The organism is Vibrio sp. D3, assembly GCF_043995865.1.
Classification (GTDB): Bacteria; Pseudomonadota; Gammaproteobacteria; order Enterobacterales; family Vibrionaceae; genus Vibrio; species Vibrio diabolicus.
Window position 1 is genome coordinate 461,372 of sequence record NZ_CP171887.1, and the last position, 57,671, is coordinate 519,042.

Annotated in this window: 47 protein-coding genes and 1 other annotated feature (2 of these 48 running past the window's edge); of the genes, 29 read left to right on the top strand and 18 right to left on the bottom strand. The window is 44.7% G+C overall.

From position 1 onward, the window contains the following. From murG to lpxC, 6 genes are all read left to right on the top strand, one after another. On the top strand, positions 1-501 hold the 3' end of the coding sequence (gene murG, locus ACHFJ9_RS10205) for an undecaprenyldiphospho-muramoylpentapeptide beta-N-acetylglucosaminyltransferase (RefSeq protein ID WP_395356722.1). It extends 567 nt beyond the left edge of the window; the window shows 501 of its 1,068 coding nt (coding positions 568-1,068); the start codon falls outside the window, past its left edge; it ends in the stop codon at positions 499-501. Positions 502-523: 22 nt separating this feature from the next. Continuing rightward, positions 524-1,981, top strand: a complete 1,458-nt coding sequence (murC, locus tag ACHFJ9_RS10210; protein WP_005396442.1) for a UDP-N-acetylmuramate--L-alanine ligase — start codon at positions 524-526, stop codon at positions 1,979-1,981. Positions 1,982-2,173: 192 nt separating this feature from the next. Beyond that, complete coding sequence (locus ACHFJ9_RS10215; RefSeq protein ID WP_012842151.1) at positions 2,174-2,956, top strand: cell division protein FtsQ/DivIB; 783 nt, start codon at positions 2,174-2,176, stop codon at positions 2,954-2,956. Further along, on the top strand, positions 2,949-4,211 hold the full coding sequence (gene ftsA / locus ACHFJ9_RS10220; protein ID WP_012842150.1) for a cell division protein FtsA: 1,263 nt from the start codon (positions 2,949-2,951) through the stop codon (positions 4,209-4,211). Before ACHFJ9_RS10215 ends, ftsA begins: the two co-directional genes overlap by 8 nt. 30 nt (positions 4,212-4,241) lie before the next feature. Next, entirely contained in the window at positions 4,242-5,480 is a 1,239-nt protein-coding gene (gene ftsZ / locus ACHFJ9_RS10225; RefSeq protein ID WP_012842149.1) for a cell division protein FtsZ, read from the top strand. A gap of 101 nt (positions 5,481-5,581) precedes the next feature. Continuing rightward, on the top strand, positions 5,582-6,499 hold the full coding sequence (gene lpxC, locus ACHFJ9_RS10230; RefSeq protein ID WP_005381871.1) for a UDP-3-O-acyl-N-acetylglucosamine deacetylase: 918 nt from the start codon (positions 5,582-5,584) through the stop codon (positions 6,497-6,499). A 113-nt stretch (positions 6,500-6,612) separates the two neighbouring features. Here lpxC and ACHFJ9_RS10235 read toward each other — a convergent pair whose 3' ends face one another. Then, positions 6,613-7,071, bottom strand: a complete 459-nt coding sequence (locus ACHFJ9_RS10235) for a DUF721 domain-containing protein (RefSeq protein ID WP_012842148.1) — start codon at positions 7,069-7,071, stop codon at positions 6,613-6,615. Between the two features lie 408 nt (positions 7,072-7,479). On the opposite strand from ACHFJ9_RS10235, the gene secA reads away from it, so the two are divergent. The 5 genes from secA (at position 7,480) to carB (ending at position 16,564) form a co-directional block, all read left to right on the top strand. Next, positions 7,480-10,209 carry a preprotein translocase subunit SecA gene (gene secA, locus ACHFJ9_RS10240; protein WP_005396435.1) on the top strand — a complete coding sequence of 910 codons (2,730 nt, stop codon included), beginning with the start codon at positions 7,480-7,482 and terminating at the stop codon, positions 10,207-10,209. A gap of 166 nt (positions 10,210-10,375) precedes the next feature. Continuing rightward, a complete protein-coding gene (gene mutT, locus ACHFJ9_RS10245) occupies positions 10,376-10,774 on the top strand; it encodes an 8-oxo-dGTP diphosphatase MutT (protein WP_005396433.1) in 399 nt (132 codons plus the stop codon). Positions 10,775-10,883: 109 nt separating this feature from the next. After that, entirely contained in the window at positions 10,884-11,693 is an 810-nt protein-coding gene (dapB, locus tag ACHFJ9_RS10250) for a 4-hydroxy-tetrahydrodipicolinate reductase (protein WP_395356727.1), read from the top strand. A gap of 481 nt (positions 11,694-12,174) precedes the next feature. Next, complete coding sequence (gene carA, locus ACHFJ9_RS10255; protein ID WP_046873990.1) at positions 12,175-13,314, top strand: glutamine-hydrolyzing carbamoyl-phosphate synthase small subunit; 1,140 nt, start codon at positions 12,175-12,177, stop codon at positions 13,312-13,314. A 16-nt stretch (positions 13,315-13,330) separates the two neighbouring features. Further along, positions 13,331-16,564: a carbamoyl-phosphate synthase large subunit gene (gene carB / locus ACHFJ9_RS10260; protein ID WP_005381854.1), complete on the top strand. Its 3,234-nt coding sequence runs from the start codon at positions 13,331-13,333 to the stop codon at positions 16,562-16,564. Between the two features lie 323 nt (positions 16,565-16,887). On the opposite strand, the gene ACHFJ9_RS10265 is transcribed toward carB, so the two are convergent. From ACHFJ9_RS10265 to ACHFJ9_RS10275, 3 genes are all read right to left on the bottom strand, one after another. Next, positions 16,888-17,313, bottom strand: coding sequence for a hypothetical protein (locus ACHFJ9_RS10265; RefSeq protein WP_104974496.1), 426 nt, complete (start codon positions 17,311-17,313; stop codon positions 16,888-16,890). A 152-nt stretch (positions 17,314-17,465) separates the two neighbouring features. Then, positions 17,466-17,981, bottom strand: coding sequence for a hypothetical protein (locus ACHFJ9_RS10270; RefSeq protein ID WP_395356730.1), 516 nt, complete (start codon positions 17,979-17,981; stop codon positions 17,466-17,468). 5 nt (positions 17,982-17,986) lie between these two features. After that, the gene (locus ACHFJ9_RS10275; RefSeq protein WP_395356732.1) at positions 17,987-18,178 is read right to left on the bottom strand and encodes a hypothetical protein; all 192 of its coding nucleotides are present in this window, start codon (positions 18,176-18,178) and stop codon (positions 17,987-17,989) included. A gap of 307 nt (positions 18,179-18,485) precedes the next feature. Between ACHFJ9_RS10275 and ACHFJ9_RS10280 the strand changes: the two genes are divergently transcribed. From ACHFJ9_RS10280 to ACHFJ9_RS10290, 3 genes are all read left to right on the top strand, one after another. Continuing rightward, the gene (locus ACHFJ9_RS10280; protein ID WP_005396424.1) at positions 18,486-19,265 is read left to right on the top strand and encodes a TSUP family transporter; all 780 of its coding nucleotides are present in this window, start codon (positions 18,486-18,488) and stop codon (positions 19,263-19,265) included. Between the two features lie 136 nt (positions 19,266-19,401). After that, entirely contained in the window at positions 19,402-20,085 is a 684-nt protein-coding gene (locus ACHFJ9_RS10285; RefSeq protein WP_395356734.1) for a hypothetical protein, read from the top strand. Between the two features lie 57 nt (positions 20,086-20,142). After that, complete coding sequence (locus ACHFJ9_RS10290) at positions 20,143-20,562, top strand: hypothetical protein (protein ID WP_104969066.1); 420 nt, start codon at positions 20,143-20,145, stop codon at positions 20,560-20,562. Between the two features lie 62 nt (positions 20,563-20,624). Here the strand turns inward: ACHFJ9_RS10290 and ACHFJ9_RS10295 are convergent, their stop codons facing one another. The 10 genes from ACHFJ9_RS10295 to gltB (ACHFJ9_RS10340) form a co-directional block, all read right to left on the bottom strand. Beyond that, positions 20,625-21,479: a LysR family transcriptional regulator gene (locus ACHFJ9_RS10295; RefSeq protein ID WP_395356737.1), complete on the bottom strand. Its 855-nt coding sequence runs from the start codon at positions 21,477-21,479 to the stop codon at positions 20,625-20,627. Positions 21,480-21,607: 128 nt separating this feature from the next. Beyond that, the gene (locus ACHFJ9_RS10300; RefSeq protein ID WP_005387377.1) at positions 21,608-22,228 is read right to left on the bottom strand and encodes a TRIC cation channel family protein; all 621 of its coding nucleotides are present in this window, start codon (positions 22,226-22,228) and stop codon (positions 21,608-21,610) included. Between the two features lie 69 nt (positions 22,229-22,297). After that, a complete protein-coding gene (btuF, locus tag ACHFJ9_RS10305; RefSeq protein ID WP_395357423.1) occupies positions 22,298-23,122 on the bottom strand; it encodes a vitamin B12 ABC transporter substrate-binding protein BtuF in 825 nt (274 codons plus the stop codon). Next, entirely contained in the window at positions 23,122-24,075 is a 954-nt protein-coding gene (locus tag ACHFJ9_RS10310) for a cobalamin biosynthesis family protein (RefSeq protein ID WP_258623639.1), read from the bottom strand. Before ACHFJ9_RS10310 ends, btuF begins: the two co-directional genes overlap by 1 nt. An 11-nt stretch (positions 24,076-24,086) precedes the next feature. Beyond that, positions 24,087-24,782: a 5'-methylthioadenosine/S-adenosylhomocysteine nucleosidase gene (gene mtnN / locus ACHFJ9_RS10315; protein WP_395356740.1), complete on the bottom strand. Its 696-nt coding sequence runs from the start codon at positions 24,780-24,782 to the stop codon at positions 24,087-24,089. A gap of 63 nt (positions 24,783-24,845) precedes the next feature. Next, positions 24,846-25,274 carry a DUF1499 domain-containing protein gene (locus tag ACHFJ9_RS10320; RefSeq protein ID WP_031780533.1) on the bottom strand — a complete coding sequence of 143 codons (429 nt, stop codon included), beginning with the start codon at positions 25,272-25,274 and terminating at the stop codon, positions 24,846-24,848. 91 nt (positions 25,275-25,365) lie between these two features. Further along, positions 25,366-26,778: an FAD-dependent oxidoreductase gene (locus ACHFJ9_RS10325; RefSeq protein WP_395356742.1), complete on the bottom strand. Its 1,413-nt coding sequence runs from the start codon at positions 26,776-26,778 to the stop codon at positions 25,366-25,368. A gap of 20 nt (positions 26,779-26,798) precedes the next feature. Beyond that, the gene (gene gltB, locus ACHFJ9_RS10330; protein ID WP_395356744.1) at positions 26,799-31,262 is read right to left on the bottom strand and encodes a glutamate synthase large subunit; all 4,464 of its coding nucleotides are present in this window, start codon (positions 31,260-31,262) and stop codon (positions 26,799-26,801) included. A gap of 450 nt (positions 31,263-31,712) precedes the next feature. After that, positions 31,713-33,182: a glutamate synthase subunit beta gene (locus ACHFJ9_RS10335; protein ID WP_006742690.1), complete on the bottom strand. Its 1,470-nt coding sequence runs from the start codon at positions 33,180-33,182 to the stop codon at positions 31,713-31,715. Next, positions 33,182-37,732, bottom strand: a complete 4,551-nt coding sequence (gltB, locus tag ACHFJ9_RS10340) for a glutamate synthase large subunit (protein WP_395356747.1) — start codon at positions 37,730-37,732, stop codon at positions 33,182-33,184. The genes ACHFJ9_RS10335 and gltB (ACHFJ9_RS10340) overlap by 1 nt, the downstream gene beginning before the upstream one ends. Positions 37,733-38,284: 552 nt before the next feature. Between gltB (ACHFJ9_RS10340) and ACHFJ9_RS10345 the strand changes: the two genes are divergently transcribed. The 4 genes from ACHFJ9_RS10345 to ACHFJ9_RS10360 all read left to right on the top strand — a co-directional run bounded on the left by ACHFJ9_RS10345 (position 38,285) and on the right by ACHFJ9_RS10360 (position 44,075). Beyond that, positions 38,285-39,244 (top strand): TIGR01212 family radical SAM protein, encoded by a 960-nt coding sequence (locus tag ACHFJ9_RS10345; protein ID WP_317421970.1) that lies wholly within the window; start codon positions 38,285-38,287, stop codon positions 39,242-39,244. Positions 39,245-39,279: 35 nt separating this feature from the next. After that, positions 39,280-41,028: a sensor domain-containing diguanylate cyclase gene (locus tag ACHFJ9_RS10350; RefSeq protein WP_085343974.1), complete on the top strand. Its 1,749-nt coding sequence runs from the start codon at positions 39,280-39,282 to the stop codon at positions 41,026-41,028. A gap of 241 nt (positions 41,029-41,269) precedes the next feature. After that, the gene (arcB, locus tag ACHFJ9_RS10355; protein WP_005396314.1) at positions 41,270-43,624 is read left to right on the top strand and encodes an aerobic respiration two-component sensor histidine kinase ArcB; all 2,355 of its coding nucleotides are present in this window, start codon (positions 41,270-41,272) and stop codon (positions 43,622-43,624) included. Between the two features lies 1 nt (position 43,625). Beyond that, complete coding sequence (locus tag ACHFJ9_RS10360; protein WP_006742686.1) at positions 43,626-44,075, top strand: hypothetical protein; 450 nt, start codon at positions 43,626-43,628, stop codon at positions 44,073-44,075. A gap of 83 nt (positions 44,076-44,158) precedes the next feature. Here ACHFJ9_RS10360 and arcA read toward each other — a convergent pair whose 3' ends face one another. Beyond that, positions 44,159-44,875 carry a two-component system response regulator ArcA gene (arcA, locus tag ACHFJ9_RS10365; RefSeq protein WP_005381824.1) on the bottom strand — a complete coding sequence of 239 codons (717 nt, stop codon included), beginning with the start codon at positions 44,873-44,875 and terminating at the stop codon, positions 44,159-44,161. Between the two features lie 361 nt (positions 44,876-45,236). Here arcA and ACHFJ9_RS10370 point away from each other — a divergent pair, with 361 nt between their 5' ends. Both ACHFJ9_RS10370 and ACHFJ9_RS10375 read left to right on the top strand, forming a co-directional pair. Further along, positions 45,237-45,644, top strand: coding sequence for a DUF3293 domain-containing protein (locus ACHFJ9_RS10370; protein ID WP_031780532.1), 408 nt, complete (start codon positions 45,237-45,239; stop codon positions 45,642-45,644). 55 nt (positions 45,645-45,699) lie between these two features. Beyond that, complete coding sequence (locus tag ACHFJ9_RS10375) at positions 45,700-46,182, top strand: putative 4-hydroxy-4-methyl-2-oxoglutarate aldolase (RefSeq protein ID WP_005396309.1); 483 nt, start codon at positions 45,700-45,702, stop codon at positions 46,180-46,182. Here ACHFJ9_RS10375 and ACHFJ9_RS10380 read toward each other — a convergent pair. Continuing rightward, a complete protein-coding gene (locus ACHFJ9_RS10380) occupies positions 46,179-46,649 on the bottom strand; it encodes a ribonuclease regulator (protein ID WP_395356751.1) in 471 nt (156 codons plus the stop codon). The genes ACHFJ9_RS10375 and ACHFJ9_RS10380 overlap by 4 nt on opposite strands. Positions 46,650-47,087: 438 nt before the next feature. Further along, positions 47,088-47,207, top strand: a sequence feature (Thr leader region). On the opposite strand from ACHFJ9_RS10380, the gene ACHFJ9_RS10385 reads away from it, so the two are divergent. The 5 genes from ACHFJ9_RS10385 (at position 47,099) to ACHFJ9_RS10405 (ending at position 52,756) form a co-directional block, all read left to right on the top strand. After that, a complete protein-coding gene (locus tag ACHFJ9_RS10385) occupies positions 47,099-47,152 on the top strand; it encodes a hypothetical protein (RefSeq protein WP_229601119.1) in 54 nt (17 codons plus the stop codon). (Overlaps the previous feature by 54 nt.) A gap of 53 nt (positions 47,208-47,260) precedes the next feature. Then, positions 47,261-49,720 carry a bifunctional aspartate kinase/homoserine dehydrogenase I gene (gene thrA, locus ACHFJ9_RS10390; protein WP_258670638.1) on the top strand — a complete coding sequence of 820 codons (2,460 nt, stop codon included), beginning with the start codon at positions 47,261-47,263 and terminating at the stop codon, positions 49,718-49,720. Between the two features lie 20 nt (positions 49,721-49,740). Next, positions 49,741-50,697: a homoserine kinase gene (gene thrB / locus ACHFJ9_RS10395; protein WP_395357425.1), complete on the top strand. Its 957-nt coding sequence runs from the start codon at positions 49,741-49,743 to the stop codon at positions 50,695-50,697. Further along, the gene (thrC, locus tag ACHFJ9_RS10400) at positions 50,694-51,974 is read left to right on the top strand and encodes a threonine synthase (RefSeq protein WP_047009100.1); all 1,281 of its coding nucleotides are present in this window, start codon (positions 50,694-50,696) and stop codon (positions 51,972-51,974) included. The genes thrB and thrC overlap by 4 nt, the downstream gene beginning before the upstream one ends. A gap of 122 nt (positions 51,975-52,096) precedes the next feature. Further along, positions 52,097-52,756: an NADPH-dependent FMN reductase gene (locus tag ACHFJ9_RS10405; protein WP_046873970.1), complete on the top strand. Its 660-nt coding sequence runs from the start codon at positions 52,097-52,099 to the stop codon at positions 52,754-52,756. Between the two features lie 92 nt (positions 52,757-52,848). Here the strand turns inward: ACHFJ9_RS10405 and grcA are convergent, their stop codons facing one another. Then, complete coding sequence (gene grcA, locus ACHFJ9_RS10410; RefSeq protein WP_005381814.1) at positions 52,849-53,226, bottom strand: autonomous glycyl radical cofactor GrcA; 378 nt, start codon at positions 53,224-53,226, stop codon at positions 52,849-52,851. Between the two features lie 326 nt (positions 53,227-53,552). On the opposite strand from grcA, the gene nfo reads away from it, so the two are divergent. The 3 genes from nfo to ACHFJ9_RS10425 all read left to right on the top strand — a co-directional run bounded on the left by nfo (position 53,553) and on the right by ACHFJ9_RS10425 (position 56,068). Next, positions 53,553-54,440, top strand: a complete 888-nt coding sequence (gene nfo / locus ACHFJ9_RS10415) for a deoxyribonuclease IV (RefSeq protein WP_109168794.1) — start codon at positions 53,553-53,555, stop codon at positions 54,438-54,440. A gap of 283 nt (positions 54,441-54,723) precedes the next feature. Beyond that, a complete protein-coding gene (gene ung, locus ACHFJ9_RS10420; protein WP_005396298.1) occupies positions 54,724-55,404 on the top strand; it encodes a uracil-DNA glycosylase in 681 nt (226 codons plus the stop codon). A 112-nt stretch (positions 55,405-55,516) separates the two neighbouring features. Next, on the top strand, positions 55,517-56,068 hold the full coding sequence (locus ACHFJ9_RS10425) for a hemerythrin domain-containing protein (RefSeq protein ID WP_005396296.1): 552 nt from the start codon (positions 55,517-55,519) through the stop codon (positions 56,066-56,068). A 234-nt stretch (positions 56,069-56,302) separates the two neighbouring features. On the opposite strand, the gene ACHFJ9_RS10430 is transcribed toward ACHFJ9_RS10425, so the two are convergent. Next, positions 56,303-56,488 carry a DUF3545 family protein gene (locus ACHFJ9_RS10430; protein ID WP_005396294.1) on the bottom strand — a complete coding sequence of 62 codons (186 nt, stop codon included), beginning with the start codon at positions 56,486-56,488 and terminating at the stop codon, positions 56,303-56,305. A 721-nt stretch (positions 56,489-57,209) separates the two neighbouring features. Here ACHFJ9_RS10430 and ACHFJ9_RS10435 point away from each other — a divergent pair. Continuing rightward, positions 57,210-57,671, top strand: partial view of an alanine/glycine:cation symporter family protein gene (locus tag ACHFJ9_RS10435; protein ID WP_395356756.1) — the start only. The gene runs 972 nt beyond the window's last position; 462 of the gene's 1,434 nt are visible here — the first part of the coding sequence; it begins with the start codon at positions 57,210-57,212; its stop codon lies beyond the right edge, outside the window.

Genomic DNA, 57,671 nt, shown 5'->3' on the forward strand with positions numbered 1-57,671 from the left:
AGCCAAGGTGCACGCATTCTTAACCAAACTCTGCCAGAAGTGATGGCAAAGCTGGGCGGTAATTACCGTATTCGTCATCAAGCGGGCAAAGGTTCCGCCGAAGAAGTGAACGCAGCATACCAAGCTAATGGTGTGGTAAATGCAGAGGTCACAGAGTTCATTGACGACGTAGCAGAAGCTTATGCATGGGCTGACCTTTTAGTTTGTCGTTCAGGGGCGTTAACCGTTTCTGAAGTTTCTGCTGCTGGCGTTGGTGCGATCTTTATTCCCTTTATGCATAAAGATCGCCAACAAGCACTGAATGCCGATCATCTAGTAGAATGCGGCGCAGCGAAAATGATTGAACAACCAGATTTAACCGTTGAGTCTTTGACTCAGCAGATCCAACAATTGGATCGCCAAGCTTTACTTACGATGGCTGAGCAAGCGCGTGGCGCTGCTAAATTGAATGCCGACCGAGTTGTCGCACAAGCCATTGTCGCTTTGACCGAAAAGCGTTAACGAATTATTGAGAATAGAATTGATGACAATCCAACATACACAAGACTTAGCTCAGATTCGCGCCATGGTGCCAGAGATGCGCCGCGTGAAATCCATCCACTTCATCGGTATTGGTGGTGCGGGCATGAGCGGCATTGCAGAAGTGCTGTTGAATGAAGGCTATCAAATCACGGGTTCTGACCTATCAGAAAACCCAGTGACAGAGCGTTTGGTATCAAAAGGTGCAACCGTATTTATCGGCCATCAAGCGAGCAATGTAGAAAAAGCCAGTGTGGTTGTTGTGTCAACGGCGATCAACGAAGAAAACCCAGAAGTGATGGCGGCACGTGAGTTACGTATCCCAATCGTACGCCGCGCAGAGATGTTGGCTGAATTGATGCGATTCCGTCACGGTATTGCTGTCGCAGGTACACACGGCAAAACCACGACGACCGCTCTTGTCACTCAAATTTATTCTGAAGCCGGCCTTGATCCAACGTTTGTAAACGGCGGCTTGGTGAAAAGCGCAGGTACAAATGCTCGTTTAGGTTCGAGTCGTATTCTAATTGCTGAGGCGGATGAGAGCGACGCGTCATTCCTGCACCTGCAACCAATGGTAAGTATCGTCACTAATATTGAAGCCGATCATATGGATACTTATGGTGGTGACTTTGAAACGTTAAAGCAAACCTTCATTGATTTTCTACACAATCTACCGTTCTACGGCCAAGCTATTGTTTGTATTGATGATCCTGTGGTTCGAGAGTTAATCCCACGTATTAGTCGTCAAGTGATTACTTACGGTTTCTCCGCAGATGCTGACGTACGCATTGAAAACTATCGTCAAGAAGGTCAGCAAGGCAAATTTACGGTAGTACGTAAAGGGCGTGCCAACCTAGATATCACTCTGAACATTCCAGGTCGTCACAATGCACTTAATGCGTCGGCTGCGATTGCAGTGGCTACCGAAGATGACATTGAAGACGATGCAATTCTAAAAGCAATGGCCGGAACGCAAGGCACGGGACGACGTTTTGATCACCTTGGCGAGTTTGATACCGGTAATGGTCATGCCATGTTAGTGGATGATTACGGACACCACCCAACAGAAGTTGATGTGACCATTAATGCTGCGAGAAGCGGTTGGCAAGATAAACGTCTCGTTATGATTTTCCAACCACACCGTTATAGCCGTACTCGTGATCTGTACGATGACTTTGCGAATGTGCTAGAGCAAGTTGATGTATTAATCATGTTGGATGTTTATGCCGCAGGTGAAAAGCCAATTGCAGGAGCTGATGGGCGTTCATTGTGTCGCACAATTCGCAGCCGAGGTAAGGTAGATCCGATTTTTGTTCCAGAAATCGAGCAATTACCTTCAGTTTTAGCTAACGTTATACAAGACGGCGACCTAATCTTAACGCAAGGTGCGGGTGATGTTGGTAAAGTGGCGAAGCAACTGGCAGGTCTTGAATTAAATATAAACAAGATGCTTGGTTAACACAGATTGTTGGTGCGAAGGACAGATAAAGACTCAGATCTCGATTTTGCGTCAATATCATTGTGATTTATTGCTATCAGTGTTTGATAGTTTACAAGAGCTCAGTATAATCCCAAGGTTAAAGTCAAGACTTTTACCTCTGCGTAATTATGTGGGTAAAAAGTACACGACAAAAGTCAGGAAACGAAGACGTTGTTGAATATTGCACTGAATGACGAGCGACCAAACACGGATAATAACCGTGGTCGCCAAGAGAAAATCTTGGGTGCGTTATTTTTCGTTGTGGTTGTGACCTTAATTAGTTCTGTTTTGTACTCGGCGATCAGTTGGATGTGGGATGACCAAAGGTTACCTCTCTCCAAAATAGTACTTCAGGGAAAACTGGAGTATGTCCAAGCTGACGATGTGCAGGCTGCATTTAGTCGAATAGATCACATCGGTACATTTATGTCTCAGGATATTGATGTATTACAGCAAAGTGTCGAAGCTCTGCCATGGGTGGCGCATGCCGCAATCCGAAAGCAGTGGCCGGATACAGTAAAAGTTTTTTTGACAGAGCATCAACCTGAAGCCATTTGGAATGGCAACGAACTGTTAGATAAAAATGGGTTTGTTTTTGATGGCGATGTGGCTCTGTTACAAGAAGAAAAAGTGAAACTGTACGGACCCAAAGACAGCGGACCAGAAGTCTTACAGACTTACCGTGATTTGAGTCCTAAGTTTCAGCAATTGGGTTTAGCGATATCGTCTCTGGTATTAAACGAGCGACGAGCTTGGCAAATCATCCTTGATAACGGTATTCGATTAGAGCTCGGTAAAGAGTCTCTTCTTGAGCGTATAGAGCGATTTTTTAAGCTCTATAACAAGCTTGGCAGTGACACGCAAAGAATCAGTTATATCGATCTTAGGTACGATACAGGAGCCGCAGTTGGTTGGTTTCCTGAACAAGAGTTAGAAGAGAGTACAGATGACTAAGGCCGCTGATGACAACATTATTGTTGGTCTTGATATAGGCACTGCAACCGTATCGGCTCTAGTGGGTGAGGTTCTACCAGACGGTCAAATTAATATTATTGGCGCAGGTAGTAGCCCTTCACGTGGCATGGATAAAGGTGGCGTGAATGACTTGGAGTCGGTTGTAAAATCAGTACAACGTGCAATTGATCAAGCTGAATTGATGGCCGAGTGCCAAATCAGCCGAGTCTTCATTTCGTTGTCTGGTAAGCATATCGCAAGCCGAATTGAAAAAGGTATGGGCACGATTTCAGATGAAGAAGTGTCTCAAGAAGACATGGATCGCGCTATCCATACCGCAAAATCGATTAAAATCGGTGATGAACAGCGAATCCTTCATGTGATTCCGCAAGAGTTCACCATTGATTACCAAGAGGGAATCAAAAATCCGCTTGGTTTATCTGGGGTAAGAATGGAAGTAAGTGTCCACCTTATCTCATGCCATAATGACATGGCGCGCAATATTATAAAGGCGGTAGAACGATGCGGCCTTAAAGTAGAGCAACTCGTATTTTCTGGGCTTGCTGCAAGTAATGCAGTAATCACCGAGGATGAAAGAGAGCTTGGAGTTTGTGTGGTGGATATTGGCGCCGGCACGATGGATGTGGCCATCTGGACTGGCGGTGCGTTACGTCACACAGAAGTATTTTCGTACGCAGGAAATGCTGTAACCAGCGATATTGCTTTTGCTTTTGGTACGCCAGTGAGCGATGCTGAAGAAATAAAAGTCAAATATGGCTGTGCTTTGAGTGAACTGGTCAGTAAGGATGACACGGTTAATGTACCAAGCGTAGGTGGGCGACCATCACGTAGTCTGCAACGTCAAACGTTGTCAGAAGTGATTGAGCCACGCTACTCTGAGCTTATGGGACTGGTTAACCAAACTATTGACTCTGTACAAGCGAAATTGCGCGAAGAGGGTATAAAGCACCATCTAGCTGCGGGAGTTGTACTCACCGGCGGTGCTGCGCAAATGGACGGAGTGATAGAATGTGCGGAACGCGTATTCCGCAATCAAGTAAGGGTCGGCAAACCGCTCGAAGTCAGCGGATTAACTGACTATGTAAAAGAGCCGTACCATTCTACGGCAGTTGGATTACTTCATTACGCAAGAGACATGCAGTCTAGCGACGATAGCGATTATAATGAACCTAAACGCTCATCTGTTACTGGCTTTTTCGATAAATTGCGTAACTGGATACAAAAAGAGTTTTAACCTGAGTTGCAGGATAAACGGAGACAACACATGTTTGAACCGATGATGGAAATGTCTGACGATGCAGTAATCAAGGTCGTTGGGGTTGGTGGCGGCGGTGGTAACGCCGTTGAACACATGGTGCGTGAATCCATCGAAGGTGTGGAATTCATCAGCGTCAACACTGATGCGCAAGCACTTCGTAAGACAAGCGTTGGCAATGTTATTCAGATCGGTGGCGATATCACCAAAGGTCTGGGTGCAGGTGCTAATCCACAGGTTGGCCGTGACGCAGCTCTCGAAGACAGAGATAGAATTAAAGATTCCCTAACTGGCGCCGATATGGTGTTTATCGCCGCTGGTATGGGTGGCGGTACAGGTACTGGTGCAGCACCTGTTATTGCTGAAGTAGCTAAAGAGCTTGGCATTCTAACTGTCGCGGTAGTGACAAAACCGTTCAGCTTTGAAGGCAAAAAGCGTTTGGCGTTTGCTGAGCAAGGTATCGATGAGCTGTCTAAGCACGTTGACTCTTTGATTACGATTCCAAACGAAAAGCTGCTTAAAGTACTTGGCCGTGGTGTCACGCTACTAGAAGCTTTTGCAAGTGCGAACGACGTTCTTAAGAACGCAGTTCAAGGCATTGCAGAGCTAATTACTCGCCCTGGCATGATCAACGTCGACTTTGCAGACGTAAGAACAGTAATGTCTGAAATGGGTCACGCGATGATGGGCAGCGGTATTGCTAAAGGCGAAGATCGTGCTGAAGAAGCGGCTGAAATGGCAATTTCTAGCCCACTTCTGGAAGACATCGATCTAGCGGGCGCTCGTGGTGTTCTTGTCAATATTACTGCAGGTCTGGATATGCGTCTTGACGAGTTTGAGACGGTTGGTAATACAGTGAAAGCATTTGCTTCTGACAATGCAACTGTTGTTATCGGTACTTCTCTAGACCCAGATATGACGGACGAAATCCGCGTAACAGTTGTAGCGACAGGTATTGGCAATGAGAAAAAACCAGATATCACGCTAGTTGCGGGTGGTAAAGCGAAAGTGGCTCCGACGCCGCAGGCTCAACCACAACAGCAAGCGGCGGCAACGCAAGCTGAAGAGAAACCGGCACAAACCTTGCAAAATAATCAAGTGCAAGAGAAGCCACAGGTAACTCCTCAGCCGACAAATACAGTTTCTTCTTCTCCAGCATCGTCGAGCCAAAGCTCTGCGGCTCCGAAGCAAGAGAAGGAAAGTGGTTATTTAGATATCCCGGCATTTTTGCGTCGTCAGGCTGATTAATCTTTAATCCATAAATTTGACATGGCTCAAAATTATGGTAGCATTCACGGTCGACGTTACAGACGGCCGTGTTTTGTAGCAAATTTTTGAGAGGCAAGCAGATGATCAGACAACGTACTCTGAAAGAAATAGTGAAAACAACTGGTGTGGGCCTCCACTCTGGTCGTAAAGTCACGCTTACTCTGCGCCCGGCTGCTGCAAATACAGGTATCATTTACCGTCGTACAGATGTAAACCCACCTGTAGATTTTCCAGCTGATCCAGCTTCTGTCCGTGACACCATGCTATGTACTGCTTTGGTAAACGACGAAGGTGTGCGTATTTCAACTGTAGAGCACTTGAATGCGGCACTTGCTGGTATGGGCATCGACAACATTGTTGTCGAAGTAGACGCACCTGAAATTCCAATTATGGATGGTAGTGCTAGCCCATTTGTATACTTGCTACAACAAGCAGGTATCGAAACGCAAAATGCGCCAAAACGTTTCATCCGTATTAAAAAGCCAGTTCGTTTTGAAGATGGTGATAAATGGGCAGAGTTTGTACCATTTAACGGCTTCCGCATGGACTTCGAAATTGAATTTAATCACCCTGCTATTGAGTCAGACGAACAGCGCTTGCTGTTTGATTTCTCCTCAAAAGGCTTCGTTCGTGAAATTTCTCGTGCACGTACGTTTGGCTTTATGCGTGATATCGAATATCTACAGTCTCAAAACCTAGTTTTGGGTGGTAGTTTCGACAATGCTATCGTATTGGATGATTACCGTATTCTTAACGAAGAAGGCCTACGCTTTGAAAATGAGTTTGTGACTCACAAAGTGTTGGATGCGATTGGTGATCTTTACATGTGTGGTCACCCAATCATCGGTGAATTTCGCGCCTTTAAATCGGGTCACGGTTTGAACAACCAACTTCTGCGAGCTGTTCTTGCTGATCAGGAAGCGTGGGAGTGGACTACATTCGAAGAAGAAGTCGGCTCACCAGTAGCATTCGCTGAACCAAATATGGTGCTTGCGTAAATACTCGGCATTAAAATTAATAAAAACCAGGCTTATGCCTGGTTTTTTGCTATTTGGCTTTAATCTTGGGCTTATTAATAGCATTCGAGCTTTTCAGCATATTGAAATAACGATCACTTACGGTCTTTCTTTTCTGCCATATCGGCCAATCGCTTTAAACGCTCTTGAATTTTAGGCGGTGCCATGTCGGCAATCGTCATCAATGACTTTGCTGCAGATTCTGTTAATGGTGGACGTTTAGGTCTGTCGTCTTGTTCGAAACGATTTCGGTATAATGATGGATTGATCCTCACTTCAACGCTCATCAGTTTGGCAAAGCCTTGAGTACGAAGTTTATTTAGGATCATGAGGCGATCGTAATCGATCTTCATTTTGATCGCGGCACTAGAAACATCGATCAATAGGTGGCCGTTACGAACATTCGCCACCCGGCAATGATCGGCCGTCCCTGTGGGTAAGATCTCTTGCAAAGCTTGGTTAAGCTGTAAGATTTCTCCAGCATGTTCTTGAATCTGCTTGAACTGTGATTCAGCAATAACATCTTCAGTCGAGGTTGGACGGTGATCACGCATAGGTAAAATCTAATTTTGTTGAGATATCAGCTATTCTAGAGCAGCTTTCTATCAAGGTATAGTTTACATTAACGTCTTTCGCTTCAGTTTTACAATGTAGCAAGGTAAAAAGCAAAGTCTGCTCTGAATAGATTACACATATTGTGGTATGCAATATCGTCTAATCAGTCACCACTTTAAGTAAAAACTTCAGAGTGCTTCAAACAAATACGTCTATTTATGGTTGTATCGATGAAAAATCCTTACACTAAGCCACATTGTTTCGAAACTTAGCCTTGAAATATGGATGTTTGAACTCAATATCTTTGATAAATGATTTATCTCAGTATTCTTAGTTCCAAACTGGCAGAGACTGAAGGCATTATGAGTAGATCGGGAACGGTCTGATTAAAGAGAGATTCACGAAAAATGATAACTAAGCTACTGACAAAAGTGATTGGCAGTCGCAACGACCGAACACTGCGCCGCCTTAGAAAAATTGTAAAAGAAATTAATAACTACGAGCCAACATTCGAAGCTCTAAGTGATGAAGAGTTAAAAGCAAAGACGGTTGAGTTCCGTGAGCGCCTAGAGAAAGGTGAAACTCTTGATAAATTACTTCCTGAAGCTTTTGCTACGGTTCGTGAAGCATCTAAGCGTGTCTACGGCATGCGTCACTTCGACGTTCAGCTTATCGGTGGTATGGTTCTAAATGCGGGTCAAATTGCGGAGATGCGTACAGGTGAAGGTAAAACGCTGACTGCAACGCTTCCTGCTTACTTAAATGCTCTTGCTGGTAAAGGCGTTCACATCGTAACAGTGAACGATTATCTAGCTAAACGTGATGCTGAGACGAACCGCCCTCTATTTGAATTTTTAGGTATGACCGTTGGCGTAAACGTGCCAAACATGCCTCCTCAAGAGAAAAAAGAAGCGTACCAAGCTGACATTCTATACGGAACCAACAATGAATTTGGTTTTGACTACCTTCGTGACAATATGGCTTTCCGTAGCGAAGACCGTGTACAGCGTGATCGCTTCTTTGCTGTTGTCGATGAGGTGGACTCAATCCTAATTGATGAAGCTCGTACTCCTTTGATCATTTCTGGTCCTGCTGAAGATAGCTCTGAGCTATACACTCGAATCAACCTTTTGATCCCGCATCTGAAAAAGCAAGATAAAGAAGACTCTGAAGAATACCGTGGTGATGGTCACTACACTGTTGATGAAAAATCAAAGCAAGTATACCTAACAGAAACGGGTCAAGAATACGTTGAAGAGCTGTTGGTGAAAAACGGTCTGATGGAGGAAGGTGATACACTTTACTCTCCGGCTAACATCAGCATGTTGCATCACGTGAATGCTGCTTTGCGTGCTCATGTGTTATTCGAGCGTAACGTTGATTACATCGTTACTGATGAAGGCGAAGTGGTCATCGTTGATGAACACACTGGTCGTACAATGCCAGGTCGTCGTTGGTCTGAAGGTCTTCACCAAGCAGTAGAAGCGAAAGAAGGCGTTAAGATCCAAAACGAAAACCAAACTTTGGCTTCTATTACCTTCCAGAACTACTTCCGTTTATACGAAAAACTGTCAGGTATGACAGGTACAGCGGATACTGAAGCGTTCGAATTCCAGTCTATCTATGGTTTGGAAACGGTGGTTATCCCAACCAACAAGCCGATGATTCGTAACGATATGCCAGATGTGGTTTACCGTACTGAAGCAGAGAAGTTTGCGGCAATCATTGAAGATATTAAAGAGCGTGTTGCCAAAGGGCAGCCAACGCTTGTTGGTACTGTGTCGATTGAAAAGTCAGAACTTCTTTCTAACGCATTGAAGAAGGCTAAGATCAAACACAACGTATTGAACGCGAAATTCCATGAGAAAGAAGCGGAAATTGTTGCTGAAGCGGGCATGCCTGGTGCGGTAACTATCGCGACCAACATGGCCGGTCGTGGTACGGACATTGTGCTTGGCGGTAGCTGGCAATCAAAAGTTGAAGCTTTAGAGAACCCAACTCAAGAGCAAATCGATGCGATTAAAGCAGAGTGGAAAGTGGTGCATGACCAAGTGCTAGAAGCTGGTGGTCTACATATCATCGGTACTGAGCGCCACGAATCTCGCCGTATTGATAACCAGCTACGTGGTCGTTCTGGTCGTCAAGGTGATGCGGGTTCATCGCGCTTCTACCTATCTATGGAAGACTCTTTGCTACGTATTTTCACTTCTGATCGTATGGCGAGCCTTATTCAAAGTGGTATGGAAGAAGGTGAAGCTATTGAATCGAAAATGCTTTCTCGCTCAATTGAAAAAGCACAGCGCAAAGTGGAAGGTCGTAACTTTGATATCCGTAAGCAGCTGCTTGAATACGATGATGTAGCGAACGATCAACGTAAGGTTGTCTACGAACTGCGTGACGAGTTAATGAACGTTGAAGACATCAGCGGCATGATCGAGCAAAACCGTGAAGATGTGCTAACAGCGGTTATTGATGAGTACATTCCACCACAGTCACTAGAAGATATGTGGGATGTTGAAGGTCTACAAGAGCGCTTGAAAGCGGACTTCGATCTTGATGCGCCAGTGAAGCAATGGCTTGAAGAAGACGACAAGCTTTACGAAGAAGCATTACGTGAAAAGATCATCAACCTAGCCGTTGAAGTGTACAAAGAGAAAGAGGAAGTGGTGGGTGCACAAGTGCTTCGCAACTTCGAAAAATCGGTCATGCTTCAGACACTGGATACGCTTTGGAAAGAGCATTTGGCTGCGATGGATCACTTGCGTCAAGGTATCCATTTACGCGGTTACGCACAGAAGAATCCAAAACAAGAATACAAACGTGAGTCGTTTGAACTGTTTGAGGGTCTACTAGAAGCGCTGAAAACAGACGTTATTACTGTTCTATCTCGTGTTCGCGTTCAGCAACAAGAAGAAGTTGAACGTATGGAAGAACAGCGTCGTGCGCAAGCTGAAGAAGCCGCTCGTCGTGCGCAAGCGCAACACGCTGCAGCACAAAATCCGCTTTCTGAAGGCGAAGAATCTGAAGAAGGTTCAAATCAACCAATGGTACGTGATGAACGTAAAGTAGGTCGTAATGAACCTTGCCCTTGTGGCAGTGGCAAGAAGTACAAACAGTGCCACGGCAAAATCGACTAATCTGTTAGTCGGATTATTTATCAAAGAGTCGCTTAGGCGACTCTTTTTTTAAATAAATTCTTTGGCTATCAAATTCCATAAGTTTGATAGGTCAGCAAGTTTTTGAGATGTAGAAGCTCGTTGTCACAATAGAAAAGTACAACGGTCTTGAGAGTTAGGAATCCCCATGAAAAGAATTCACATAGTCGCGGCAATTATTTTTAACCAAGACAAATCAAAGATCTTTATTACAAAGCGTCCTGATGATAAGCACAAAGGCGGGTTTTGGGAGTTTCCGGGTGGCAAAGTCGAGCCGGGAGAAAGTATTGAGCTTGCTATTACAAGAGAACTCGAAGAAGAAGTGGGAATTGAAGTTATTGAGCAAGCCCCTTTTGAACACTTGGAATACGACTATCCAGATAAATCACTCAAGTTTGATTTTATTACAGTATCTCAATTCAGTAATGAGCCTTACGGTCGAGAAGGTCAAGAAGGATGCTGGGTTGAGATCAGCGAATTGGGCGACTACACCTTTCCTGAAGCGAACGTACCTATCTTGGAGCGTGTTGTAAAAGAGTTTGCTTAAGCTCGATGAACTTGCTTGTGGTAACCATAGTATGTTGTTAGTTTAAACAGATTAAGCAAAACGAGAGAACGAGAGCAACCTCGTTATCTAGAGAAGGAGAGAAAGCGCAATGGTTCGTATTGCAATCGCAGGAGCAGCTGGCCGAATGGGCCGTAATTTGGTTAAAGCTTCACACCTTAATCCTGAAGCGACAGTGAGCGCGGGATCAGAACGACCTGAGTCTTCACTTGTCGGCGTCGATATCGGTGAGCTTTGTGGTGAAGGTAAATTCGATGTGCTCTTAACGGATGATCTTGCTAAAGACGTCGATAATTTTGATGTAATCATCGATTTCACCGCTCCAGTAAGCACATTAGCGAATCTCGAGTTGTGTAAGAAATACGGTAAGAGCATTGTGATTGGGACGACTGGCTTCAGCGATGCAGAGCGTGATCTTATCGATGAAGCAGCCAAGCAAGTGCCTGTTGTGATGGCGCCAAATTATTCTGTAGGCGTAAACCTTGTCTTTAAGCTTCTTGAGAAAGCGTCCAAAGTGATGGGGGATTACTGTGATATCGAGATTGTTGAAGCACACCATCGCCATAAAGTTGATGCCCCCTCTGGTACCGCTATCGGAATGGGAGAAGCTATTGCTGGTGCGATGGGTAATAAGCTGAATGATGTAGCTGTCTATGCCCGAGAAGGCATTACTGGTGAAAGAACAAAAGATGAGATCGGCTTTGCTACGATTCGCGCTGGCGATATCGTCGGTGAGCATACAGCTATGTTTGCTGATATCGGGGAACGAGTGGAAATAACGCACAAAGCGACTGATCGCATGACGTTTGCTAATGGGGCCGTAAAGGCTGCCGTTTGGTTGAGTGTTAAACCTGCGGGCTTTTATACCATGACAGATGTTTTGGGATTGAATGAACTCTAAATACATAATTATTCGCCGGCGCTAGCCGGCTTTTTTATATCTATAGAATTATTTGTAAATAAAATGATTCTGATAGAGAAGATTTTAGCACTTACTTTTGTTGTGTTTTTGTCTGTTTTGGCTTTGTTTTTGGGTGTAGCCGTTAAAAGTGTTCCTATTTTTGTCTTGGTGAACGTTTGCGTTAAAAACTAATAATTTTTTGTGATCCCTAAAAAGTTCAAATTTGTAAAATTCATTAAACCTCTATCCCTCCCTATGTAATAGCATTCAAAAGTTGTCTTTTTGAGCCTTACTAATTCGAAATGACCTTACTTGCTAGAAATTGATAATTTATTTTTGATTGTAGGTTGACAGGTTTCCAGTCCAACTTTAGAATACCGCCAATTTGTCTGAAATACCTATTTATGTAGATTTTATAGGTAAAGGAAGGCATGTTTGCAGTTTGATTTATTTTTTTTGCATTTTTATTCTGGAGGTTGTCTTGGGTAAATTAGCACTGTTAGTCCTAGAAGATGGGACAGTGTTCCACGGAGTGTCCATAGGGGCAGATGGTATTTCCGTTGGTGAAGTCGTTTTTAATACCTCGATGACGGGGTATCAAGAAATCCTCACTGATCCTTCCTATTCTCAGCAAATCGTCACCCTTACTTATCCTCACATTGGCAATACCGGAACCACTTCCGAAGATGAAGAATCCTCTTCCATTCATGCACAAGGCCTTGTGATTCGCGATCTTCCTCTTATCGCTTCTAACTTCCGTAATGAACAATCCCTCTCTGATTACCTTAAGTCTCAAAATATCGTTGGCATCGCTGATATTGATACGCGAAAGCTCACTCGTATCTTGCGTGAAAAAGGTGCTCAAAACGGTTGTATTGTTGCGGGTAATAACCTAGATGAAGCTTTGGCTTTAGCGAAAGCAAAAGAATTCCCAGGCTTAAAAGGAATGGACCTTGCGAAAGAAGTTACAACGAAAGAAGCGTATCAATGGAAACAAGGTTCGTGGACGCTTGAAGGTGGACTTCCAGAGGCGAAAGATGACAGCGAGCTGCCATACCACGTCGTTGCTTACGACTTCGGCGCAAAACGCAACATCCTACGAATGTTGGTTGACCGCGGTTGCCGCTTAACGGTTGTTCCTGCTGAAACGTCAGCGGAAGAAGTGCTTGCGATGAACCCGGACGGTGTTTTCCTATCAAATGGCCCTGGTGATCCAGAGCCATGTACTTACGCGATTGAAGCGACAAAAGTGTTCCTAGAAAAAGGCTTACCTATCTTCGGTATCTGTTTAGGTCACCAAATCCTTGCGTTAGCGTCAGGTGCACAAACCGTGAAAATGAAGTTTGGTCACCATGGTGCAAACCACCCAGTAAAAGATTTAGAGCGTAACGTTGTGATGATCACTTCGCAAAACCACGGCTTTGCGGCAGATGAAGCAACGTTACCGGAAAACTTACGTGCTACTCACGTATCGTTATTTGATGGCTCTTTGCAAGGTATTCACCGCACAGACAAGCCAGCATTTAGCTTCCAAGGTCACCCAGAAGCGAGCCCAGGCCCACATGACGCGGCACCGCTATTTGACCACTTTATCGAACTAATCAAAAAACACAGCGCTTAATTCGGAGTAGTAGATAATGCCAAAACGTACTGACATTCAAAGTATTCTAATTCTTGGTGCTGGTCCGATTGTTATCGGTCAGGCATGTGAGTTTGACTACTCTGGCGCACAAGCGTGTAAAGCTCTTCGAGAAGAAGGCTACCGAGTTATCCTAGTTAACTCTAACCCAGCAACCATCATGACTGATCCTGAAATGGCAGATGCAACTTACATCGAGCCAATTCAATGGGAAGTAGTACGTAAGATCATCGAGAAAGAACGTCCAGATGCAGTTCTGCCAACTATGGGTGGCCAGACTGCACTTAACTGTGCGTTAGATTTAGAGAAGCACGGCGTTCTCGCAGAGTTTGGCGTAGAGATGATTGGTGCAACGGCTGATGCAATCGACAAAGCGGAAGACCGTTCTCGTTTTGATAAAGCGATGAAGTCTATCGGCCTTGAGTGTCCTCGCGCAGATACAGCGAAGAGCATGGAAGAAGCTTACAAAGTTTTAGATATGGTTGGCTTCCCTTGTATCATTCGTCCATCGTTCACCATGGGTGGCACTGGTGGTGGTATCGCGTACAACAAAGAAGAGTTCGAAGAAATCTGTCGTCGCGGTCTGGATCTATCTCCAACCAACGAACTTCTTATCGATGAGTCACTAATCGGTTGGAAAGAGTACGAAATGGAAGTCGTTCGTGACAAAGCGGACAACTGTATCATCGTATGTTCAATCGAAAACTTTGATCCAATGGGCATCCACACGGGTGACTCAATCACAGTAGCACCAGCACAGACACTGACCGACAAAGAATACCAACTAATGCGTAATGCATCGCTAGCGGTTCTGCGTGAAATCGGTGTTGAGACAGGTGGTTCAAACGTACAGTTTGGTATCAACCCGAAAGATGGCCGTATGGTTATCATTGAGATGAACCCACGTGTATCTCGCTCTTCTGCGTTAGCGTCAAAAGCAACAGGTTTCCCAATCGCTAAGATTGCCGCGAAGCTTGCTGTTGGCTTTACTCTGGATGAACTACAAAACGACATCACCGGCGGTGCAACACCAGCATCATTCGAACCAACTATCGACTACGTCGTAACTAAGATTCCTCGCTTTAACTTCGAGAAATTTGCTGGTGCAAACGACCGTCTGACTACTCAGATGAAATCGGTTGGTGAGGTAATGGCGATTGGTCGTAACCAACAAGAATCTCTTCACAAAGCACTGCGTGGCCTAGAAGTTGGCGCAACTGGTTTTGACGAGATGGTCGATTTAGAAGCACCAGATGCACTGACTAAGATTCGTCACGAACTTAAAGAAGCAGGCGCTGAGCGTATCTGGTACATCGCCGATGCATTCCGAGCTGGCATGTCAGTTGACGGCGTGTTCAACTTGACTCAAATTGACCGTTGGTTCCTGGTTCAAATCGAAGAAATTGTAAAACTCGAAGAGCAAGTCAAGGCGGGCGGCTACGCAGGTTTGACCAAAGAAGTGCTTCGCCAGATGAAACGTAAAGGCTTCTCTGATGCGCGCTTGTCTAAACTGCTTGGTGTCGCTGAAAGTGAAATTCGCCGTGCTCGTGAGCAGTTTGATATTCACCCGGTTTACAAACGTGTAGATACGTGTGCCGCTGAGTTTTCTTCTGACACGGCTTACATGTACTCATCTTACGATGAAGAGTGTGAAGCAAACCCAACAGACAAAGACAAGATCATGGTTCTTGGTGGCGGTCCAAACCGTATCGGCCAAGGTATTGAATTCGATTACTGTTGTGTACACGCATCACTTGCGCTGCGTGAAGACGGTTACGAAACCATTATGGTTAACTGTAACCCAGAAACGGTATCTACTGACTACGATACGTCTGATCGCCTGTACTTCGAACCAGTAACTCTGGAAGATGTACTGTCTATCGCTCGCGTTGAAAAACCAAAAGGTGTGATTGTTCAGTACGGTGGTCAAACGCCACTTAAACTGGCTCGTGCTCTAGAAGCGGCTGGTGTTCCAATCATTGGTACGAGCCCAGATGCTATCGACCGTGCGGAAGACCGTGAACGCTTCCAGGCAGCTGTTGACCGTCTAGGTCTACTTCAGCCAGAAAACGCGACAGTAACAACGATGGAACAGGCGGTTGAAAAATCGAAAGAAATTGGCTTCCCATTAGTTGTTCGTCCATCTTATGTACTCGGTGGTCGTGCGATGGAAATCGTATACGACGAGCAAGACCTGCGTCGCTACTTCAACGAAGCAGTAAGCGTATCGAACGAGTCTCCAGTTCTACTAGACCGTTTCTTGGATGATGCAACCGAAGTTGATATTGATGCTATCTGTGACGGTGAACGCGTCGTTATCGGCGGTATCATGGAACATATCGAACAAGCGGGTGTTCACTCTGGTGACTCTGCATGTTCACTGCCTGCATACACGCTAAGTCAGGAAATTCAAGACAAGATGCGTGAGCAAGTTGAGAAGCTGGCGTTCGAACTCGGTGTACGCGGTTTGATGAACACGCAGTTTGCTGTGAAAGACAACGACGTTTACCTAATCGAAGTGAACCCTCGTGCTGCTCGTACGGTACCATTCGTATCGAAAGCGACAGGCGCTCCTCTAGCAAAAATTGCTGCACGTGTAATGGCGGGTCAATCTCTAGAGTCACAAGGCTTTACTAAAGAGATTATCCCTCCTTACTACTCAGTGAAAGAAGTGGTTCTGCCGTTCAACAAATTCCCTGGCGTTGACCCGCTATTGGGCCCAGAAATGCGCTCAACAGGTGAAGTAATGGGCGTTGGCGCAACATTCGCAGAAGCTTACGCGAAAGCAGAGCTAGGTTGTGGTGCAGTTTACCCTGAAGGTGGTCGTGCGCTACTGTCTGTACGTGAAGGCGATAAAGAGCGTGTTGTTGACCTGGCTTCTAAGCTAGTGAAACTGGGTTACCAGTTGGATGCGACACACGGTACTGCTGTAATTCTGGGCGAAGCGGGTATCAACCCACGCTTGGTAAACAAAGTACACGAAGGTCGTCCACACATTCTTGACCGTATCAAGAACAACGAATACACCTACATCGTAAACACGGCTGCTGGTCGTCAAGCGATTGAAGATTCGAAAGTTCTACGTCGCGGCGCACTGGCAGAGAAAGTGAACTACACAACGACACTGAACGCAGCGTTCGCTACATGTATGTCTCATACTGCAGACGCAAAAGCGTCAGTAACTTCGGTTCAAGAGTTACACGCTAAAGTGAAAGCGAGTCTAGACGCGTAACAGATAAAAATCAGTAAGCTCGTTAATCAGGGCTTACATGACAACCTCATTGCCCGCTCATTTGAGCGGGCTTTTTTATATCGAGGTTTTTCTAAAATGAAGAGCATTAAAGTGTGCTAGGAACGATTGGTATGCTTTGCTTTTGAAGATCATCAAGCTAATTATGGCAAGCAATATTCCCAAAGATGAAGAAATAGTACTACCACTTGCTACAACAGAGTTGACGCTGTAGGCCTGAGGGATTAAGCCGATCATAATTCTTTAAACAGATAGGTAATTAGCAAAAGTTAAAATAAGCAGTGTTGAGCTTAAAAACATACTAACTATGGAGCTATTCGGTATATTCTTTTTTCTAAGACTAAGTTATAAGTTGATTCTTCAGTATCAAGAGAGTATCCGTTACTTTTTGCAAAAATATCTGCCGCTATTAGTGAAGGATAAAGAAGAAAAAAACTAGTTACCGATATGATTAGAAATACCTTACTAGAATTTTTAAACTCACTTTTAGTTAGGAATTTATTTGATTTTAATGTTTTTACAGACATTCTAGAGCATTCAAATAAGATCAAACTAGAGCCTATGATCAAAATATCAGCCTGATCAAAAGATGAATAACTTTCATTATTATAGATTTTAATATAAAAATCTGACAATCCATCAAAACCATATATTAATAGCGATATTGCGGATACTAATAAAACTATTAAATAAAAAAATACTTGCGTTCGGTCGTAACTCTCTTTTTTCACCGTAACAAACCTCGCTGTATTTCTTGAGAGAAGATCATACTTTGAGTCTTACGTTGAATCTCATTATATTCTTCTTTTGCTCTTTTCTTTGCTTCTATATCTCTTTGCTTTAAGTAAATATCTATAGAGGTTATTAACTTCTGTGTTAAACCTCATTTATCATTTTCTCTATTCAATAAAAGACCTACAGCCGAGCTTATCAAAATAGCCCCTAATAATGGGCCAGCGCTTAAAGTTACAACACTGCCACCCACTGCTGCGGCAAAGTTTACAAATATAGCTGCTGCAGCTGACGATAACCCGATAGTGATTATATCACTAGCTAAAGTACCAAATAGTTTGGCTAAGGTTTGACGGTCATTGAGGAAAAAGTCAATCACTCTGTATGTGGATATTAAGATAATTGTTATTATGCCCCCACTTCTAATGGATTGTAATGCCCCTTCTGGTCCAACAGCGAACTTTGCCACAGTTGGTGTGGGAAGAAACTTTCCTAATCCAGAAAGCTTTGAGTGCATAGCAGGGGAGCCTGTGAGTATGATATGTGGAGATCCAGAATAATTTTTGACGATAACAGAGCTATTATTTCCGTACAAATAGTTTGATAAGTTGGTTATAAAAACTAAGTCCTGTCCTGTAGCATAATAGTTTGCTGAATTCTCAAACATTCCCTTTATGTTTTCCAACGTTCTATTTTCGCTTTGTCTTTTACTTTGTTCTTGACAACGATATCAAAACTCTCGATAGATAAGATAATGGTTTCTTTATCTCGATGTTGATTATTTGATTTATAAAGTGGGTAGGTGCTTATACTACCAGTACTTTTTGAGGATTGATGTCGTGATAAAGGGTAGTTGCTAGTCATGTATTTTCCTCAGATATCGGACTTCGAACGCTGACAATGTAAACTATACATGCTGAACAGATTTTTTATATTCGTCTAGTTTTATATTTAAAGGTAAGCGTTTGATCTCATTATTAGGAATCGATTTGTGACAGTGATTCAATTCTTCCTAACAACTAAATTTTATATAAAAGTTTGGAATCAAGTTTATGCATTAATTCTATGAAAATTAGGAATAGATTGGTGTCTTGACTTTCCATTGGTGGTTTTGTGAATAAGTGCTACCGTTTTTCCTCTTTGATGCCTCTTTAAATAAAAAGGATGTGTAGTGGAAATCACGGTTGAGATTTTGTTGGCTCTATTTTTTGTTGCGACTGCCGCAGGCTTTATTGATGCGATGGCTGGTGGGGGAGGGCTCATTACGCTCCCTGCGCTTTTGGCAGCAGGGTTGAGTCCGACTCAAGCTCTAGCAACCAACAAGTTACAAAGTTCGTTTGGCAGTTTCTCTGCTAGCTGGTATTTCGTGCGTAACGGTATTGTCAGCCTAAAGGAAATGCGTTTTGCGATACTTTGCACTTTTATCGGTGCAGCGATCGGTGCCGAGGCTGTGCAGTTTATCGATGCTAGCGTACTCACCAGTTTGATTCCTGTTCTTTTGATTGCCATTTCTCTCTATTTTTTACTCGCGCCAAGTACACGAAAAATCGATGGAGAACCAAAGTTATCTGAAGCGATGTTTGCGCTATGCATTGGTGGTGGGATCGGTTTCTATGATGGCTTTTTTGGCCCTGGGACTGGATCTATTTTTACTGTTTGTTTTGTTGCACTAGGTCACTTTTCTTTGGTCGAAGCCACTGCTAGAACCAAAATCCTCAATTTCACGTCAAACATTGCGGCACTACTCTTTTTTATCTTAGCTGGGTTGCCAGTGTGGAAGCTTGGCTTAACTATGGCTGTTGGCGGTTTTCTTGGTGCTCAGTTAGGGGCAAAGGTCGTGGTAAGTAAAGGGCAAAAATGGATTCGTCCTCTAGTTATAGTGATGTCGATGCTCATGGCAACGAAACTTCTTTGGCAACAACATCAGCAATGGATTTTGTCAGTGTTATAACTCGTTCTCTACGTTCAACTACGCTTATTCATGAATCATATGTAAAGAAATACTGATATATCTATGATTTCATTATAGCGTGATATCGTACTTAAAATGAAAAAGTAATAAACAATTTTCATTTAATAAAGTTAGAATGCTATGCATTTTTATCAATGAATTTGATAAGTATGTTATTAAATTTATCCCTAAGCATGAACAGCTTCGATGGAATAGTTTAAAGGGTAAATTAGAACTTATTGCAAACTACTATGCAACTGTAGATTATTTGGCGTATTTAGGTAGAGTTGCTGTAGCCTTGTTAGGTAGCGCAGCTCCTATTGCAGTTGAGAAGTATGGTGGTTTTAATCATATTGTAATTAAAGGAACACCTAGTTTACAAAGAAAAGTTATGGCTTTGTCTGGTAAGATTTCGCCACCGATGGCCGTAAGTTTTGCTATAGGAAAAGAAAAGGTATTACAGACGGTTAAGCAAGGTGCAGTTATTACTGTTATTTTGGTCACATCTTATATAATAGCTGAGTATTTATTCGAAGAGTCAAATAAAAGAGTATTGGCTAAATTATTTGGAGTTATAGCAAGTGACATTATTAAAGTGGGTTTGGCTGCTTTAGTTGCTAGTATAACATTAAAAACGATGGTTTCTGTAGGTGTTGTCGCTGCTGGTGGTTCAGAGGCTCTGTTTGTGGTTGTTTTTGTCGGTGTTGTTGCCAGCTTTACAACTAGTAAAATAAATGAAGAATTTAACCTTACAAAGAGGTTCCAAAAGGGAATTATGCTATTTTGGTCTCAAAAGGAAGAGGTGAAAAATGGGAGATGAAAGATAAACAAACCAATACCGAGCGATGCAAAGCTTTAAAAATAGTGGTTTTTCATTATGAAAAATGAAGAAATAGATTATAGCACATTTATTATAGGTTCAATTCTATTTCCTATATGTACATATTTTATGATTTATCTTCCGGTATCTGATTTGTTGGACTTTTTTGGAGCAATTTCATCCGATCAGGAAAGTTTATCCTTAGGTGGTCAGAATATTCAGTTATTTTCATCCGGTTTTTTATTTGCTTTGCTTTCTTATGTTTCTATTTATACTGTTTCTACTAAGAGAAAGCCAAATAAAGAAAAGCTTAAAAATCTTTTTAAATTATGTTTTGTTTTATTAGTTTCTAGCTTTTTGTTTTCTTATATGTTTAATGAGTGGCTGCTGTCTTATGCTGAAAGTCATGGATACCATTATTCTGAGGAACTTAGTTCTCGATGGTTTTTAAGTGAGTACTATGTTTTTGTAAAATGACTATGAAATACACTTTTACATTATACTCTACTTCAATTGTCTAGTTGTTGTTATGTCGATGCTCATGGCAACGAAACTTCTTTGGCAACAACATCAGCAATGGATTTTGTCAGTGCTTTAACTCGTTCGCTGCGATATGTGCTGTGGCGCAAGCAGATATGTATTGGTCGAATTAACTGTCCTAGTTCTTCAAAGTCATAGCAGAATTTGGGTGTGATATTAAGTGTCTTCAGGATAGATTTAGGAATTAAAGCAGGAGCCATTCCGCCCAAAGCCAGTTGTGCTGCCGCAGTGTATGAATCCATTTCCATCAAAGGCTCAATTCCGTATTTTGACAAAATAGCTTGTTGGTAAGTGTTGGCAGGATTGGTTAAGTCATTGGTCAAAATGGCTTTGGGTAGTTGCGAAAGTGGGTATCTACTTACGATTGAAAAAGGTTCATCAGCGAGGTGAAGGCTCATTAATCCATGATGAGGCGGTAAATAACCAGCACAGAATCCCAGTGTCGCTTTACCTGATTTGACGTTCTCAATAATGCGTGGTGTATGATTGGTCGATATTCGTATGTATTGGTCATGGGCAAAGCGTTTTGCCATGATCACACTAAGGTATCCAGCGACTAAGGTTTCAGAGCAGTCTATCTTGATCAAAGAAGTATCTTCTATTTTTTGCTGATCATAGATCTGACCTCTTAACTCATTGAACGTTGGCTCGATCGTGTTGATGAGCGCAAGGCCATCGGAGGTCAGCTTTATGTGCCGACCACTTGGCTCAATCAATTTTTTTCCTAACTTCTTCTCTAGATTCGAAATGCGCTTACTCACCGCAGATTGACTAATATAGAGTTGGCTGCCTGTGCGGCTCATGGTTTTTTCTTTACTGAGGACAAGTAACGTCTCAATACCTTCAAGCAACATAATAATTAATGAAAGTTAGGAATGGTTGAGATAATTTAGCGAATTGTCCAAGAATTGGCTAATCAAATGAGCATAAATGAGAGGAGCCGACACTTGGTCGACTCGATGATGAGTGATGCTGTTTGTGTTTAACGGTTAATTGCGAAAGTTGGCAGGGATAGATGCCAACGAATAGCACCGAGACGTATAATGAGCGTTGAGATTACACCAGCGAGTAAAGCCGTTGAGTGGTCATAACCCATGTTTACCGCCATCGTATGGAAGATGCCGCCAATAATACATGCCGTAGCGTAGACTTCACTTCTTAATACCATAGGAACTTCGCGAGCCAGCACGTCTCGTATAATGCCACCTCCACAGCCAGTAATAACCCCCATTATCACAGCGACCATTCCAGATGCATTGTAGGCGAGTGCCTTCTCTACTCCAATTCCCACAAATACAGCGAGACCGATGGCATCACAAACGGGTAATACCCACCATGAGAGTCGCTTGGGTCTTCGAATAACAAGCATGGTTAGTAGACACGTAACAAATATCACCCATAAGTACGTAGTATCTGTTATCCAAAATACAGGAGTGGCACCTAGCGCCATGTCTCGGATTGTTCCGCCACCAATAGCAGTCACACTGCCGAGAACGATAACGCCGAATGGATCCATTTTTAAACGGCCCGCCAGTAACACGCCAGAGATAGCGAAAACAGCGGTACCGAACAAATCGATCATATAAAGCAGCATGGAGTCCATGTTACTTAGTACCTTTATATAGTGTGAGAAAAAATGGGCGGAAATTGTACGGTATTTGCCACGAAATCGTTAGCGTTTTTGACGAACGCTTTTAAAGTGCTCACACACTTCTGTGATCGCATTTAGTGTGCGTGGGGTTGGGCGGTTAATCCAATCTGAGTTTAGAGACCAGATGTGTTTATTTCTAAGTGCGGGAAGCTCATTGCTCCACTCTGCCCACATACCATCATTACTCATTGCGTGACGAGAAGTAAAAATAACCTCTGGTTGGCGAGTGATGACCTGCTCGATGCTGACCTGAGGATAAGGCGCGCTGGATGCTGCGAAAATGTTTTCACCACCGCAAAAAGTAAAGACTTCACTTGGCCAGTTCTTCCCGGCGACAGTGATGATAGGCTTTTCACTCAACTGATAAAAGTAACGAACTTTCTCGTGCGTGTTGTACTTCTCTTTTAGTGTATTCAGTTGCGTTCTAAAATCTTCAGCGGCCTTTTGTCCTATTTGCGGGGTTTCGCTGTATTGGCTTAGCTGCTCGATATTATTGGCGATATCTTCCAGTGAGCCTGTAGTGGAATAATAGATAGGAATGCCGAACTGTTTAATTTTCTCCAGCTCTTTTGCCGGGTTTCCTGCCGGCCAAGCAATGACTAAATCCGGTTGAAGAGCAATAATGCGCTCTAATTTAATTCCTTGGTAATTAGAGACTCTTTCCAGCTGCTTTGCCTGCTCTGGATAATCACTCATTTCGCTGACAGCAACAAGCTTGTCTCCTAGCCCTGCCGCAAAGGCAATTTCAGTGGCATGCGGAGCTAAACTTACAATGCGTTGCGCTAGTGTTTGGGCGAAGGTCGCTGTCGAAACAAACAGCGTTAATGCGAAGCATAGTTTATTCATCATAATCCTTGATAAATCATTCCTAAAAGCAGACTTTGGATAGCTATCCAAACGAAGACTCGCCAAACGAGCAGCGTATGTATTTGTGAAAGGTGAATAGCCGATGGGGCAATGCGTCCACCGATTTTAGCGCGTTCCGCACGTATACCTTGATAGATAGCAGGGCCGCATAAAGAGAGTTGTAGTTTGTGTCCGATGGTACACAACACCCAGGCAGGTCCAGGTAGTGGCCAAGACTTCGCTTGTTGCTGTACACCAGAAAGCACATTGCTTATGTTCTTTCCTACAGCTAAAAGTATGGCAAAGAGACGAAGTGGAATAATATCCAGAGCGGCAACCAGCTGAACGGCAGGTTTACCAAAGGGCAAATATTGGCGTCGGCTAGGGGACCAAACTCGAGCTAACTCTGTGGTTAGTCGATACATTAACGCACCAATACCACCTGCGAGTGCGTACCAAAATAACACACCGATTACGTTGCGGCTGTATCCCATAATCACAGCTTCTGAGCTTGCTTTACCTATGCCGATGATCGAGAGGCTGTCAGTATCGCGATTAAGATATGGTCTCAGTAATTGTCGGCACTGGGCTTTGTCTTCTCTCGACATACTTGTGACGAGTTGTTTTGTTAAGGCTTCGCTGTTGCGCCAGTTCAAAGCAATGATCAATAGCACTAATTCGTATAAAGGCACTTGCCAAACGAATGGCTCCACGGCAATCAGCAAGCTCAAGCAAGGCAATAGCATCAAGCCCAATGCAAGACTGCCGGAGGTCAGGCTCTGTGAGTAACTGTGATTATTGTTCACTTTGTTGGCGAGCTGCTCAGCTAACTTTCGCCATAAAGTGATGGGATGCGATGAACGGGGGATTGGTAAAAGAAGGTGAAAGAGCAGTGCGCCCCACATAATAAGGAGCGCACCGTTGGCATAAAATGACTGAAAAACTTCTTCCATGAATGAGTCGTTTACTTAATGAGTTCCAGCATTTTGAATACCATTTCAGAAGAGCTTTTTGCTGCTAGCGGTAGGAACTCATCAAAGCTCATTGGTGACTCTTTATCAGCGACATCAGAGATTGCACGCACAACAACAAACGGCGTGTTGAATTGGTGACAAGTTTGAGCGATAGCAGATGCTTCCATTTCTACCGCGATAACGGATGGGAAGTGCTTACGAATAAACTCTTGGCGTTCAGCGGTGCAAACAAATGCATCACCAGTACAGATCAGGCCGCGAACTGCATGAGTGTTTTCCATTTGCGCTAGTGCCTTTTCTGCTAAATCCATTAGCTTTTCATCCGCTTTGAATGCAGCAGGCTGGCCAGCCATTTGGCCAATTTCATAACCAAAAGCGGTCACGTCTGCATCGTGATGACGAACTTCTGTTGAGATAACAACATCACCTAGATTTAGGCTTGAATCGAAGCCACCAGCAGAGCCTGTGTTAATCACAACATCTGGCTGGTATTCATCAAGAAGAATGGTAGTGCCTACTGCAGCTGCAACTTTACCGATACCTGATTGTAGTACGACTACTTCTACATCATTAATTTGACCAGAGAAAAACGTACAACCTGCTTTATTTACGGTTTTGCAGTTTGTGATTGATTCTTTCAGGATGGTCACTTCTTGTTCCATCGCACCGATGATACCAACTTTCATAACACTCTCTTTCGGTAAATATTTTAGTTGGCCGAGAGTATAGCACTCCCCGTGAGCAGTTTTCTATTTGATGAGCTTAGCTTGAGTGAGCTTTTCTCGTAATTGTTCGGCGCGCTTTCTGTTTACGCCAAAGTCAGAATAGCCCACACGTGACTCTGAGCGAACAATCAGTTTGTCTCCTGCTACTTTTAATTCGAGGTCATCCACGAAGCGCATGATTTTAGATGTGCATTCTATCCGAAGGTAATCACCCTCTTTTACCGCGGTTTTGGCGCCAGGAAGTTGAAGCGCGGCTTGCTCAATGGCATCTAACGTTGCGGACTCAGTGAGCAAAAAAGGTGCTAATTGAAACTTGTCTCTTGAGTCCTGAGTTGAAACGCAATTTGGTTTGTCACCACAAGGTGATTGAGAACGATCTGGCATACTGGTGACTCCTTGGCTGCAGGCTGTAAGGCTGAGTAAAGCGATGGAAAGGAGAGCGGCTTTTTTCATTGTATTTACTCTTATAATTTTGCTTCTAATTATATGGATACAAAAGAAAAAGGATCCAATAATAGGATCCTTTTTGTGATGTTAGCTGTGATTAGACTTCTAGGTAATCAAGAATGCCTTCTGCCGCTTTTCGCCCTTCATCAATGGCGGTTACGACGAGGTCTGAGCCACGGACCGCATCACCGCCAGCGAAGATTTTCGCATTGCTGGTTTGGTACATGAACGCTTGCTCAACAGGTGCCTTGATACGTCCCCATTGGTCTAAATCGACACCATACGGTTCTAACCAGTCCATTTTGTGTGGCTGGAAACCAAATGCCATGATCACGGCATCCGCAGGCAATACATGTTCACTGCCTTCCACTGGTTCTGGTCTGCGACGACCTGCATCATCGGGCTCACCTAAAGCAGTTTTTACCACTTTAACGCCCGATACGTTACCTGAGGCGTCGACCTCCACACCGAGTGGTTGCAGGTTAAACATAAACTTCACGCCTTCCTCTTTAGCGTTTTTCACTTCTCGACGTGAACCTGGCATGTTGGCTTCGTCACGACGATAAGCGCAAATCACATTGGAGGCTCCTTGGCGAATAGAGGTTCGTACACAGTCCATTGCGGTATCGCCACCACCAAGCACGACCACTTTCTTTCCTGCCATGTCGATAAAAGGTTGGTTGTTCTCAAGCTCCATGACTTTGTAGGTATTCGAAATTAAAAATGGCAGCGCGTCATACACACCCGGCGCATCCTCATTTTCTAGTCCTGCACGCATGTATTTATAGGTGCCAACGCCTAAGAAAATGGCATCGTACTCATCGATTAGATCTTGCATTTGTATATCTTTACCGACTTCCACGTTCATGCGGAACTCGACGCCCATTTCAGTGAACACACGGCGACGATTTTCCATTACCCCTTTTTCAAGCTTGAACGAAGGGATACCGAAAGTCAGTAGTCCGCCGATTTCTGGGTAGCGGTCAAACACGACTGGCTTAACGCCATTGCGCACTAGGATATCAGCGGCAGCCAAGCCTGCTGGGCCAGCCCCAATGATTGCGACCTTTTTATCGGTCCACTCCACCTTGGACATATCTGGCTTCCAGCCCATTTCAAAGGCTTTGTCGGTAATGTACTTTTCTATATTACCGATGGTGACGGCACCAAAGTCATCATTAAGCGTGCATGAACCTTCACATAGACGGTCTTGAGGACAAACGCGTCCACATACTTCAGGTAAACTATTGGTTTGATGCGATAGTTCAACCGCTTCAAGAATACGTCCCTCATTTGCCAGTTTGAGCCATTGAGGGATGTAGTTGTGTACTGGGCACTTCCATTCACAGTATGGGTTACCGCAATCTAAACAGCGGTCTGCTTGCGCAGTGGCTTGTTGCTTAGTAAACGGCTCGTAGATTTCAACGAACTCGATCTTACGAACTTTGATCGGCTTTTTAGCCGGATCGACACGTTGAACATCGATAAATTGATAAACGTTCTGGCTCATGATTCAAACATCCTCCATGATTACTGGGCTTGAACGCGCAGCTCAGCGGCACTGCGGCTCTGGTGACCAAGTAGCGTGCGAAGATCTGCCGCTTGTGGTTTCACCAAATAGAACTTTGGAATCCATTCATCAAAGTTCGCCAAAATATTTTCTGCGTGGCTCGACCCTGTTTCTTCAAGGTGTTCCGCAATCAGGCCGCGCAAATGCTCTTGGTGGATGTATAGATCGGACAATGAAATGGCTTCGACAGATTCAGTATTGACTCGACCTTCAAAGCTCTGGTTTTCATCCAGAACATAGGCAAAGCCTCCGGTCATACCTGCACCAAAGTTCACGCCTGTTGCACCTAGAATGGCAACAATACCGCCAGTCATGTACTCACAAGCGTTATCTCCCGCACCTTCAATGACGGCAATAGTACCTGAGTTTCGTACCCCAAAACGTTCACCCGCTTTACCTGCTGCGAACAGTTTACCGCCCGTTGCGCCGTACAAACACGTGTTACCAATAATGGTGGCTTCATGACACTTGAACGCTGTACCTAAGTGAGGCTTAATGGCGATCTTGCCGCCTGCCATGCCTTTCCCTACGTAGTCATTCGCATCACCTGTGAGGTAAAGCTCTACGCCACCCGCATTCCAAACGCCAAAGGACTGGCCGGCAGTGCCGTCAAGATAGATTTTGATAGGGGAAGCTGCCAATCCTTGGTTGCCATAGCGTTTTGCTATTTCGCCAGATAAGCGTGCACCCACAGAACGATCAGTGTTGATGACATTGTAGAAGAAACTTGCCGATTGGCTGTTTTCTACCGCATACATGGCATCATCAATGATCTTTTGATTGAGCTCAGCTTTATCAAACGGTTTATTTGGTTCCGTCCAAAACAGCGGATGACCTTCAGGCGAGACGGGAGCTTCTAGAATGTTGGATAGATCCAATTTGGTTTGCTTTGCGGTAAAGCCTTCTACTGCTTCAAGTAAATCGGTACGACCAATCAAGTCCGTCAGTTTTTCAACGCCTAGCTCGGAAAGCAGCTCGCGCACTTCTTCTGCCAGTCCGGTGAAGTAGTTCATCACCATTTCAGGTAAGCCTTTGAAGTACTCTTTACGCAGCGTTTCGTCTTGAGTCGCAACCCCTGTTGCACAGTTGTTGAGGTGACAAATTCGCAGGAACTTACAACCCATAGCAACCATTGGAGCGGTACCAAATCCGAAGCTTTCCGCACCAAGAATCGCGGCCTTAACCACGTCTAGACCAGTCTTTAGACCACCGTCTACCTGTAGGCGGATCTTATGACGCAGACCGTTAGCAACCAGTGCTTGTTGTGTCTCTGCCAACCCCAACTCCCAAGGGCTACCAGCGTATTTTACCGAAGTTAATGGGCTTGCTGCAGTACCACCGTCGTAACCCGAGATGGTAATGAGATCAGCGTAAGCCTTTGCTACGCCCGTTGCGATGGTGCCGACACCTGGCTCGGAGACGAGTTTTACCGAAACCAGCGCATTCGGGTTGACTTGTTTAAGGTCGAAGATCAGCTGGGCCAAATCTTCAATAGAATAAATATCGTGGTGTGGAGGAGGGGAGATTAACGTCACCCCTTGCACGGAGTAACGTAGCTTGGCGATTTCTGCGGTGACTTTGTGTCCCGGTAGCTGACCACCTTCACCCGGTTTAGCCCCTTGCGCTACCTTGATTTGTAGTACATCCGCATTAGTAAGGTAATGAGGCGTGACACCAAATCGGCCTGAAGCAATTTGCTTGATGCGCGAGTTACGTTCAGTACCGAAACGGCGAGGATCTTCACCGCCTTCACCGGAGTTTGAGTAGCCACCAAGACGGTTCATTGCAGTCGCGAGGGCTTCATGCGCTTCAGGGCTAAGTGCGCCAATGGACATGGCCGCAGAGTCGAAGCGTTTGAACAGTTCGGTTTTCGGCTCTATTTGCTCAAGTGGCAGCGGTGAGTCTGACTTTTTCAGCGACATTAAGTCACGCAACATAGCAACAGGGCGTTGATTCACTTGCTTGGCAAAGCTCTGATAGTCGTTACTTTCGCCAGATTTAACTGCTTGTTGCAGCGTGCCGACAACATCCGGGTTGTAAGCATGATACTCACCTCCATGGACATACTTTAACAAGCCGCCATGATCAATCGATTTACGTTTCGCCCATGCTTTGCGAGATAAGTTTGTCAGATCTTGCTGGAAGTCGTCAAAATTCGCGCCTTCAATACGAGTTGTGACACCTTTAAAACACAGATCGACCACATTTTGGCTCAAGCCAACTGCTTCAAACAGTTGTGAGCAGCGGTAAGAGGCGATGGTTGAGATACCCATCTTTGACATGATTTTGTACAGGCCTTTGTTGATGCCGTATTGGTAGTTCTGCATCACATCTCGATAGTCTTTCTCTAGTGCCTTATCATCAATCAGTTTACCTAACGCTTCATAAGCAAGGTATGGGTAAACTGCAGTCGCACCAAAGCCAAGCAAGACAGCAAATTGGTGTGGGTCACGTGCAGTTGCGGTTTCGACTACAATGTTGGCATCGCAACGTAGGTTCGCATCAATCAAACGAGTTTGAACGGCGCCGACTGCCATTGCCGCTGGAATTGGTAACTTGCCTTTGACCAAAGCGCGATCTGAAAGTACCACTAAAACCGTGCCTTCACGTACGACTTGCTCTGCTTGCTCACAGAGATCATTAATGGCTTGTTTAAGATCTTTCTCTTGTGGATCGTAGTTGATATCTAGAATGGTATTACGGTAGTGATCGTCACCAAGCTCGAGCAGTTGCTGCATGTCTGAATAAAGCAGTACAGGCGAATCAAATGTTACGCGATGCGCGTGGCCATCGGTTTCACAGAAGACATTCATTTCCTTACCGATACTGGTCGCCAGTGACATCACGTGTTTTTCACGCAGTGGATCGATCGGTGGATTGGTGACCTGAGCGAACTTCTGGCGGAAGTAGTCAGTTACCAAGCGCTCTTTTGAGGAGAGCACTGCCATTGGAGTATCGTCACCCATAGAACCAACGGCTTCTTGGCCCATTTCTCCGAGTACACGCAGAACTTGGTCGACTTCTTCGTTCGTCATCGCGAATTGCTTTTGATAAGTCTTAAGTAAGTCTTCATCAAAGCTGCGCTCGCCTACTTGATCCTCAGGTAGCTGAGAAAATGGTGTGAGTTTGCGAACGTTGTTTTCCATCCATTCGCGATAAGGGTGACGAGATTTCAGATCATTATCGATCTCGCTAGACTGCCAAAGCTTACCTTTACGAGTGTCGATGACGAGCAATTCACCCGGACCTACACGCCCTTTTTCGGCAACTTCATCTGGGGCGTAATTCCAAATCCCTACCTCAGATGCCAGAGTGATCAACTTGTCTTTGGTAATTACATAACGTGCAGGACGCAGACCATTTCGGTCTAGATTACAAGCAGCATAACGACCATCGGACAGTACGATACCTGCTGGGCCATCCCATGGTTCCATGTGCTTGGAGTTGAAATCGTAAAACGCCCGCAGATCCGGATCCATATCTGGATGGTTTTGCCATGCAGGCGGCACAAGCATACGCATGGCGCGGAAGATATCCATGCCACCAGCTAAGAAGAGATCCAGCATATTATCTAAGCTAGAGGAGTCTGAACCTGTCTCGTTCACAAATGGTGCTGCAGTTTGAAGATCGGGCAGTAGTGGTGACGAGAACTTGTAAGCGCGCGCGCGCGCCCATTGGCGGTTACCTTCAATGGTGTTGATCTCACCGTTATGAGCAAGATAGCGGAACGGCTGAGCCAATGGCCAACGCGGTTGAGTATTGGTAGAAAAACGCTGGTGGAACAGACAGATAGCGGATTCCATGCGTAGATCAGCAAGATCAAGGTAGAAGCGAGGCAAGTCCGCAGGCATGCACAGGCCTTTGTACACCAAAACTTGAGTCGACAAGCTACAGATGTAGAAATCAGGATCTTCGGTGATTTGTTTCTCGATGCGACGGCGTGCGATGTAGAGACGACGTTCAATGTCACGCTCTCGCCAACCAGCCGGTGCAGAGATAAAGACTTGCTGAATATTTGGAAGCGAGTTAGCCGCAATTGGACCGAGCACTTCTGAATTGGTTGGAACTTCACGCCAACCGGCCACTGTTAGCGTCTCTTGCGCAAGTTCTCTGTTGACGATGTCTTTAGCGAGTTGAGCTTTGACCGGATCTTGGTTGAAGAAAATCATCCCTACGGCGTATTGCTTGCCAAGGTTGAAACCATTTTCTTCGGCAATAAGACGTAAATAGGAATCAGGCTTTTGTAATAGAAGACCACAACCATCACCGGTTTTACCATCGGCGGCAATACCACCACGGTGGGTCATTCGGTCAAGTGCAGAAATTGCTGTACGAACCAGCTTGTGGCTTTGTTCGCCTTCCATATGCGCGATCAAGCCAAATCCACAGTTGTCTTTCTCAAGACTTGGATCATAAAGAGCCATTGCAATTCTCCCTTTGCTTATCCGTCATCCCGACAGATATATCAACACTGCTTACGTTGATAGTGATGACTGAATATGCGTCATCTTTATAGTTTTATGTATATTTATTCAATAAAAGCTGTGAAATATTTAACATTTTTTGAGTGTTTTATTTTCATCAACTTCACAAGCTATAGCTTATTGTAAAAAAGGTCAAGTTATTAGTGGATAATCACGTGAATATGCGATTTACCATTTAATAATCTAAAATAGTTTAATGATTTCAAATAGATAGAAAATTGATTGTTACAAAAAAGTAACATTTGATTCTGTGGGAAATAAAAAAGACCAGCATAAAATGCTGGTCAAAATAGAAAGATTGGAAGGAATTGTTTTCTTTCTTTGCTAATAGCCATCGATATCGCTGATGGCTATTTATGGCATTGAAAGAGGGAAGCGTGAATACTTCCGTTAAGCAGAAAGCATCAGTGAATCTGCTTTTGCTTCTAGGTTTGTGCCATCCATTAGGTAGTCATCGATAGCACGAGCACATTCGCGACCTTCGTTGATACAACGAACCACCAAAGATTGGCCTGTTCGCATATCACCAGCAGCAAATACGCCTTCTTGGTTAGTAGCAAAACCTTGAGTTGCTACGTTACCGCGATCATCTAGCGCGATATCCAGTTGAGCAAGCACGCCTGTAGGTTCTGGGTGTAAGAAGCCCATTGCTAGGAATGCCATATCACATGGGATCACTCGCTCGCTGCCTTCTACTTCTTTGAAACTTGGGCGCTCGCCTGGTTTTGCATCTTGCCAAACGATATCAGCAAGACGAAGGCCTGTGACTTCACCTTTGTCATTTCCGATGAACTCTTTGGTCAGGATGTTCCAGTGACGATCGACACCTTCTTCATGAGAGGTCGAAGTACGTAGGATCATTGGGTATTGAGGCCAAGGCATATTGGCTGGGCGCTTCTCTGGTGGAATCGGCATGATTTCCACTTGAGTTACGCTTGCTGCGCCGTGACGGTTTGACGTACCTACACAGTCTGAACCGGTATCACCACCACCAATGACAACCACATGTTTACCTTTTGCGTGAATCTCTTCCGTTTTCAGGTCCATGTTATTTGCACGTCGGTTGTTTTGACCTAGGAATTCCATTGCGAAGTGAACGCCTTTGAGCTCACGACCCGGAACTGGCAAATCACGTGGAACCGTTGAGCCACCCGTCAGTAGAACCACATCGAACTCTTGACGCAGTTGCTGAGCATTTACATCAACACCGACGTGTTGGTTTACTTTAAACTCAACGCCAGCTTCTGCCATTAGATTGATCTTACGATCAATGACTTCCATGCTCAGTTTAAAATCTGGAATACCGAAACGCAGCAGACCACCAACCTTCTCGTCTCGCTCGAATACTGTCACAGTATGACCAGCGCTGTTTAGCTGCTCAGCAGCCGCAAGACCCGCTGGTCCAGATCCAATGATCGCTATCGTTTTACCAGTGCGAGAACGTGGCGTTTTTGGCTTGGCGTACCCTTCACGATACGCCGTTTCTACGATGGTTTTCTCGATGTTACAGATGGTGATTGGGTCTTGGTTGATGCCAAGTACACAAGCACTTTCACATGGAGCAGGGCAAACACGACCAGTAAACTCTGGGAAGTTATTGGTTGAGCTTAGAATGTTCCATGCTTCTTCCCAGCTATCACGATAAACCGCATCGTTAAACTCTGGGATGATGTTACCGATAGGGCAGCCGTTATGACAAAACGGCACACCACAATCCATACAACGAGACGCTTGAGTATTGATCTTGTCACCAAACTCCTCGTTCAGAACGAACTCTTTGTTGTTCTTGATGCGTTCAGCTGGGTCGATCTTCTGTGGTAGTTCACGACCATGCTCTAAAAATCCAGTAGGCTTACCCATTATACGGCCTCCACTTGAGTTTCGTTTCCTTGAGACTGTGCTTCAGCTTTACGCTTTTGAAGCACCGCTTTATAGTCACGCGGCATTACCTTAACCATAGAGGCTAGGCTTGCTTCAAAGTTGTCTAGGAAAGACTGAGCGACTTCACTTCCTGTGAATTGAACATGCTTAGTTAGCATGTCGAGTAATAGATCTCTGTCTTCTTGCTCGATTGGATCTAGGTCTACTAACTCTGGGTTCAGTTTCGACTCAAAGTCGCCTGATTTATCCCATACGTAAGCCACGCCGCCACTCATACCTGCGGCAAAGTTACGACCTGTTGAACCAAGGATAATTGCTGCACCGCCCGTCATGTATTCACAACCGTGGTCACCGACGCCTTCTACTACTACTTTCGCGCCTGAGTTACGAACACAGAAACGTTCGCCAGCCATACCGCGAATGAAAGACTCACCCGAAGTGGCACCGTAGAAACACACGTTACCAACCACGATGTTATCTTCTGCGACAATGCTTGATTTCGCATCTGGGTAAAGTACTAACGTACCGCCAGATAAGCCTTTACCCCAGTAGTCGTTCGCGTCGCCTTCTACTTCGAACTTCACGCCCTTAGCTAGGAATGCGCCGAATGACTGACCCGCTGAACCTTTGAACTTCACGTTCATTGGTCGAGGTAGGCCGGCATCTTTGTACACTTTCGAGATTTCGTTCGACAGCATGGTGCCCGCAGAACGGTCAGTGTTGACGATAGGGAATTCGGCATTCACCGCCTCGCCTTTCTCGAGAGCAGGAATCGCCGCTTGAATCAGCTTACGGTCTAGTACCGATTCCAGATTGTGGTTCTGTTGCGTTTGGTTATGGATACCGTCTGACTCACGTGGTTGTTCAACGTGTAGAACAGGAGACAGATCTAGGTTCTTGTATTTCCAGTGAGAAACGTCTTGGCGAATCTTCAGCTTCTGACCTTGGCCGACCATCTCATCGATAGTGCGGAAGCCAAGTTCAGCCATGATTTCACGTAGACCTTGTGCCATGTATTGGAAGAAGGTTACGACGTCTTCTACGCGGCCATCAAAGCGCTCGCGAAGCGTCTTGTTCTGAGTCGCGATACCAACAGGACAGGTGTTCTTATGACACTTACGCATCATGATACAACCTTCAACCACTAATGCTGCGGTTGCTACGCCCCATTCTTCTGCACCGAGTAGTGTTGCCACTGCAAGGTCGCGAGGTGTCTTCATCTGACCATCTGCTTGAACCACGATACGGTTACGTAGACCGTTCTTCAGTAGCGTTTGGTGAGTTTCTGCCAAACCAAGTTCCCAAGGAAGACCAGTATGACGGATTGAAGACATTGGGGATGCACCAGTACCACCGTCGAAACCTGCGATTAGTACAACGTCCGCTTTCGCTTTCGCTACACCGGAAGCGATCGTACCTACGCCAGCTTCCGATACCAGCTTCACGTTTACACGGCCCGCGCGGTTCGCGTTCTTCAAATCGTAGATAAGCTGAGCCAAATCTTCGATTGAGTAGATATCGTGGTGTGGTGGCGGCGAGATAAGACCGACGCCCGGAGTTGAGTGACGTGTAGCACCGATCCAGTCATCTACTTTATCGCCTGGTAGCTGACCACCTTCACCTGGTTTCGCACCTTGAGCCATCTTGATTTGTAGCTCATCAGCGTTGGTTAGGTAGTAAGAGGTTACGCCGAAACGACCCGAAGCTACCTGCTTGATTGCAGAGCGTTCCCAATCGCCGTTCTCTTTGCGCTCGAAACGCATTGGGTCTTCACCACCTTCACCAGAGTTCGATTTCGCGCCAAGACGGTTCATCGCAACAGCTAGTGTGGAGTGTGCTTCGTAAGAAATAGAACCGAATGACATAGCACCCGTCGCGAAGCGTTTCACGATTCTTTCAATTGGCTCGACTTCGTCGATAGAGATAGAGCCGGCTGGGTTCTTAATAAACTCAAGCTGGCTACGCAGAGTTACCGCGTTGTCACCTTGTTTATCGACTGCTGTCGCGTACTGCTTGAACTGATCGTAGTTCTTGTTGCGCGTAGACTCTTGTAGTAGAGAAATGGTTTCTGGGTTGAAGAGGTGCTTCTCGCCACGCTGTTTCCATTGGTAAACACCACCCACATCCAGCATTTGAATTGGGATTTCGCGTTGTGGATAACCGATGCGGTGACGAACGAGCACTTCTTTAGCGATATCGTCAAGGGTGAGACCTTGGATACGAGAAACTGTACCTGTGAAGTACTTATCTACCACTGACTTATGAATACCTAAGGCTTCGAAGATTTGCGCACCGTGGTACGACTGCAGGGTTGAGATACCCATCTTCGAGAAGATCTTCAGAAGACCGCCATTGATCGCTTTACGGTAGTTGTTGAACAGATCACGAGGGTTCGCTTCTGGATCCAGCTTCTTAGTACGTTGAAGCTCAATGATGGTTTCAATCACAAGGTATGGGTTAACGGCGTTTGCACCATAGCCAATAAGGGTTGCAAAGTGGTGTGTTTCACGCGCATCACCGGTTTCAACCACAATGTCACACTTCGCACGTAGGCCTTTACGGATCAAGTGGTGATGCACTGCACCAACTGCCAGCATTGCTGGGATAGCGGCGTGGTTTGAGTTCACTGCGCGGTCAGTTAGTAGGATGATTGAGTAACCATCAATCACCGCGTCTTCTGCGTATTGGCAGATACGTTTTAGTGCGCGCTCAAGCTTGCCTTGGTCTTCACTGGCTTGGAATACGATATCCAGCGTCTTAGCTTGTAGGTGCTCGTTATCGATAGCACGCAGCTTTTCAAGCTCAGAGTTCGCCAGAACAGGCGATTCCAATTCTACTTTCTGACAGTGAAGTGGTGTTTCAGTCAGAAGGTTTTGGTCTTTACCCAAGTAAGTGTTCAGCGACATAACCATACGCTCACGGATCGGGTCGATCGGTGGGTTAGTTACCTGTGCAAACAGCTGCTTGAAGTAGTTTGAAAGATGTTGCGACTGATGAGATAGAACCGCAAGAGGCCAGTCGGCACCCATTGCTGATAATGGCTCTTTACCTTCATTTGCCATTGGAACGATGATTTCGTTCACTTCTTCAGTACTTACGCCAAACGCTTGTTGGCGGTGTAGAAGATGTTCTGGCTTAGGTTGGCTGAATTGGTTGCTCGCATCTGGCAGCTTCTTCAAGCTTAGTAGGTTTTCTTCTACCCACTTTTCGTAAGGCTGCGCTGTTGCGATGGTGTCTTTCACTTCTTCATCAGAGATGATGCGACCTTGCTCTAAGTCTGCAACGAAGATGCGACCTGGTTGTAGACGACCGCGGAACTCAACGTTCTCTGGCTCAATATCCACAACACCAGATTCTGATGCCATTACTAGGAAGTTATCTTTGGTCACTGTGTAGCGAGAAGGGCGCAGACCGTTACGGTCGAGTGTCGCACCAACTTGAACACCATCAGTAAAACATACTGAAGCCGGACCATCCCATGGTTCCATGATGTTCGCGTGGTATTGATAGAACGCACGACGCTTAGGATCCATGTTTTTGTTTTCTTGCCATGCTTCCGGGATCATCATCATCAATGCGTGCGGCAGGCTGCGACCAGAAAGAACTAGGAGCTCAAGAGCCATGTCAAAGTTAGATGAATCCGAACTGCCTTCCTGACAAATAGGAAGCAGCATGTCGATTTCAGCTTGGGTAAATAGATCGGATTCAATGATCGCCTCACGGGCTTTCATCCAGTTCAAGTTACCTCGAACTGTATTGATTTCACCGTTGTGGGCAATGTAACGGAAAGGTTGTGCAAGACGCCATTTCGGGAAGGTGTTGGTAGAGAAGCGAGAGTGTACCAGTGCCAGTGCGGTCACCATGGTCGGGTTTTGCAGATCAAGGAAGTACTGAGGGACTTGCTCGGTCGTTAACTGACCTTTGTACACCAATGTCTTGTAAGACATAGAGTTAATATAGAAGTCATCACCAATGTTCGAAACGCTTTCTAGGCAAACACGTACAGTGTAGTTACGAAGTACGTACAGTTTGCGCTCTAGCTCTTCAGGTGTAATACCTGGACCACCAGAGATAAACACATGCTCAAACTGAGGTTCTGTGCTTAGCGGGTCGGCACCGATCATCGAGTTATCGGTTGGCAAAACGCGGTAGCCAATAACTTCAAGGTCTAGACGCTGAGCGTTGCGTTCTAGAATGTCACGGCATTGCTCGCGTTTGTATTCGTCTTTCGGGAAAAGTACGACACCCACACCATACTTTTCAAATGAAGGCAGTTTAATGCCGAGCTTAACGGCCTCTTCTAATAGGAATTCATGAGGTTTTTGTAGCAAGATACCCGCACCATCACCGCTGCATGGATCACAACCTTGACCACCACGGTGCTCCATGCGAGCTAGCATATCCAATGCTTGAGTCACTACTTCATGAGATTTACGGTTTTTAAGGTGAGCAACAAAACCGATACCACACGCGTCATGCTCCAATTCAGGAGTATATAGACCCTGTGGATTTTGCTCTCTATCTACCATAGATACATCCTTCCAGTTCAATGTCGACGCAAAAGCACCAGGCAGGCAAATGCCACCTAGACCATTGATTACGTCTTGTCCTTTATATTTATTATCGCCACCGATCTAGGTTGACCGATCTTGATTCCTTTCCGTATCTCGCAGGAAAAGTTTTGCGAGAAAAACAATCCTTGGTGGTATCCCTTTATTTATTGCCACTATTTAGTGATTTATATAGGTAGGAGTGGGATAACACCGACAAATCCCGCAGTGTACTTTGTAATAAAAGTCACAAAAATAACGGGGTTGTGTAAGTATCCTACAATTTTGTCACTTCAGAATGCAATGAAAAAGTCGACGTTGTGACCCAATTTTTTCGTTTAATTATGCATTTTTAGTTTAACATTTACGCAACATGAACGTTTTTTATCTGTATTTATGCAGGTTTATTGATTTTGAGCTGTATGATGTTTGTTTGAATTGACTAGTATTGTGTGTTTTTTCTTGCAGGGATGTAATTTATTTACACAGATCGTAGTGAGATTGATTACGGTTCATTGTTGGTGGGAATTTATGCAGTTACATGAGTTGGTCAATACAATCGGCCAAGATCTTCAGCGTCGATACGGTGAAAAAGTCCATAAACTAACGTTGCACGGTGGATTTAGTTGCCCTAACCGAGATGGCACGATTGGTCGGGGAGGATGTACTTTTTGTAATGTGGCTTCGTTTGCGGATGAAGAAGTACAGATAAAAAGTATTCACGATCAGTTGAAAGATCGTGCGGGCGAAATTCATCGAGCGAAGAAGTATCTCGCTTATTTTCAGGCTTACACCAGTACTTATGCGGAAGTGCAAGTGCTGAAAAATATGTATGAAGAAGCACTAAAAGCGGCTGATATTGTGGGATTGTGTGTCGGGACTCGTCCAGATTGCGTGCCTGATGCCGTATTAGATTTGCTGTCTGACTATGTACAGCAAGGTTATGAAATTTGGCTAGAGTTAGGGCTTCAAACCGCTAATAACGACACCCTTAAGCGCATCAATCGCGGTCATGATTTCGAATGTTATGCCGAGATCACCAAGCGTGCGCGTGCGCTAGGTATTAAAGTCTGTACTCATTTAATTGTTGGATTACCGAAAGAAAGCCGCGACGATAACATTGAGACGCTGCAAAAAGTGTTAGCCGTGGGCACGGATGGCATTAAGTTACATGGCTTGCATATTGTGGAAGGCAGCACGATGGCGAAAGCGTGGCGTGCAGGACGATTAGAGGCGCCAGTGCTAGAAGAGTATGTCGCTATTGCCAGTGAGATGATTCGTATGACACCACCAGATGTGATTTACCATCGCGTTTCATCAGCAGCTCGTAGACCTACCTTATTATCGCCACTGTGGTGTGAAAATCGCTGGCTGGCGATGACTGAAATTGGTCGAGCTCTCAGTGAACATGGTGCTCAAGGAAGCCTAACGGGAAACGCTTTTATCTATACTAAACCGGAATTAATAGCAGATCGCTCAATAAATAACTGATATATTTTAACCAGTTTTCTTTAAAGGTTTAAACGATGGATCAGTTACTCAATTGGCTTTGGGATGGTCAAGGCGGTTATGGCTATGTCGTCTTGTTATTAATCGCTAGCGTGTGCGCGTTAGCACTGATCTATTTGCACTTTCAAACATCACTTAAGCAACTCGTAACGGATTCACCCTATCCAGTCATAGTGCTGGATACTGGCCATGCTCAGATCTTGTTATCTAACCAAGCTGCGATGCAGTTATTAGGTATTCGCTCTCTAGGCACGGGATATTTGTATCCCGCTTTATTCGATATTCGTGAGCTTGAGTCGTTTCTCGACAGTGTCTCTAGTCGTCATTTTAGCCAGCAGGTATTTGATTGGCGCTTATCTGAAAGCGAATCTATCAAGGTGGAGTTGTCAGGAAGAAAGAGTTTGCTGCGCAATCACCGTGTTTGGATCATCTACGCGCAGCCATATCAATCCACTCATCAAGAGCAGCAACAAGAGCTTGCGCAATTAACGATCGCCCGTTCGGCACTAGACTCACTCTCTGAGTTAATCTGTACCCAAGATCGCCAAGGGAATTTATTAACGACGAACCGAGCATTTGATCAATTTTGGGAAGGGCGAAGGGAAGAAGCCTGCGCATCAAAGGCTTCCATGGGTGAGGCTACCAGAAAGAGTGAGCGCAAGTGGACGACGGATCCACAAGGTCGCAGTTGCTTATTGGAAGTGAATCAAAACTCCCTTGTGTCACCGAGTGGTGAGCTGATCGGTACATTATCCATTAGTCATGATGTGACCGAGTGGCACAAAATGCAGCAAAACCTGAGAGATGAAATGGAGCGGCGTAAAGATACAGAAGTTGCGTTGGCGCAAAGGGATACTATCTTACAAACTATTCTTGACGCTAGCCCTGACTCTATCGGTATCTTCAATGAGAATATGGTCTATCAAGCGTGTAATAAACCGTTCGTTAATGCATTAGGTATTTCAGACGTGTCTGATTTGATCGGTAAGCGCCTTCAAGATGTCATTCCTGAAGAGATGTACGCTCGCTTAGCCGCTAGTGATTTGGATGCATTGCGTCAGTCAGAGCCTGTCCGATACATAGATAAAGTCGTTAGCAGTGATGGCAAAAGTACGTGGTTTGATGTGGTGAAATCGCCTTTTAAAGATAAAGCTTCAGGAACGAATGGTGTGCTGATCATGGCGCGTGATATTTCTGAACGTTACCTTGCCGAACAAAAGTTGGAGAGAGCCAATTTAGAGTTAGAAAAGTTGAGCTTTATGGATAGTTTAACTCAGGTATCGAACCGACGCCGCTTCGATGAACAACTGCAGGTACTATGGTACCACCATGCCCGCGAAAAGCTGCCGCTCACTATCATGTTGTGTGACATCGACTTTTTCAAAGATTACAACGATTGTTACGGCCATCAGCAAGGTGATGAAGCATTGGTCAGTGTTGCTACCGTATTCACAAAAGTCATCAATCGCTCTTCGGATTGTGTTGCGCGTTATGGTGGTGAGGAGTTTGGTTTTATCCTGCCGAATACCACAACGGAAGGCGCGAGCAATGTAGCGCAGCGTATTCATGAACAAATTCGACAACTCGATATGGAGCACGACAGCTCAGAAGCTTCGGAACGTCTCACGGTCAGTATCGGTCTTGTCTCTTATATTCCTCAACATGGTGATGAACCGGAAATGGGTATTGCCATGGCTGACAGTGCGCTATACCAAGCCAAAGCTGATGGACGTAATCGCACCTGTATTCACCCCAGTTCTTGCTAACGCTTTGTGACCGCTTGCTCTTAGTTGATAGCTGATTGTTTAAATCGCCGTATTAAACACGTTAAACTTACCGAAGCCTGTGCGTTCGTTGGTTAACTTATCTTTTTATCTTGTTTAGCAAGCGCAGTTCGCACTACGTATTTTTCACTAATCACACAGACCTAAATTGCGTTAGGCCGAATATGTCTGCTCGTTTTTTATCATTGAAGGGCAACATCTAGCCAGCACCATGGAGTAGTTAATGAAACCCATGAAAAATCTCGCCCAGTATTATGTCGACTTGCTAGTCAAACTGGGGATTGTTCGTTTCTCGATTTTGCTGGCCCTTGCGCTGGTGGCATTAGCCGTTGTGGTGCAGGTGGGGATTACTTTAGCTCTCAAGGGGCGAGTCGACGATATCGACATTGTCCGTTCGGTGTTTTTTGGTCTCTTGATTACACCTTGGGCGGTTTATTTTCTTTCTGTTGTTGTTGATCAGCTAGAAGAGTCTCGCCAGCGTTTAACCAAGTTGGTGTCCAAACTGAAAGACATGCGCTCGCGAGACCAAGAACTGAATTATCAACTGCAACAAAACATCGAAAAGCTCAACCAAGAAATTGAAGAGCGCATTAAAGCAGAAGAAGCTCGAGAAGAGGCGATGCAAGATCTCGAAAACGAGGTGTTCCAACGAGAGCGTACTCAGTTAGAGCTTGCGGAACGCACTGCACTACTGCGTTCATTTATTGATGCCTCGCCAGACTTAATTTACTACCGCAATGCCGATGGTGTGTTCTCCGGTTGTAACCGGGCAATGGAAGAGCTAACGGGCAAGAAAGAGCACCAGTTAGTCGGATTAAGCCCTTGGGATGTGTATAGCAAAGAAATCGCTGAGCACATCGTTGATACTGACCAAAAGGTCTTCGCCGATAATCAAGCCATCACTTACGAGCAGTGGCTAGAGTATCCTGATGGACGCAAACATTACTTTGAACTGCGTAAAGTGCCGTTTTACAGCAAAGATGGTCGTCACCTTGGCTTGGTAGGTTTTGGCCGTGATATCACTGAACGTAAACGTCATGAAGAGTCGTTAGAGAAAGCAAGCCGTGATAAAACTACTTTCATCTCAACCATCAGTCATGAACTGCGAACGCCACTAAATGGCATTGTGGGCTTAAGTCGCATGCTTCTCGATAGTCCGTTGACAGAAGAGCAGCGCAAACACATGCAGACCATCAATGTGAGTGCGATTACGCTAGGGAACATCTTCAACGATATTATCGATATGGATAAGTTTGATCGCCGCAAGCTAGAACTATTACCTGCACCACTTAACTTCGAAGACTTCGTCGCTGAGATTGAAAGCATCTCAGCTTTGATGGCGGAGCAAAAAGGGCTGCGTTTTGACTTAGAACGTTTGAGTGATTTACCAAAAGCAATTGAAGTGGATGCGACCCGTTTGCGTCAGGTAATTTGGAACTTGGTTAGTAACGCAATGAAGTTTACCAAAGAAGGTGGCGTTGTGATGACGGTGAGTGCTGATGTCGAAGACGATTTTGCCACCATTATTATGGAGGTGGAAGACACGGGTATTGGCATACCAGAAGACGAGCTCGATAAAATCTTTGCCATGTATTACCAAGTGAAATCAGGTAAAGACAACCTACATGCTGTCGGGACTGGTATAGGCCTGGCGGTGTCAAAACAGCTGATCAATATGATGGATGGTGACATTACTGTCGCTAGTGAAGAGGGTTTTGGTAGTACTTTTACCGTATCGATTCACGTTCCTATTGTGGAACTCGAAGAACCTGTCATTGATGCAAAACGCGATAATGTGCATCTCAACATTTTTATGGTCGAAGACATTGAGCTTAACGTCACCGTGGCCAAATCGTTGCTTGAGAGCTTAGGGCACTCCGTTACCGTGGCGATGACGGGACAAGAAGCGCTCGTGAACTTTGTGCCAGAAAAATATGACTTGGCGTTGTTGGATATTCAGCTGCCTGATATGACGGGCTTTGATGTCGCAAATTATTATCGCGAGCATTATAACAATCTGCCTCCATTGGTCGCCCTAACAGCTAATGTGATGAAAGATCGTCGTGAATATTTAGATAACGGTATGGATGATGCCATCAGCAAACCGCTTGCTGTGAATGCCATTCAGTCTGTAATTGATAAGTTCTTCGCGCATCAGGTAGAGCCGCAAGAGCAACCTGAGAGCATTCCAGAAACAGTGGAAGAGCCGACTCCTTCTCCTGTGATTGAGACACACTTGCTCGATATGGATATGTTAGAGTCTTACGTCGACATTGTTGGTGCCAAGCCGGTCTACGACAGCATAAAAATGTTTGAAGACATGATGCCAGACTATATTGATGTCTTAGACTCAAACATGACGGCAAAAGATCAAGATGGGATTGTTTCTGAAGCGCATAAAATTAAAGGCGCTGCAGGTTCGATTGGCCTCAAACGTATCCAAAGTGTGGCGCAGAAAGCGCAATCTCCCGATATGCCAGCATGGTGGGAAAACATTTCAGACTGGGTTGAAGAGATCAAAAATGAATACCAAAACGATATTCAAGTCCTCAAAAGTTGGTTGGAACAAAGGAAATAACATGAAAAAAATCGCACCGTTGGCGTTGGTTATAGCATTGATGGCAGGTTGCAGTTCCGTTCCAAGTGTGAACTGGCAACAAAACAGTCAGATTACGATTAACCAGGTGAATGTCGAGCTCAAAAGTAACTTATGGGTGAACCTGATGCCGACCGTTGGTGAAGTACAAGAGCAAAGCATTCAAGGATCACTTTACCTTGAAGGAGACCAGTTACTCCCAGCCAACCTGACTGCCGAAGCGCTTATCATCAAGCAAGGAGAGAAAGAGTGGTGGGTGGATGAAGACTCTTTAGAAACTCGAACTCATAGTGAGAGCCAATGGGAAGTAGCCTTCACGTCTCAGGTAGACGCGGACACAGAAAAATCGGTTGATATCGCGGTACTTTTAGACGACGCAGGTAAACAGCGCTGGTTAGTGGAAAAGTACGTGAAGATTAACAAGGTTTATTAGATTCAGTGATTATCCGCTAATTGCTAAACCCAAAATAAAAGGGCTTGCTCAATGAGCAAGCCCTTTGCGTATTAGCGATTCAATTAGTCTTCTAGATCGCCACAGAAGCGGTAACCTTCGCCGTGGATAGTCGCGATGATTTCAGGAGTACCTGAAACAGACTCAAAGTGTTTACGAATACGACGAATCGTTACGTCTACAGTACGGTCATGCGGCTTAAGTTCACGGCCAGTCATCTTCTTAAGAAGATCGGCACGAGTTTGAATCTTACCTGGGTTCTCACAGAAGTGCAGTAGAGCTCGGAACTCAGAGCGAGGGAGCTTGTAGCTATCACCAGCAGGGCTTACTAGAGAGCGACTGTTGATGTCCAGTACCCAACCATTGAATTCATACTTTTCTACTGAGCGCTTCTCTTCTTGCACCGCGTTAGAGCTCATTGAGCGGCTAAGTAGGTTGCGAGCACGAATAGTCAGTTCACGTGGGTTGAATGGTTTAGTGATGTAGTCATCTGCACCAATCTCAAGACCTAGGATCTTGTCCACTTCATTGTCACGGCCTGTCAGGAACATTAAAGCAATGTTCGCTTGTTCGCGTAGTTCACGCGCTAACAGAAGGCCATTCTTGCCTGGAAGATTAATGTCCATAATAACCAAGTTGACTGAGTTGTCAGACAACACTTGGTGCATCTCTTCACCGTCACTGGCTTCAAAAACAGCGTATCCCTCTGCTTCAAAAATACTCTTAAGAGTGTTACGAGTTACTTGCTCATCTTCAACGATAAGAATCTGCGGGGTTTGCATTGGCGGTACCTAAATTTGTGACAAAATTGTGCTAATAGAATAAATTCTAGGCAAAAATATAACATACAGGTAATGTGATTTTGATAATAAATCAAGTTGATCAAAAAAACACTTCTTTCAGTTATCCGCCCTCCATGGAATTTTGCCAACTCACCAGTATCCAATGGCGACGTTTATTCTAAAGGGCTTGTTTACCTTTCATTTCCTGCTTTCTGTGGGGCCTGAAACGTAAACACCCTAAGATATGGAGCGGATTTTATATTGTTAACAGCATGCTAACAATGCTCAAATGTTAATTCCATTCAGTTTGTTGATTTATATCAATTGATGAAATGTAACTGTTATTAATCGTTTAAGACTTATGATAGAAAAAAGTAATACGAACATAGACGCATCGTTATGGAATGCTTATTCAGAATCTTTTTTCAGATTCGAGGCCGAGTGGTGCGTTTCAAACTACGCTGTGATAACCGCTTGGAACCCATACAGTAATTTGCGGTCCAAAGAAGAGAACTGCATAAGCAATCAAGCATTAGAGACACTGCTACAGCACGTTAATTACGCGCCTATCACAGTAGGTGACAGCTCTTTTACATGGTATGAGGAAAGCTTTGCCGTCGAGTTATCACCAGAGGCGGCGGTCGCATTGGCGAATGACTTTCAACAAAACGCGATTTACTACGTCATTGATGATCAACTTTACCTTATTGCGTGCTCACAGCCGAAAGTGTTGCATAAGTTAGGCTCCCTTAAGCCTCGACTCGTATAGGAAAGGATACTGCTCACCGAAGCACTGCTTGGGTGAGAAAATTCACGGAGGAAATATGAGAGACATTACACCCGATATTTGTGACCAATTTGAAGACCAAGTTACCCTGCTTACTTTGCCACTGCAGAACTTTGGTCAACGCACCGCTTTTTACGGAGAAATTGTCACAGTGCGTTGTTATCACGACAACTCAAAAGTACGTGAAGTACTGGGCGAAGATGGAACGGGGAAAGTATTGATTGTTGACGGACATGGTTCGTGTCAGAAAGCATTGCTTGGCGATCAATTAGCAATACTCGGAATAGAAAATGGGTGGGAAGGCATTATTGTCTATGGTGCAATACGCGACGTAGCACAAATATCTCAGATGGACATTGGCGTGCAAGCACTTGGTACCAATCCGTTTAAGACAGAGAAGCGAGGTATGGGAGAGGTCAATGTGACCTTAACGATGCAAAACCAAATCGTGCAGCCGAAGCATTATGTGTACGCTGATTGGAATGGTGTGTTGATCTCAAAGCAAAAATTAGATTTCTAAAAACGAAAGCCTAAACCTACCTCAATACCTTGTTGCCAATCTTGGTAATCAAGAGTCGCGTGAAGATCCAGTTTATCGGTGATTTTTACGCGACTTGAGACTTCAGCTGCGAGGCTGCTGTCTTCTTGGCGAATACCTTCCGCAGTCTCATTCTTGTAAGAGCGAACCGTACTTTTTAGTGTGACACGATCATTGAAGTGATAGCTGATCCCACTCAAAAAACCGCTTTGGTTTTGGGTTGTAGAGTTGTTGACTCGTGCACCGACGTAAACGTCTACTGAGTCAAAGAGTTCGTACGCATAACCCGTGTCGATATTCCAAACATCGAAACTGTCAGATTGATAGCTGTCGCTGGAAATAAATAGTTTATGAGGAGAAGGGGATGTTTTGCCTGGAAGAGGCGGAAGCTCGTTTGCTAGACAAACGCCAGGCACAAAAAACAGCAACAGAAAAAGCCCTCTTTTCATGCTCACCACTCCTTGTGTCAACTTTTTTATTAGTATGTGCCCAAAGCTTCTCACTATTAAAGCATAGAATATGAAAGCTAGCTCACCTATTTTCTAAATAATTCGATCCTGTGAACATAGGTCACAGTTAAGTTGTTGTTAAGTGTCAACAACTCCCTTTCATAATTTGATCTTACGCTTTATGACGAAGATCAGACTAGTTATGGAGTAAAAAGTGAGACTGATGACGATGGGATGAGCCCCCTACAAAAATAAGCGACAGATTTCCTAACGAGCAATAACATCCAATTAGCGTTAAATATCAATAAGATTGCTTAGCAGAAATCGCTGTAAGACTGAAAAACAAACAATTTTTTGTTGACTATGAATCGGAAACTCGGTAAACGTAGAGTTAAGCAAACACAATTAACGTTGAATATTTATTTATGCCATCTAACAGCCTAGTAGTAATGACCACGACCATTATTATTACCGACACGACACATGTTGGGGCAGGCTGCTGAGCGAAAGAAATTCACAAAAAAGGCCTGTATCCAACAAGATACAGGCCTTTTTTTATGCTTTTTTATCCAGAATTTAGACAAGTTTGAGAAGATATACCGGAGGAAGGGATGCGAGTATTGAAGTTTGGCGGTTCATCACTAGCTGATGCAGATCGCTTTTTAAGAGCGGCAGACATCATTGCCAATAACGCTCAACAAGAAGAAGTGGCGGTTGTTCTTTCAGCCCCAGGTAAAACAACAAATAAGTTGGTTGCGGTCATTGAAGGCGCGTTGCGCAATGGTGAAGCAGAGCTGCAAATCAAAGAGTTGGATGAATCGTTTAAAACGCTATTCACTCAAATCCAAGCAGTACTACCCAATATTGATGGTTCAGCTTTCGATAACCAAGTGAAAACCTCGCTATCTCAATTACGTCAATTTGTTCACGGCATCAATCTATTAGGTATGTGCCCAAACAACGTAAATGCACGCATTATCAGTAAAGGTGAGCGTGTTTCCATTCAGTTGATGAAAGCCGTCTTGGAGGCGAAGGGACAACAAGCGAGCTTGATCGATCCTGTCGAGTATCTGTATGCCCAAGGTGATCATCTTGAAGCTATGGTTGATGTGGATATTTCAACGCAAAACTTCCGTCAAAACCCCCTTCCTCAGGGCCACGTGAACATTATGCCGGGCTTTACAGCTGGCAACGAAAAAGGAGAGCTTGTCACGCTGGGTCGTAATGGCTCTGACTACTCGGCAGCGGTTCTTGCAGCTTGTTTACGCGCAGACTGCTGTGAAATCTGGACCGACGTTGATGGTGTATACAACTGTGACCCACGTTTAGTCGAAGATGCTCGCCTACTTAAATCACTAAGCTACCAAGAAGCGATGGAGCTTTCTTATTTTGGTGCTTCCGTTCTGCACCCGAAAACCATCGCCCCTATTGCTCAATTCCACATTCCATGTCTGATCAAAAACAGCTTTAACCCTCAAGGTGCAGGTACTCTTATCGGCCAAGATACTGGTGAAGATAATCTTGCGATCAAAGGTATTACAACACTTAACGACCTAACCATGGTTAACGTATCAGGCCCTGGTATGAAAGGCATGGTAGGCATGGCGAGCCGTGTATTCGGTGCGATGTCGTCTGCTGGTGTATCTATTGTTCTGATCACTCAGTCTTCTTCTGAATACAGCATCAGCTTCTGTATTGAGGCTGAAGATAAAGCGAAAGCGCAGCAAGTGCTGGCAGATGCGTTCGAGCTAGAACTCAAAGATAGCTTACTAGAACCGGTTGAGTTTATTGATAATGTTTCAATCATTACGCTTGTTGGTGATGGTATGCGCACATCGCGCGGTGTGGCTTCTCGCTTCTTCTCTTCTCTTGCTGAAGTGAACGTGAACATCGTGGCGATAGCACAAGGCTCATCAGAACGTGCGATTTCTGCCGTTATTCCAGAAGACAAAATTTCTGAGGCGATCAAAGCGTGTCACGAAAACCTATTCAACTCGAAACACTTCCTAGATGTGTTCGTTGTTGGTGTCGGTGGTGTGGGTGGCGAACTGGTGGATCAGATCGAACGCCAACAAGTCAAACTTGCTGAGAAAGGCATTGTGATTCGAGTTTGTGGCTTAGCAAACAGCAAAGGTCTTTTGCTTGATAGCGAAGGCTTACCGCTCGAGCACTGGCGTGATCGTATGTCGGCAGCCACAGAAGAGTTCAGCCTAGCGCGTCTGATTTCTTTGGTACAACGCAATCATATTATCAACCCAGTATTGGTTGATTGTACCTCCAGTGAAGACATTGCTAAACAATACGCCGACTTCCTAGCGGCAGGTTTTCATGTTGTAACACCAAACAAAAAAGCAAACACAGCAAGCATGGCGTACTACCATCAGCTTCGCGATGTGGCTCGTAGCTCCCGTCGTAAATTGATGTATGAAACAACCGTAGGTGCAGGCCTACCGGTTATTGAAAACTTGCAAAACCTAATTTCTGCAGGCGATGAACTGGAGCGCTTCAGCGGTATTCTTTCGGGTTCTCTTTCTTATATCTTCGGTAAGTTAGATGAAGGAATGAGCTTAAGTGAAGCGACGAATATCGCAAAAGAAAATGGCTTTACTGAACCAGATCCTCGTGATGATCTGTCTGGTATGGATGTCGCGCGTAAGTTGTTGATCCTAGCTCGTGAAGCGGGCATGTCACTAGAGCTTGAAGATGTTGTTGTTGACCAAGCGCTACCGCCAGGTTTTGATGATTCAGGTAGTGTTGATGAGTTTATGGCGCGTCTCCCAGAAGCGGACGCCTACTTCAAAGAGTTATCAGCTAAAGCAGCAAAAGAAGGCAAAGTACTGCGTTACGTTGGTGAAATTAACGAGGGCAAGTGCACAGTAAGCATTGCTGCGGTGGATGAAAACGATCCGATGTATAAAATCAAAGACGGTGAAAACGCACTGGCATTTTACAGCCGTTACTACCAGCCAATCCCACTTGTGTTGCGTGGCTATGGCGCAGGTACTGAGGTAACTGCTGCGGGTGTATTCTCTGACGTGATGCGTACTTTAGGTTGGAAACTAGGGGTATAACAAGAATGAGTTCAAGTGATATGGATGTAGTGGTTTATGCCCCAGCATCAATTGGTAATGTAAGTGTTGGTTTTGATGTGTTGGGGGCGGCGGTGTCCCCAGTGGATGGGACCTTGCTAGGTGACAGAGTGCAAGTTAAGGCAGGGACTGAACCGTTCAGTCTGAAAACTGCGGGTAATTTTGTCTCTAAGTTGCCTACAGAGCCAAAAGAAAACATCGTTTACGATTGTTGGCTGGTGTTTTCTCGCGAGCTAGATAAAAAAGGTGTTGAGCTAAAACCACTTGAAATGACGCTAGAAAAGAACATGCCAATCGGCTCAGGTTTAGGCTCAAGTGCATGTTCTATCGTGGCGGCGCTGGATGCCTTAAACCGATTCCATGGTCAACCGCTGAATGAGACTGAGCTGCTAGCACTGATGGGGGAAATGGAAGGCAAAATCTCTGGTGGTATTCACTACGATAACGTCGCGCCGTGTTACCTTGGTGGTGTCCAGTTGATGCTTGAAGAGCTTGGTATCATCAGTCAAGAAGTGCCTTGTTTTGATGATTGGTACTGGGTTATGGCGTATCCGGGAATCAAAGTATCAACAGCAGAAGCGCGTGAGATCCTACCATCTCAATACCGCCGACAAGATATCATCGCTCATGGTCGTCACCTTGCGGGCTTTATTCATGCGTGTCATTCTGGTCAGCCAGAGCTAGCTGCAAAAATGATCAGAGACGTGATCGCAGAACCGTATCGTGAGAAACTGCTTCCGGGCTTTGCGAATGCACGTCAATACGCTGCATCAGCAGGTGCGTTAGCAACCGGTATTTCTGGCAGTGGTCCAACACTGTTCAGTATTTGCAAAGAGAAAGATGTCGCTGAGCGAGTTGCTCGCTGGTTAGAACAGAACTACGTACAAAACGAAGAAGGATTCGTCCACGTTTGTCGTCTAGATAAGCAGGGTTCGAAAGTAACAGGAAGTGAGCTATGAAGCTTTACAATATAAAAGAAAATGATGAACAAGTTTCCTTTGGCCAAGCCGTTCGCCAAGGGTTAGGCCGTAACCAAGGTCTATTTTTCCCATCGGAATTACCAAAGTTTGAAGACGTTGATGCGCTACTGGCAGAAGACTTTGTTTCTCGTAGCACTAAGATTTTATCAGCGTTTATCGGTGATGAGCTGGCGGAAGAGCAAGTCAACGCGCTTGTGGACGCAGCGTTCCAATTCCCTGCGCCAATCAATCAAGTCAAAGACGGTGTTTACGCGTTAGAGCTTTTCCATGGTCCAACGCTGGCATTTAAAGATTTTGGCGGTCGCTTTATGGCGCAATCTCTTGCGGCGGTATCGGACGGTGGCAAGATCACCATTCTGACTGCGACTTCTGGCGATACTGGCGCAGCCGTTGCGCACGCTTTCTATGGTATGGAAGACATCAACGTTGTGATTCTTTACCCGAAAGGCAAGATTAGCCCACTGCAAGAGAAGCTATTCTGTACGCTAGGCAAGAACATTCACACTGTCGCGATCGATGGCGACTTCGATGCGTGCCAGGCACTGGTTAAGCAAGCTTTCGATGATTCCGCACTGCGTGAAGAGATCGGCCTGAACTCTGCAAACTCAATCAACATCAGCCGTTTGATGGCGCAAATCTGTTACTACTTTGAAGCAGCCGCGCAAATGAGTAAGGAAGAGCGTGAAAACCTAGTAGTGTCTGTACCAAGTGGTAACTTTGGTAACCTAACTGCTGGTCTACTGGCAAAAGCGCTGGGTCTGCCGATCAAACGCTTTATCGCTGCAACTAACGCTAATGACACGGTTCCGCGCTACCTAGAAACAGGTAAGTGGGAGCCAAAACCAACGGTTGCAACGACATCGAACGCGATGGACGTGAGTCAACCGAACAACTGGCCGCGTATCGAAGAGCTCTGCCGAGTGAAAGAGTGGGGCCTAGAGACTCTAGGTAAAGGCGCGGTTTCAGATGAGCAAAGCGCACAATCTGTGAAAGACCTGTACTCATTGGGCTACCTATGTGAACCGCACGGTGCGATTGCTTACCGCGTTCTTGAAGAGCAACTGCAAGATGGTGAAACCGGTCTGTTCCTATGTACTGCGCACCCAGCGAAGTTCAAAGAAGTGGTGGATGACATTTTGCAATCTGACATCGAGCTTCCTGCACCGCTAGCGAAGCACGCGGCAATGGAACTGCTATCGGAAGAGCTAGACGCAGACTTTGATGCATTGAAACAAGTACTGCGCCGCGTACAGTAATTATTAAAATGATGAACGACGAAAGGTGAATGAGCAATCATTCGCCTTTTTTATTGTCGGTAAGTCTCGACTCTCTTTATGATTGAGAAACGAACTTAACTAAATGAGATGGAAATAGAAGCATGCATTTTTTGATTTTTCTAGGCTCAGTAAGGGACAGCACACCGCCACGACCAGCCCGCTTGGGCATGCGAGTGAGTAGAGCTTGTGAAACGTTGTTTAAGAATCAGTATTCGCAACATACCGTCGAAATCATTGACCCATTGAACTACGACTTTGACGACGTGTTTAAGCCTGAGTTTGCTTACCATCGCGCTAAAGTGCCAGCCCACTTGAGAGAACTGGCAGACAAAATTAAAAGTGCCGATGGGTACGTGATGGTCAGTCCGGAATATAACCATTCGATGAGTCCTGCCTTGGCTAATATGCTTAACCATTTTGGTAGTTCGCTGTTTTCTTATAAGCCAAGTGCTATCGTGACCTATTCTGCTGGACAATGGGGTGGTGTTCGAGCTGCAGTGTCGATGCGTACCTTCTTATCTGAACTTGGATGTTTACCTGTCTCGGCGATGATTCACATTCCGAAAGCGCAAGAAGTGTTTGACGAACAGGGTGTCGTTGCGGATGAATTGCAGCAGACGCAGTGGGACAGCTATATGAATCGCACAATACATCAACTCATTTGGTGGGCAGAAGGCGCTTCACAACAAAGAGAAAGGCTTGACCCAACCTCACTGGCTGAAGTGTTTAAGAAGGATCCGTCACAGAGAAATGCTCCGTAAAGGAACAGAACGGTTAGATGCATGGAAAAACAAAAAAAGCTTGGCCATTGAGACCAAGCTTTTTAAATGTGAGTAAGTCGATTTTATTGAGATTATAGCGTCTCAGTAAAAGTACGAGCGATGACATCACGTTGTTGCTCTGGAGTTAGCGAGTTGAAACGTACTGCGTAACCAGAAACACGGATTGTTAGCTGTGGGTATTTCTCTGGGTGTGCAACTGCATCTTCTAGTGTTTCGCGTTTAAGCACGTTCACGTTTAGGTGTTGACCGCCTTCGATGCGAGGAGCTGTTTCGATTGCTACTTCACGGCTTTCGTATTCACCTAGATCGCTGATTGCGATAACTTGGTCTGCTTCGTAGCCAGCAGTTGCAGCAACACAACGAGCTTCATTTTTTTCGCTATCTAATAGCCAGATAGAGTTTAGTAGGTCGTCGTTTGCCGCTTTTGTAATTTGGATACCTTGGATCATCACTATCTCCTAGACCACTTACGTGGTGATTATTGGTGTTAATTTTCGAATTTTCGTTGAGCTGAGTATTATATAGCTAATATCCACTATTTTAATATTGATTTAAGTCAAAAAACAACCAAAAACATTATTTTTATTAAGGTGATTTTGTTGAGTTAAATCAATAAAACCTTTGAAAACAAACTAATTACAATTTATTTGATAATATAAAAAATATTTAATAACTCATTTTATTGTAAATTTACTACAAATTGAGCTTAAAGTTTAAACTGATTAACGCAACTATCTGTATTTAGGTAGCAATACTGAAAGTCTAAAGTGATTAAATGACAAACATGAAAAACAAGCTTGGGAATAAACTCATTGGTGCACATGTCTCTGCTGCTGGTGGGGTCGACCAAGCGCCGTTGAGAGCTCGCGAAATTGGCGCGAATGCGTTCGCACTATTTACAAAAAACCAACGCCAGTGGGTGGCGAAGCCTTTAGAAGCAAAAACCATCAGTGCGTTTAAAGCGAACTGTAAAATGCTGGGTTTCGGCGCAGAACATATTCTTCCCCATGACTCTTATCTAATTAACTTAGGTGCACCAGAAGCGGATAAGTTGGATAAGTCACGCGCTGCATTCATCGATGAGATGGAGCGTTGTAATCAATTGGGTTTAACGTTGCTGAACTTTCACCCTGGGAGCCACTTAAAGAAAGTCTCGGAACAGGAGTGCTTAGCGACGATCGCAGAGTCGATCAATCTTGCGCACAAAGCGGTGCCGAATGTGATCGCGGTAATCGAGAATACGGCTGGTCAGGGTACAAACCTAGGTTGGAAGTTTGAGCACCTTGCTGAAATCATCGAGCAAGTGGAAGACAAAGAACGTGTTGGTGTATGTCTCGATACTTGCCACACGTTTACCGCCGGTTACGATCTGCGTACTAAAGAGGATTGTGAGCATACCTTTGCTGAATTCGACCGTATTGTTGGGATGCACTATTTAAGAGCAATGCATCTAAATGATTCAAAAGTTGAGTTTGCCAGCAAAGTGGATCGCCACCACTCATTAGGCAAAGGAGAGATCGGGTGGGATTGTTTTGAGTACATCGCGAAAGACCCTCGCTTTGATGGTATCCCTCTGATTTTAGAAACAATTGATCCGGACATCTGGCAGCAAGAAATCAACGCACTGCGTCAGTTTCATCTAGCGGCGATAGATAACCAATGATGTGATCACAGAGTTGGCACTTTTCTTTCTTAGTCACTTAAGTCAATTTGAATTAAGAAAGAAGGATGCCACTATGTCTCGACCACACTCTTTTGCTTCTTACGCATATAGCCGCCGCGTGCTTCGTTTGCCGATGCCTAATCGTCACATTACTGGACAGGGGCATTTTCGAACGCCACAGAAGCATTAGTCTTTTATTACTGTTCTCAAGTTCGTGGTAAGTTTTTGTTTGTTTGGGTTTCGCTCGTTAGAATAGAAGCAAAATTTAGGACAGGAACTTTCCATGAATCAGTCACCCACTTGGCACGATGTGATCGGCGAAGAGAAAAAACAGAGCTACTTTGTAGACACTTTGAATTTTGTAGAAGCAGAACGCGCCGCAGGCAAAGCGATTTTTCCGCCAGCGAAAGATGTCTTTAATGCGTTTCGTTTTACCGAGTTTAACGATGTTAAAGTAGTGATTCTGGGGCAGGACCCATACCATGGTCCAAATCAGGCGCATGGCTTGTGCTTTTCCGTTCTTCCTGGAATCAAAACGCCACCATCACTCGTTAATATGTATAAAGAGCTGGCTCAAGATATTGAAGGGTTCCAAATCCCTCAGCATGGATTCTTACAAAGCTGGGCAGAGCAAGGTGTATTGCTGCTCAATACGGTATTGACGGTTGAGCAAGGTAAAGCGCATTCACATTCAAAAACGGGGTGGGAAACGTTCACTGACCGAGTGATTGAAGCGATAAACCAGCATCAGGAAGGCGTGGTGTTTTTATTGTGGGGCTCTCACGCTCAGAAGAAAGGGCGCTTTATTGATCGCAATAAACATCATGTGTTAGCCGCACCACATCCATCACCACTCTCAGCACACCGAGGTTTTTTTGGTTGTAAGCATTTCTCTCAAGCAAACCAGTTACTTGCCTCGCAAGGGAAAGCACCAATCAACTGGCATTTGCCATTAACTGTATAAAAGAAGAGACAGCGATAATGCTGCCATTATCGCTGTTTTTTTGAGCACGCTCGAGGCTGATGGCAAATTTCTCATGTACACTTATTAAAAGTAGGTGTTAAGGAGAGACGCTATGATGATCGAAAGAATTCGACGCGAACACGGTTATATGGTTCGTCTGTTGGCGATACTGCGCCATAAACTTAATGAGATAAAAGAAGAACGTGCGATCAACTACGCATTAGTAAGCGAGATAGTTGATTACCTCTCTAATCATTCAGAAAAAGTTCACCATCCGAAAGAAGATATTCTCTATCACCACTTTCTTGAGCACTATGGTAAGCAACAGACCATGGAAAACTTAGAGAAAGAACACCAAGAGTTAGCAAGTAAAACCAAAGAGTTTGCTTCCTTGATAGAAATGATCCTGCAGGATGCTGTTGTGCCTCAAGACATGTTTGTGGCCCACCTAGAGGATTTCATTGAATCACAAAGACGCCACTTGGAGTTAGAGGAGCGAAAAATCCTGCCTCTCATTGAGGAGCTGTTCACTACCGAAGATTGGCAGCATGTTGAAAGCTTATGGAGCGTCAGCGAAGATGATCCAGTTTTTGGTGACACTATTGCCGATCGTTATAAACAGTTAGCTGAACGTGTGCGTCAAAGTGATGCTGAGTATGTTTAAGTGTGTGCGATAAAATCTGAGTGAGCGAAAGTATCACTCGGGTTTGTTAGCTGCATTTCTTATTTATTGAGAATTGGACGCAAATTTATCTTTTGCGCTTCTCAACCAAAAGACAGGAAAATTCCTATTGAGTAATAACGGTACTCATACTCAAATCCTGGCGCTTAAACTCAAGTCGTTTACCGTTACTGTAAACAAAAACAAAAGGCACCCTTAAGGTGCCTTTTGTTTGAATTAGAGTTTAATGTCTTCCAAGTTGTAGTCGGTACAGGCATCAAGTTCGCGTAGCTCTTTAAGCAAATTGCGCCTGTCGTTCATCTCTTCTATTTCACGCCACTTTCGCTTTACTGGTTTGGCACGAGATTTGGTTGTTGAGGTAGTATCCAGATTAAAAATGTCATCTAGTTGAAAGCCTTCCATAAGCCACCTTTACCTTTCTTAAGCTAAACTGTTGTAACCAGTCCTTGTGGAGTTTTTTAAGTACCACAATAGCCGTGAGAATAACCATGATATATTTCGCATTTGTGTCGGTAGCATGACATTTTCGTGCAAAAATATTCTCAAAATCACACTTTTCATGGCTATGTGATGGCTAAAAAATGCACAAACGATCTCAAGAAAACGATTAAATAGAGAGATTTTCAATGTTAATTCGATTTGGCGAGTGGGGGGACAGTGCAAAGGTCAAAGTTGCATAAAACTAGTTTGATGAAATAGTGTTCAATTAGATGGTAAGACACTAGAGCAAATTTATGTAACACCTTGTGAATACTAGCTTGGTCTTAATTATATGGCTCTCCGTTCTGTTTGGTGGGCGATAATTATTTATGTTGGCATTTGGTAATTGAAATGTTGCGGTTTATGGGTGTTAAGTCTTCCATTTATGTTATTTTTTGGTGACTTTATAGTGAAAAATAACAATGTTATTATCATGATTGCATATTGATTTTTGCGCTCCTAGGTTGCATTATCCGCCCGTCAAAAAATACGCTGGTACGTAAAATGGATGCATGAAGCGACGTTTACGATTCTAGATTGCCCATAAACATTACTTAAAAAGCTAAGCACACTTTGACACTTAGCAGGCAATTTGGTGGATGGCTTGGACGCATAGACCGGCGCAACTCACTTTGAGGTACACATGACAGACTTAATCAATTTGATGAACGATCTCCTTTGGGGTTCGATTCTGGTTTATCTTCTTGTTGGTGTTGGTATTTACTTCACCGTTCGATTAGGGTTCATTCAGTTCCGCCATTTCGGCCACATGTTCTCTGTTCTTAAGAACAGTCGTAAAGCAGACAAAGCTGGTATTTCTTCTTTCCAAGCGCTTTGTACTAGTCTTGCTGCACGTGTTGGTACAGGTAACATGGCGGGCGTTGCAGTTGCATTGACTGCAGGTGGTCCTGGTGCGATCTTCTGGATGTGGCTGATCGCAATGCTTGGTATGGCAACGTCGTTTGCAGAGAGTACTCTGGCGCAGCTATACAAAACCAAAGATGATGATGGCAACTACCGTGGTGGTCCTGCCTACTACATGGAAAAAGGCCTGGGCATGCGTTGGATGGGCGTATTGTTCTCAGTTTTCCTAATCATCGCTTTT

Bases quoted from the DNA above. Each gene is read 5' to 3' on its own strand.
- murC (WP_005396442.1), top strand. From the start codon at position 524: ATGACAATCCAACATACACAAGACTTAGCTCAGATTCGCGCCATGGTG.
- ftsA (WP_012842150.1), top strand. From the start codon at position 2,949: ATGACTAAGGCCGCTGATGACAACATTATTGTTGGTCTTGATATAGGC.
- ftsZ (WP_012842149.1), top strand. From the start codon at position 4,242: ATGTTTGAACCGATGATGGAAATGTCTGACGATGCAGTAATCAAGGTC.
- lpxC (WP_005381871.1), top strand. From the start codon at position 5,582: ATGATCAGACAACGTACTCTGAAAGAAATAGTGAAAACAACTGGTGTG.
- ACHFJ9_RS10235 (WP_012842148.1), bottom strand. From the start codon at position 7,071: ATGCGTGATCACCGTCCAACCTCGACTGAAGATGTTATTGCTGAATCA.
- secA (WP_005396435.1), top strand. From the start codon at position 7,480: ATGATAACTAAGCTACTGACAAAAGTGATTGGCAGTCGCAACGACCGA.
- mutT (WP_005396433.1), top strand. From the start codon at position 10,376: ATGAAAAGAATTCACATAGTCGCGGCAATTATTTTTAACCAAGACAAA.
- dapB (WP_395356727.1), top strand. From the start codon at position 10,884: ATGGTTCGTATTGCAATCGCAGGAGCAGCTGGCCGAATGGGCCGTAAT.
- carB (WP_005381854.1), top strand. From the start codon at position 13,331: ATGCCAAAACGTACTGACATTCAAAGTATTCTAATTCTTGGTGCTGGT.
- ACHFJ9_RS10270 (WP_395356730.1), bottom strand. From the start codon at position 17,981: ATGTTTGAGAATTCAGCAAACTATTATGCTACAGGACAGGACTTAGTT.
- ACHFJ9_RS10275 (WP_395356732.1), bottom strand. From the start codon at position 18,178: ATGACTAGCAACTACCCTTTATCACGACATCAATCCTCAAAAAGTACT.
- ACHFJ9_RS10285 (WP_395356734.1), top strand. From the start codon at position 19,402: ATGCTATGCATTTTTATCAATGAATTTGATAAGTATGTTATTAAATTT.
- ACHFJ9_RS10290 (WP_104969066.1), top strand. From the start codon at position 20,143: ATGAAAAATGAAGAAATAGATTATAGCACATTTATTATAGGTTCAATT.
- ACHFJ9_RS10295 (WP_395356737.1), bottom strand. From the start codon at position 21,479: ATGTTGCTTGAAGGTATTGAGACGTTACTTGTCCTCAGTAAAGAAAAA.
- ACHFJ9_RS10300 (WP_005387377.1), bottom strand. From the start codon at position 22,228: ATGGACTCCATGCTGCTTTATATGATCGATTTGTTCGGTACCGCTGTT.
- btuF (WP_395357423.1), bottom strand. From the start codon at position 23,122: ATGAATAAACTATGCTTCGCATTAACGCTGTTTGTTTCGACAGCGACC.
- ACHFJ9_RS10310 (WP_258623639.1), bottom strand. From the start codon at position 24,075: ATGGAAGAAGTTTTTCAGTCATTTTATGCCAACGGTGCGCTCCTTATT.
- mtnN (WP_395356740.1), bottom strand. From the start codon at position 24,782: ATGAAAGTTGGTATCATCGGTGCGATGGAACAAGAAGTGACCATCCTG.
- ACHFJ9_RS10320 (WP_031780533.1), bottom strand. From the start codon at position 25,274: ATGAAAAAAGCCGCTCTCCTTTCCATCGCTTTACTCAGCCTTACAGCC.
- ACHFJ9_RS10325 (WP_395356742.1), bottom strand. From the start codon at position 26,778: ATGAGCCAGAACGTTTATCAATTTATCGATGTTCAACGTGTCGATCCG.
- gltB (WP_395356744.1), bottom strand. From the start codon at position 31,262: ATGGCTCTTTATGATCCAAGTCTTGAGAAAGACAACTGTGGATTTGGC.
- ACHFJ9_RS10335 (WP_006742690.1), bottom strand. From the start codon at position 33,182: ATGGGTAAGCCTACTGGATTTTTAGAGCATGGTCGTGAACTACCACAG.
- gltB (WP_395356747.1), bottom strand. From the start codon at position 37,732: ATGGTAGATAGAGAGCAAAATCCACAGGGTCTATATACTCCTGAATTG.
- ACHFJ9_RS10345 (WP_317421970.1), top strand. From the start codon at position 38,285: ATGCAGTTACATGAGTTGGTCAATACAATCGGCCAAGATCTTCAGCGT.
- ACHFJ9_RS10350 (WP_085343974.1), top strand. From the start codon at position 39,280: ATGGATCAGTTACTCAATTGGCTTTGGGATGGTCAAGGCGGTTATGGC.
- arcB (WP_005396314.1), top strand. From the start codon at position 41,270: ATGAAACCCATGAAAAATCTCGCCCAGTATTATGTCGACTTGCTAGTC.
- ACHFJ9_RS10360 (WP_006742686.1), top strand. From the start codon at position 43,626: ATGAAAAAAATCGCACCGTTGGCGTTGGTTATAGCATTGATGGCAGGT.
- arcA (WP_005381824.1), bottom strand. From the start codon at position 44,875: ATGCAAACCCCGCAGATTCTTATCGTTGAAGATGAGCAAGTAACTCGT.
- ACHFJ9_RS10370 (WP_031780532.1), top strand. From the start codon at position 45,237: ATGATAGAAAAAAGTAATACGAACATAGACGCATCGTTATGGAATGCT.
- ACHFJ9_RS10375 (WP_005396309.1), top strand. From the start codon at position 45,700: ATGAGAGACATTACACCCGATATTTGTGACCAATTTGAAGACCAAGTT.
- ACHFJ9_RS10380 (WP_395356751.1), bottom strand. From the start codon at position 46,649: ATGAAAAGAGGGCTTTTTCTGTTGCTGTTTTTTGTGCCTGGCGTTTGT.
- thrA (WP_258670638.1), top strand. From the start codon at position 47,261: ATGCGAGTATTGAAGTTTGGCGGTTCATCACTAGCTGATGCAGATCGC.
- thrB (WP_395357425.1), top strand. From the start codon at position 49,741: ATGGATGTAGTGGTTTATGCCCCAGCATCAATTGGTAATGTAAGTGTT.
- thrC (WP_047009100.1), top strand. From the start codon at position 50,694: ATGAAGCTTTACAATATAAAAGAAAATGATGAACAAGTTTCCTTTGGC.
- ACHFJ9_RS10405 (WP_046873970.1), top strand. From the start codon at position 52,097: ATGCATTTTTTGATTTTTCTAGGCTCAGTAAGGGACAGCACACCGCCA.
- grcA (WP_005381814.1), bottom strand. From the start codon at position 53,226: ATGATCCAAGGTATCCAAATTACAAAAGCGGCAAACGACGACCTACTA.
- nfo (WP_109168794.1), top strand. From the start codon at position 53,553: ATGACAAACATGAAAAACAAGCTTGGGAATAAACTCATTGGTGCACAT.
- ung (WP_005396298.1), top strand. From the start codon at position 54,724: ATGAATCAGTCACCCACTTGGCACGATGTGATCGGCGAAGAGAAAAAA.
- ACHFJ9_RS10425 (WP_005396296.1), top strand. From the start codon at position 55,517: ATGATGATCGAAAGAATTCGACGCGAACACGGTTATATGGTTCGTCTG.
- ACHFJ9_RS10430 (WP_005396294.1), bottom strand. From the start codon at position 56,488: ATGGAAGGCTTTCAACTAGATGACATTTTTAATCTGGATACTACCTCA.